The following is a 54,846-nucleotide window of genomic DNA, read 5'->3' on the forward strand; positions in this document are numbered from 1 at the left end:
AGTTAGCCAAGCCTTACCAAATCCCGACCGCTTTCCCCGCCAAACACCAACTTGTGATGGGCCCTATGCCAGCCGCACCCCGCCGGACCAGACGCGTGCTCGCGACGGCGGCGGCCGTCGCGGCGCTCCTGGTCGCCGTCCTGCTCTCGCTCGCCGTCGGCGCGCGCCAGATCCCGCCCTCGGAGGTCCTGGACGCGCTGTTCGGCGGCGCGCGCACCCCCAACGCCGAGGTCGTCCGCGAACTGCGGGTGCCGCGGACCCTGATCGGCCTGATGGTCGGCGCCGCCCTCGCGGTCGCGGGCACGGTGCTTCAGGGCATCACCCGCAACCCCATCGCCGACCCCGGCATCCTCGGCATCAGCCAGGGCGCCTCGGTCGGGGTGGTCCTGGCGATCGCCTTCCTCGGCGTGCACACGCTGACCGGGTACGTGTGGTTCGCGTTCGCGGGCGCGGCCATCGCCTCCGTCGTCGTCTATGCGATCGCCTCCAGCGGGCGCGGCGGGGCGACGCCGGTGAAGCTCGCGCTGAGCGGCGCCGCGATCAACGCGCTGCTCGTGTCCGTGACGATGGGCGTGCTCACCACCAAGGCCGCGGCGCTCGACGAGTTCCGCTTCTGGCAGGTCGGCTCGCTGGCCGGACGGGACGCCCAAGTCGCCCACCAGATCTGGCCGTTCCTGCTGGTCGGCGTCGTGCTGGTCGCCTGGGTCGCGCGCGGCCTGGACGCGCTGGCGCTCGGCGAGGACGTGGCGAAGGGCCTCGGCCAGAACGTCGCGACGGTACGCGTCCTGGGCGGCATCGGCGCGACCGTGCTGACCGGTGTCGGGGTGGCGGCGGCCGGGCCCATCGCCTTCATCGGTCTCGCGATCCCGCACATCGCCCGCGCGATCGTGGGCAGCGACCACCGCTGGGTGCTGCCGATGGCGGCCCTGGTGGGCCCGGTGATGCTCCTGGTCGCCGACACCGTCGGCCGGATCGTGTTCCCGCCGAGCGAGATCCCGGCGGGCGTGATGACCGCCCTGATCGGCGTGCCGTTCCTGGTGACGCTGGTCCGCAGGAAGGCGGTGCCGGCATGAGCGGCGTCCGCCTGTTCAGGAAGGCGGTCCCGGCGTGAGCAGCATCCGGTTCTTCGGGAAGGCGGTGGCGGCATGAGTTCCGCAACGGCAGCCGTACGGGTGCGCCCCGCGGGCTACACCGTCGTACGGGCAGGACACGCGGCCTTCCTCCTGCACCGCAGGGCGGCGGTGGTCGCGGCATCCCTCCTCGTCCTCCTCGCCGCGATCTGCGTCGCCTACCTCTGCGTGGGCGAGAGCTTCGTGGCGCCCGGTGACGTGCTCAAGGTGCTGACCGGCCAGGACTCGTACGCCGAGCTCGTCGTCGGCACGCTGCGGCTGCCGCGCATGGTGGTCGGGCTGATGGTCGGCGCCGCGTTCGGCATCGCGGGCGGGCTCATCCAGACCGTCGCGCGCAACCCGCTGGCCAGCCCCGACATCATCGGCATCAGCCAGGGCGCCTCGGCGCTGACGGTCGGCGCGATGACGTTCGGGGTCACCTCGTACACGGTGCTGCCCTATCTGTCCGTCGTCGGCGGGGTTCTCGCGGCCGCCCTCGTGTACGTCTTCGCCTGGCGGGGCGGGCTGCACGCGACGCGCTTCGTGCTGATCGGCATCGGCTTCGCGATCGCGCTCCGCTCGATCACCACGCTGTTCATGACCAAGGGCGACTATCTGGTCGCCCAGCAGGCGCAGATCTGGATGACCGGCTCGCTCAACGGGCGCGGCTGGGAGGAGGCGGCGCCGCTCGGCTGGTTGCTCCTCGCGCTCGTGCCGGCCGTGCTGTGGGCGGCCCGCGCCCAGCGCACGGTCTCCCTCGACGACGACACCGCGACCGCGCTCGGCGTACGGCTCGGCCGGGTGCGGCTCGGCCTGGTCGTCATCGGCGTGGTGCTCGCCTCGGTGGCGACGGGCGCGGCGGGGCCGGTCGACTTCGTGGCGCTGCTCGCCCCGCAGATCGCCCGCCGGATGACGCGGACGGCCCAAATACCCTTGTTCTGCTCGGCGTTGACGGGTGCGGTCATCGTCGTGCTCGCCGATCTGCTGGCCCGCAAGCTGTTCTCGCCGACCGAGCTTCCGGTGGGCGTGCTCACCGCGGTCATCGGCGCCCCGTACCTGATCTGGCTGATCGTGCGCAGCCGTACGACTGGAGGAAAGTAGATGACCAGCCGGCTGACGGCCCGCGAGCTGACCCTCGCCTACGAGGACCGCACCGTCGTGCACGGCCTCGACCTCGCCGTGCCGGACGGGCGGGTGAGCGTCATCGTCGGCCCGAACGCGTGCGGCAAGTCCACGACGCTGCGGGCCCTCGGGCGCCTGCTGAAGCCGCGCGGCGGCGCGGTGCTGCTCGACGGTACGGAGCTGGCGCGCATCCCCACCAGGAAGATCGCCCAGTCGATCGGGCTGCTCCCGCAGTCGCCCGTCGCGCCCGAGGCGATCACGGTGGCCGACCTGGTCTCGCGCGGGCGCCAGCCGCATCAGCACTGGTGGCAGCAGTGGTCGGAGGCGGACGAGCGGGCGGTCACGGACGCGATGGAGCGTACGGATGTGTCGGGGCTCGCCGACCGCCCGGTCGACGAACTCTCCGGCGGCCAGCGCCAGCGCGTGTGGATCGCGATGGCCCTCGCCCAGGAGACCGACGTACTCCTCCTCGACGAGCCGACCACCTATCTGGACATCTCCCACCAGGTCGAAGTCATGGACCTGGTACGGCAGTTGAACCACGAGCGGGGCCGTACGGTGGTGATGGTGCTGCACGACCTCAACCAGGCCGCGCGGTACGCCGACCACCTCGTGGCGATGAAGGCGGGGCGGATCGTCGCCGAGGGCCACCCGAAGGACGTGGTGACGGCGGATCTCGTACGCGAGGTGTTCGGCCTGGACTCGGTGGTGGTCCCGGACCCGGTGACGGGCTCGCCCCTGGTGGTGCCCGGCGCCCCCTACTCGCCCCCTTCGGAGAGGATTCCCCGATGACGATCCCCCGCCGCACCGCACTGGCGGGCGCGCTGGCCCTGACGGCGACGGCATGCTCCTCGGGCAGGCCCAACTCCGCCGCCTCAAGCGGCAGTTCGCACCTCGTCAGAACAGTGATGGGGGACGTGCGGGTCAAGGACCACCCTCAACAGGTCGTCGTCCTGGACACGGCGGAACTCGACTCCGCGATCACGCTGGGCGTGAAGCCGGTGGGCGCGACGCACGCCGACGTGGCTTCCGGGTTCCTCGACTACCTGCCCAAGGACAAGGTGGCCGGGATCAGGGACGTCGGCGCGATGATGAGCCCCGGCCTGGAGTCCGTCGCGGCGCTCAAACCCGACCTGATCCTGACCAGCAAGGTGCGGCACGGCGACAAGTACGCGGAGCTGTCGAAGATCGCGCCGACGGTGATGACGGAGTCCACGGGCTTCCCGTGGAAGCAGAACTTCCAGCTGCACGCGCTGGCACTGGGCAGGGCGGCCGAGGCGAAAACGGTCACGGACGAATACGGTGCGCACGTACGGGAGTTGACGGCGCAGCTCGGCGGGCCGGCCAAGGCGGCGGCACTGAAGGTGAACGTCGTCCGCTTCGTCGAGGGCGCGGACATCCGCATCTACGGCCGCAAGAACTACATCGCGACGGTCCTCGCCGACGTCGGCCTCGGGCGGCCCGCCGTCGTCGACAGGGCGAAGGACGGCTTCTCGTACGACGTGAGCCCCGAGCGGATCGACCTCGCGGACGCGGACGTCATCTTCCACACGACGTACGGCGACCCGGCGAAGTCGAAGGCGACACAGACGCTGGGCAGCGCGCTGTGGAAGGGCCTGCCCGCGGTGCGGGCGGGGCGGGCCCACGCGGTGGACGACCAGCTGTGGATCCAGGGGATCGGGTACGGGGCGGCGGAGGCGATCCTGCGGCAGCTGGCCGAGCTTCTGCCGAGGTAGGGGCGTCTTCCACCCCCGCCCGTGACGGGGGTGGAAAGGGTCACCCCCAGGGCTAAGCCCCAGCCCCGGGCGGGGGCTACGCGCCCTGCGCCCCGGGGCTACGCCCATCCTCCACACACCCGCAGCCAGCAGTGGGCCCCAGCTCACCCCGAGTACCCGAACTCTTCCAACTCCCCGGAACAACGCGGGGGTTGGGGGAGGATGCCGGCCCTCCACAGACGGGCGCCGAAGATGACGGGCCGCAGACGCCGAGCAAGGGCAACCCACCGCTGGAAGCCGAGGCTTCTCACCCTGCGGAACGGGCGGGCGAGTGGGAAAACGCGCCCCCTCACTTCCCGCCCCGCTGGGACCGCCACACCAAGAACCCCGCCGACGACACCGCCGCCACCCTGATCAGCCACGGCCACATCCCGGTCAGGGCCGCCCCCATCTCGCCCTGCGCGATCGGGTCGCCCCAGCGGCCGTCCTGGCGGCCCCAGAGCCAGACCAGGCCGCCGAGCAGGGTCAGGCCCGGCATGCCCAGGACCGCCCACTTCGACTCCGCCCGGCTCAGCCTGCGGGACGCGTACGCGAGGAGCCAGCCCGCTCCCAGCGCCAGCCACAGGCCGAACAGCGCGCCCGCCACCAGCAGGGCCGCCGCGATGAGCAGGAGGGGGTTCGTCAGGCCGGGACGCACCTCGGCGGCAGAGCGGCGCAGGCGCAGTCCCCGCCGCCGCACCGGAGCCTCCCCCACCACGTCGTCGGCCTCGACGTCCTCCTCCGCCGCCTCGACCGACTCGGCCGGCTCCTCCTCGCCCTCCCCGGGCGGCTTCAGAAGCTCCGGGATCTCCACCCCGCCCACGAACCCCGCCACGGAGTCACCCGCGCCGCCCCCCAGCGGGCCGGGCTCGACCCGCCACCAATCGGGTTCGTCGCCTTGCACGCCGAGCTCGTCCATGCCCGCGAGATGCGGCGGCGCGGGCAGCGTGGGCGGCGCCTCGTCCGGTTCGACCGAGCGCGGACGCGGGACGCGTTTGCCCCGCCCCGGGAACAGCCGGTCCCGCTGAACCGGCACGGCCACATCCGGCGCCGCCTCCGGAACGTAGGGCGCGGCAAAACCGGAACCCGCTCCCGCCCCCGAGCCGGACGCGGCCCGCTCCACGACCTCCTCCGGCGTCCCGAACCGCCCGAGAACACGCCGTACCGTCGCCGGTGTCTCGCTCCCGTACTTCGCCCGCTGCTTGTCGATCTCGTTGCGCAGCGACGACACCAGGCGCATCCGGTCCCCGGAGGGCAGTTGCCGCTGCTGGGCCAGGTCGCCGACCCGGCTCAGGTAGTCGTAGACCAGCTGGTCGCTCTCGATCCCCACGCGCGTTTCCCCTCCGCGGACCCCGCCCGCGGCCGTCCGACGGCCGCGTCCGCCGGTCCGGTCGCGTTTCGGACACCGGCTCTGGGTCCTGACGGTAGCGCGCACGGGCTACCGTGGGGCGGATGGGGACCGGCGAGCGCAATCAGGAGGCGCACGTGCCCGAAGGAACGACCGGCGCGACGAACAGGGCTGCCGCGGCGCCCCGAGCCGCCGCCACGGCATCCGGCACCGCCGCGTCGGCACCCCGTACCCTCGCCGAGGCCCTGCGCTCGCGCCCCGACGAGTCCCTCGCCGCGCTGCTGCGCACCCGCCCCGACCTGCTCAGCCCCGTACCGGGCGACCTCACCCAGCTGGCCACCCGCGCCGGCACCCGCGCCTCGGTCGTACGGGCCCTCGAACGGCTGGACAGCTTCGCGCTGCAGACCGCCCAGGTCCTGGCCGTGGCCCCGGACCCGGCCCCGTACGACGCCGTACGCAGCCTGCTCGCCGGGGACGACGGCGATCGGGAGGTCGAGGCCGCGCTGCCCGGCGCGCTCGCCGCGCTGCGCGAACAGGCCCTGGTCTGGGGCGGCGACGACCGGCTGCGCCTGGTGCGCACCGCCCGCGAACTGCTCGCCCCCTCCCCCACACACCCCTCCCCGACCGGCCTCGGCCCGACCGTCGCGGAGGCCACCGCGGGGATGTCTCCGGGCCGCGTCCAGGAGATCCTCCAGGCCGCCGGGCTGCCGGCCACGCACGACCCGGTGTCCGCGGTCGCCGCGCTGACCTCGCTGTTCACCGACCGCGCGAGGATGACGGAGCTGCTCGACTCCGCGCCGTCCGAGGCGCTCACGGTCCTCGACCGCCTGGTGTGGGGCCCGCCGTACGGCGAGGTGTCCGCCGATCCGCCGCCCCCGGTGCGCTGGCTGCGCGACCACGGCCTGCTCCTTCCGGCCTCCGCGCGCACCCTGGTGCTGCCGCGCGAGGTCGCCCTGCACCTGCGCGCCGGGCGAGCGCACCGCACGACCGAGCCGGTACCGCCCGCCGTCGCGCCGCTGCGCGAATACCGTCCACAGGTTGTGGACGCGACCGCCGCGGGCCAGGCGTTCATGGCACTGACCACCGTCGAGGACCTGCTCGCCGAGTGGAACGAGGGCGGCCCCGCCGTGCTGCGCGCCGGAGGCCTGTCCGTACGGGACCTCAAGCGCACCGCGACCGCCCTGGACGCGCCCGAGCCGGTCGCCGCGTTCTGGCTCGAACTCGCTTATGCGGCAGGCCTGTTGGCGTCCGACGGCGAGGCGGACGAGCGCTATGCGCCGACCCCCGAGTACGACGCCTGGCTGGAGCTGCCGCCCGCGCAGCGGTGGGCCCGGCTCGCGGTGGCCTGGCTGGCCGCGACCCGTACCGCCGGGCTCGTCGGCGAGCAGGACGCCAAGGGCCGCACCCTCTCGGCGCTCGGCCCCGACCTCGACCGCTCGCCCGCGCCCGAGGTCCGCCACCGCGTCCTGACCCTGCTCACCACCCTGCCCGACGCCACCTCGCCGGACCCCGAATCGCTGCTCGCCCGCCTCCGCTGGGAGCGCCCGGCCCGCAGCGGCCCCGACGACCTGCGCTCGCGCCTGGCCCAATGGACGCTGTCCGAGGCCGAGTTGCTGGGCGTGACCGGCCGGGGCGCGCTGACCACCCACGGCCGCGCCCTGCTCGCCCCCGCCTCCGGCCCCGTCGAACGCGAGACGCTCGGCCTGCTCGCCGCGAAGGCGCTGGCCCCGCACCTGCCCGAGCCCGTCGACCACGTCCTGCTCCAGGCGGACCTGACGGCGGTCGCGCCCGGCCCGCTCAGGCGTCCGCTCGCGGCGATGCTGGGGGTGCTCGCGGACATCGAGTCCAAGGGCGGCGCCACCGTCTACCGCTTCACCGCGGGTTCGGTCCGCCGCGCCCTGGACGCCGGTCAGACCGCCTCCGACCTGCAGTCCTTCCTGACCGACCACAGCCGTACGCCGGTGCCGCAGCCGCTCAGCTACCTCATCGACGACGTGGCCCGCAGACACGGCCACCTCCGGGTGGGCGCCGCTTCGGCGTACGTACGCTGCGACGACGAGGCGATGCTGGGCGAGATCCTCGCCGACAAGCGCAGCCAGCCCCTGCGGCTGCGCCGCCTCGCCCCGACCGTCCTGGCCACCACGGCCGAGCCGGCCGCGCTGCTCGACGGGCTGCGCTCCATGGGGTACGCGCCGGCCGCCGAGTCCGCCGAGGGCGATGTCCTGATCACCCGCGCCGACTCCCGCCGCACCCCGCGCCGCGCGGCGCCCGTCCCGGTCCCGGACGGCCCGCCCCTGCCGGACGAGACACTCCTTGACGCGGCGGTACGGGCGATTCGTGCGGGGGACACGGCGGCGACGGTCGTCCGCAAGTCGCCGGAGGCGGCGCGGACGGACAGCTCCCTGCCGCGGACGTCCCCGGCGGAGACCCTGGCGACGGTGCAGGCGGCGGCGATGACGGGCTCGGCGCTGTGGATCGGGTACGTGAACGCGGAGGGCACGGCGAGCCAGCGGGTCATCGCACCCGTGCGGGTGGAGGGCGGCTTCGTCACCGCGTACGACCACACGGCGGACGAGGTCCGCACGTATCCACTGCACCGCATCACAGGCGTGTCCGAACTGGCCGACGACCCGGCCTGACCCATCCCCCTGGGGCTCCGCCCCAGACCCCGGGGGGAGTGGGGGCGGGTGCGGACCGTGCGTGGTTGCTCGCGCAGTTCCCCGCGCCCCCAGCAGGATCGATCCTGGCCAGCGTCGGCATCTTCAGCCTGTCCGGCGTTTGAGGACGAGCGCCCTTTAGGCGCGAACGGGGTCTGGGGCGGAGCCCCAGGGTTCTTCAACCCCCGGAGGGTCTCGGGAAGGGGCGGGGTGGGGACTGCGCGCGCAGCGCAAGGCCACCCGCGCCCGACAACACCCCCGCACTGGCGGCTAGTCGATGTCGACCGGCCCGTCCCCCTTGCCCTCCGGGCGGGACGGCTCGGCCTTGCCGGACAGCAAGCCCGGCAGGGACAGCTGGGCCCCGGCCTTGGAGTCCGGGCGCGGGTCGCCGGACCCGCTCAGGTTCTGCCGGACCGAGTCCAGGATCGTCAGCCCCTGGCCCACCAGACCCGCCGCGATCTCGCCGAGCCCGTCCGCCCCGTTCAGCACATTGACGTTCGCCCCCGCGAGACCCCCCGCCGCTTCCTTCACGATCTGCGGCAGCTGGTCGATCAGCATCCGGTCGAGCGCGACCCGGTCGTACGACGCCGCGGCCTCCGCCTGGATCTTCATGCGCTCGGCCTCGGCGATCGCGAGCACCTTGATGCGCTCGGCCTCGGCCTGGGCCGGCTTGACGATCTCGGCGACCAGCTGCTGCTGGCGGAGCTCGGCGGCGCGCTGGGCCAGTTCGGTCTGCGCGAGGAGCACCTCCTGCTGGGCGTGGGCCTGCGCGAGCGGCCCGGCCTGCGCGGCCTGGGCCTGCGCGCGGTCGACCTCCGCCGAGTACTCGGCCTTCACGACCGCGGTCTGCCGCGCGTACTCCGCCTGGTTGCGCGCCGCGACCTGCTCGGCCTCGACCGAGGCCTGGGTGGCCTGCGCCTGCGCGACCTGCGCGGCCCGCTGGATGGCAGCCTTGTGCGGCGCGGACATCGCGTCGATGTAGCCGACGTCGCCGTCGTCGATGGACTGGATCTGCAGCGAGTCGACGATCAGGCCGATCTTCGCCATCTCGGTCTTCGAGGTCTCCAGGACCTCCGCCGCGAGCTTCTGCCGCTCGGTGACGATCTCCTCGACGGTCATCGAGCCGATGATGGACCGCAGGTGACCGGCGAAGATCCGGCCGGTCAGGACCGACATCTGGTCCTGGTCGGACAGGAAGCGCTGCCCCGCGTTCACAATGGACTCGGTGTCGTTGCCGACCTTGAACGCGATCACCGCGCGCACGTGCAGCGCGATGCCCTGCCTCGTCACACAGGTCTCGGTGACCTCGGCCTCGCACATCGACAGCGTGAGGAAGCGGGTCTTGCGGAAAATCGGCAGGACGAACTTGCCGTGGCCGGTCACTACGCGGAACGGGGCACCCCCGAGACCGCGCCTGCCACCCGAGATCAGCATCGCCTCGTCGGGGGCGGGCACCCGGTAACCGAACATCCTTTGTCTCCTTAGAAACGACTCTTAGCCGGCGTCGGCGGAGAAGCCGCCCAACGCGTCCAACGGATCGGCCCACTCGATGACGTCCACCTGGCGGGTGCCACGGGATCCGATCACGAGCACGGTCGCCCCCTTCGGCAGGGGTTCCTCCGACCAGGCGAGGAAGGCCTCCGTACCGCCTCGTACGCTCACCACGACCTCGCCGGGTCCGGCGGTTCCACGGGTGGCGACGAGCAGCACTCCGGGGCAGCCGATGACGGCATCGTCCTGATCCACGGCCTGGCGCCCCCCATCGTTCTGGTCCTGGATTCCAGACCTTAGACCTGCCGGGATCAGCCGCCTATCCTCGGGCCGCCTTGTGCGGGACCTACCCCTCGTAATTCCACCCGAAGAGCAGGGCGACGCACAGGAACACGATCAACAGGCCCATGGCCAGGACCTTCGAGATCATGAGGGCCACGCCCACACCCGAGGCCGCCAGACCTGTGCGCGCTCCCCGCAGACCCCGCCGGTGCGGAAGCAGCCAGCTCGCGCCGACCAGCGCCACCGGCAGCGCGTAGAACAGCGCGACCATGTCCGGTGTGGACCCGACCCCGGACATCACCGAGAGGTCGAACCACGCGGACAGCACCAGCGCCAGCGTGCACACGGAAGGCACCACCCACCACCGGGCGTCCGGCCCGTCGGCCGGCGCCCAGCGCCGGGTCAGGTCCTGCTGGTGGGCGAAGGGGTTCCACTGCGTCGTCATGCCCCCATCCCACCGCCCGCCCCCGCCCCACCGGCACCGTCCGCATACTCATCCGGTACTCGTCCGGTACTCATCCACGAGCCCCCGTACTCACCCCGGCACCAGGCACCCCCGCGTACGGGAGCCCATCGGAGCCGCCGATGCGGCAGACTGGAAGTTTGCCCGCCCTGCCCGGCGGGCCATCCGTCGGAAGGGACATGCCCCAGGTGACCGGACCACTCATCGTCCAGAGCGACAAGACCCTGCTCCTGGAGGTCGACCACGAGCAGGCCGACGCCTGCCGTCGCGCCATCGCGCCCTTCGCGGAGCTGGAGCGGGCCCCCGAGCACATCCACACCTACCGCGTGACGCCGCTCGGCCTGTGGAACGCGCGGGCCGCCGGGCACGACGCGGAGCAGGTCGTCGACGCGCTGGTCGAGTACTCGCGCTACCCCGTCCCGCACGCCCTGCTCGTCGACATCGCCGAGACGATGGCCCGCTACGGCCGCCTCACCCTGAGCAAGCACCCCACCCACGGCCTCGTCCTGACCTCGACCGACCGGCCCGTACTCGAAGAGATCCTGCGCTCGAAGAAGGTCACCCCGCTGGTCGGCGCCCGCATCGACGCGGACACGGTCGCCGTGCACCCCTCCGAGCGCGGCCAGATCAAGCAGACCCTCCTGAAGCTGGGCTGGCCGGCCGAGGACCTCGCCGGGTACGTCGACGGCGAGGCCCACCCGATCGAGCTCGCCGAGGACGGCTGGGCGCTGCGCCCGTACCAGAAGCAGGCCGTCGAGGGCTTCTGGCACGGCGGCAGCGGTGTGGTCGTGCTGCCCTGCGGCGCCGGAAAGACGCTGGTCGGGGCCGGTGCGATGGCCGAGGCGAAGGCGACCACGCTGATCCTGGTCACCAACACGGTCTCGGCCCGCCAGTGGAAGCACGAGCTGGTGAAGCGCACCAGCCTGACCGAGGACGAGATCGGCGAGTACAGCGGGACGCGGAAAGAGATCCGGCCGGTCACGATCGCGACGTACCAGGTGCTCACCACTCGCCGTAAGGGCGTGTACCCGCACCTGGAGCTGTTCGACTCGCGGGACTGGGGTCTGATCGTCTACGACGAGGTGCACCTGCTGCCCGCGCCGGTCTTCAAGTTCACCGCCGACCTCCAGGCCCGCCGCCGCCTCGGTCTGACCGCGACGCTGGTCCGCGAGGACGGCCGCGAGTCGGACGTGTTCTCGCTCATCGGGCCGAAGCGGTTCGACGCCCCGTGGAAGGAGATCGAGGCGCAGGGCTACATCGCGCCCGCCGACTGCGTCGAGGTCCGCGTCAATCTCACGGACTCCGAGCGCCTCGCGTACGCGACCGCCGAGACCGAGGAGAAGTACCGCTTCTGCGCGACGACCGCGACGAAGCGGAAGGTCACGGAGGCGCTGGTACGGAAGTTCGCGGGCCAGCAGATCCTCGTCATCGGCCAGTACATCGACCAGCTCGACGAGCTGGGCGAGCACCTGAACGCGCCGGTCATCAAGGGCGAGACCCCCAACGCCCAGCGCGAGAAGCTCTTCGACGCGTTCCGGGAGGGCGAGATCAGCGTCCTGGTGGTGTCCAAGGTGGCGAACTTCTCGATCGACCTGCCGGAGGCGACCGTCGCGATCCAGGTGTCGGGCACGTTCGGCTCCCGCCAGGAGGAGGCCCAGCGCCTCGGCCGGGTCCTGCGCCCGAAGGCGGACGGCCACCAGGCCCACTTCTACTCGGTGGTCGCCCGCGACACCATCGACCAGGACTTCGCGGCCCACCGCCAGCGCTTCCTGGCCGAACAGGGCTACGCCTACCGGATCATGGACGCGGACGAACTCCTCTCAGGCAACTGAGAGTTGACCACCACAGCCAATGGTGCGACCGGCTGACTGTCAGTGGTGACGGCGGTGAACGCCGGCCTCCTCCGCGTACTCCCCCATGACGACGACGCTGAACGCGGCACCGGCGAGGACCTTGGCGGCACGGACGGCGTTGCCGATCATGTGGGTACGGTGAGGGGCGGCGCCCGAGGCCGTGGCGCCCTTGGGGGTGCCGGGGCAGGCGGAGGGGGCTGGGGTGAAGGTCGCTGCACTCATGTATCCATGATGGATTCCGGACAACCCAGGCACGTCGCTCCCGGGGCTGAACCTCCTCACCTCCCGCGTAGTCCTCTGGTCCGACCCCGTCCCCTACGGGTATGAGCAGCGATCTCCACCCACCTGTCACATCTGCACGCTCTCCCTTGTCAGAGCAGCGCCACCACGCGACGGAGGAATGACGAGACATGGACGACGACGAATACCTCGCGCAGCGCTTCGAGGAGCACCGCGGGCATCTGCGTGCGGTGGCGTACCGGATGCTCGGTTCGCTCAGCGAGGCCGAGGACGCCGTCCAGGAGGGCTGGCTGCGGGCCAGCCGCGCGGACAGCAGCGCGGTCGACAACCTGGGCGGCTGGCTGACCACGATCGTGGGCCGGATCTGCCTGAACATGCTGCGTTCGCGAAGCACCCGGCGGGAGGCGGCGCTGGATGTCGAGGAGTACGAGTACGTCCACGTCCCGGACCCGATCGTGGGCTCGGTGGACGTGGTGGACCCGGAGCAGGAGGTACTGCTCGCGGACTCGGTGGGCCTGGCGCTGATGGTGGTCCTGGAAACCCTGTCCCCCGCCGAACGCCTCTCCTTCGTCCTCCACGACATGTTCGCGGTGCCGTTCGAGGACATCGCGCCGATCGTGGACAAGACGCCGGCGGCGACGCGCCAGCTGGCGAGCCGGGCGAGGAGGCGGGTGCAGGGCCAGTCCCCGTCGCCGTCCGTCGACCGCACTCGCCAGCGCGAGGTGGTGGACGCCTTCATCTCGGCAGCCCGGGGAGGCGACTTCGAGGCCCTCCTCGCGCTCCTGGACCCGGACGTGCTGCTGCGGGCGGACGCGGGTTCGCTGCCGGCGACGAAGCTGGTGCGGGGGGCGAGGGTGGTGGCCGAACAGGCCTACACCTTCCGCAAGTTCGCGGCGCTCAACCAGCCGGTCCTGGTCAATGGCATGCCGGGCATCGTGGCGGCGAAGGACGGCCGGGCGTTCTCGCTCCTGTCCTTCACGCTGGGTGCGGACGGCCGGATCACGGAGATGAACATTCTGGCGGACCCGAAGCGGATGGCGAACCTGGACGTGTCGTTCTTGCCGGGGTGACGGGCCCCCGCCCCTCGGGAAGGGGCGGGGTGGGGGAAAACCATTGGCCTCCCGCCCCGCCCCGCGCCTAAAATCCCCCCTCCGCCAAACCGCCGGAGGCACCCCGTGCAGACGCACGACCCCGAACCCCCCGCCCCCCAGGACCCCCTGCACCACGAACGCACCCACCTGGCCAAATCCCGCGCAGCCCTCCGCGCGATGCGCGAAGACGTCGAGAACCTCGACATCAAGGACGTCACCGCGAACTGGGTCAACGCCGCCGTCCTCCAGCGCCAGATCGACGACCGCATCAAGGCCCTCGCGGACCTCTCCCACACCCCCCTCTTCTTCGGCCGCCTGAACTACCTGCACGCCCCCGGCGCGGACCTGGCCGAAGGGGCGGAGGGAGAGCAGTTCTACATCGGACGCCGGCACGTCCACGACGCCGACGGCGACCCGATGGTCATCGACTGGCGCGCCCCCGTCTCGCAGCCGTTCTACCGCGCGTCGAAGAAGGACCCGATGGACATCGGGCTGCGCCGCCGCTTCGGCTACACGGGCGGCGACCTGACGGCGTACGAGGACGAGCACCTCACCGACCCCGCCGAGGCCGCCACCACCAGCAAGCTGCTGCAGGCCGAGATCGAGCGCCCCCGCGTCGGCCCCATGCGCGACATCGTCGCCACGATCCAGCCCGAGCAGGACGAGATCGTACGGTCCGGCCTGAGCGGCAGCGTGTGCGTGCAGGGCGGCCCCGGCACGGGAAAGACCGCCGTCGGCCTGCACCGGGTCGCGTACCTCCTCTACGCCCACCGCGACCGCCTCGCCCGCACCGGCACCCTGGTCATCGGCCCGAACAGGTCCTTCCTGCACTACATCGAGCAAGTCCTCCCGGCCCTTGGCGAGTTGGAGGTGAAGCAGGCGACGGTCGACGACCTCGTGACGACGGGTATCGAGGTGCGCGGCACCGACGAGGCCGGGTCGGCCGTCGTCAAGGGCGACGCCCGCATGGCCGAGGTGCTCCGCAAGGCCGTCTGGTCCCACGTCACCACCCCCGCCGAGCCCCTGGTGGTCGTACGAGGTTCGCGCCGCTGGCGGGTTCCTGCGTACGAACTCGCCGAGATCGTCGAGGAGTTGAGGGACCGGGACATCCGTTACGGCGCCGCCCGCGAGGCCCTGCCGCAGCGGATCGCGCACACGGTTCTCGTACGGATGGAGCAGGCGGGCGAGGCCCCCGACGACCGGGTCCAGGACGCGGTGGCCCGGAACACGGCGGTGAAGGCGGCCGTGAAGGAGATCTGGCCCCCTGTCGACCCGGCGAAGCTGGTCCTGCGCCTGCTCAGCGACCCCGATTTCCTGGCGGAGCACGCCGAGGGCATCCTCACAGCGGACGAGCAGAAGACGATCACCTCAGCCAAGCCCGCGCGCAGCGTGAAGTCGGCGAAGTGGACGGCGGCGGACGCGGTCCTCATCGACGAGGCGAACGACCTGGTCGCCCGCACCCACTCGCTGGGCCATGTCGTACTCGACGAGGCGCAGGACCTCTCCCCCATGCAGTACCGCGCGGTGGGCCGCCGCTGCACGACCGGTTCGGCGACGGTGCTCGGCGACCTGGCGCAGGGCACCACGCCCTGGGCGACGGCGAGTTGGGCCGAGGCGCTGCGTCACCTCGGCAAGGACGATGCGGTGATCGAGGAGCTGACGGCCGGTTTCCGCGTGCCGCGCGAGGTCATCGCGTACGCCTCGAAGCTGCTGCCGTCGATCTCCCCCGGCCTGGCGGCGGTGGAGTCGGTACGTGAGACGCCGGGCTCGCTGGACGTACGGGAAACACGCGAGCCGGCGGAACTGGACGCGGATGTCGTGGCGGCCTGCGTGGAGTCCCTGGCGCACGAGGGCTCGATCGGCCTGATCGCCGCCGATGCCCGAATTCCCGTACTGACGGCGGCACTTGAAGCGGCGAACCTCCCCTACCTGGCCCCGGGCGAGGAGACGACTGCCGAGTCCCGCCTGACCCTGGTCCCGGCCTCGCTGGCGAAGGGCCTGGAGTACGACTACGTGGTACTGGACGAGCCGGCGGCGGTCGTGGACGGCGAGCCCGACGAGCGCACGGGCCTGCGCCGCCTGTACGTGGCCCTGACCCGAGCGGTCTCGGGCCTGACCGTCGTCCACACGGCCCCGCTGCCGAGGCAACTGGCCGGGTGACGCGGGACGGCCGCGTCAGGCCGGTGCCCCGCCCCTCCAGCACGCTCGGTTGCGAGGCTCGGCCTCAGGGCTGAAGCGTTCCTCCAGGCCATTCGCGAGGGCCCGCAGCACGGCGCCGCCGTCGCCGTGGAACGAGGAGCCGTGCATCACAGCCGGCGTCGTCGGCTCCAGGTCGGCCAGGGAGCGGAGCGGCTGCGCGGCGGCGGTCAGGCAGGAGGTCTGCCGGAAGGCGGCCTCCGCGTTCAGCGCCTGGTCGGTCAGGTCGTCGCCGGCGACCGCGGGGCCGTTGCCGGCGTCTCGCCGTGCGTCATCGGCCGCGACCAGCAGCGCCGGGCGACCTATAGGGGCGCGGGGAGCTGCACGAGCAACCCCCACCACCCGCAGGCCAAAACGCGGCAAGGGGGCCCGGCGCACAGCCCCAGGGTGCCCGCACTCGAAAGCCCCCCTCCGGAGGGGCTCAGTGCGGCAGCGCCCCGATCAGCGCATCGAGCAGCCCAGGGCTTAACGCCCCACTACTCCTGTCCCTCAACTGCCTTGATTCTGCTGCCACTTGGGGTCGCGTACGTGACGACCCGCGAACGTCAGCCCCGCCCCGCGAAGGCGACGAAGTCGCCCCAGGCGGCGGGAGAGAGGGTGAGCTGAGGGCCGGATTTGTTCTTGGAGTCCCGGATGTGGATGGTGGTGGGGCCTGCGGCCACCTCTACGCAGTCATCGCCGTCGCCGCCGCTGTAGCTGGACTTGCTCCAGCATTCGGCGACCTCGACGCAGTCGCCGCTTGAACCGCTGCTGTACGTCGACTTCCGCCAGACGTGAGCGACTTCAACACAGTCGCCGCTGGAGTCGCCGCTGTAGCTGCTCTTGAACCATGCCGGTGCGGTGGTGCTCATAGCGCTCCTCGCAGTCGCTCCAACAGGCCTACGGATTCCTCGTAGGTCATGGCCTGTGAGCGCAGTTTCGCATACCGCATATGGAGCGTGCTGATCACTTGGGGATCGGAGATGAACTGGCCGCTCTCCTGCCCCTCGCAGTACCCGAACCACCTGTTGCCAGGCGTCTCTAGCAGTTGGATCGGGCCGTCCAGCGCAGCATGAACGTCCCTCTCCATAGGCACGATTTGGAACTGCACGTTGCGAGGCGCGACACATGCCAGCGCATGATCAATGAGCTCGCGGGTCACCTCCGGCCCACCCGTACGCCGCAGGAAGACGTGCTCCTCGACGATGAAGCTGTACGAGGTGCTCGGCCGCTCGGTCAGGAGCCTCTGCCGTTCCAGACGAGCCGAAATCTGCGACTCCAGCTGCTCGTCGGTCAGCGGTGGCAGGCGCTCACTGAACAGCACCCGGGCGTACGCCTCCGTCTGAAGCAGCCCCGGCACCAGCCGGGACTCGTACGTGTACAGGCTGATCGCCTCCCGCTCCAGGAGGGCCCACTTGCGGAACCAGGATGCGAGGCCCGGCTGCCTGCTCAAATAGCGGGCCGCCTTCTTCAGCGCCCCCGTGTTGCCCGTGGCCGCCTCCGTGCCCTCGATGAAATCGGGGTAGGCCATGCGGCGCCCCAACTCCACCGAGGCGACGGTGTGTTTGGAGTAGCCGACCAGCGTCGCGAGCTCCTCGCGGCTGAGGCCGGCGTGTTCGCGCAGGGCCTGGACGACCGCGCCGAACGTCCGCAGACTGTCGGAGCAGTCGGGCTCCCCATCGTGTGCTTCGTGGTCCCATGCCATCGGCGGCCACCTCCCGGTGAACGGATCGCCCCGCGTTCGCAACTCACCCAGAGTTACGGCACACGATGCGTACCGTCTACACCGCGTGCGCGTACGCTCGCGGAGCGTACGCGGCGGATGCCTGGTCGCGGGCGATCCGGCCCCGGCACGGTGGTTGCATGCACCTCGAAACCGAAGCAAGAGCCCGTCAACTTCCGGCTACCGTGCGTATGTTCAGAAAGCGGTTCGCGTCGACGCGGCGGGCGACGGTCCTGGCGCGGAGGCTGGCGCAGGGGCAGCTGGAGGCGTGGGGCGTCCCGCACGGCAGCGAGGCCTCCGGCACGGCGGCGCTGATCGTGGCGGAGCTGGCCGCGAACGCGGTACTGCACGCGTACGTGTCCGGACGGGGCTTCGAGCTGGGGCTGCTGCTGCGCGAGGACGGCGTACTGCGCATCGAGGTGACCGACACCCGGGCGGACAAGGCGCTGCCGGTGGTGGCCGTCGGCGCGCCCGCCGACTCCGAGTCAGGACGCGGCCTGCTCATCGTCCAGGAGTTCGCCGACCACTGGGGCACGGCCGAGGGCCCACCCCCGCTGAAGACGGTGTGGGCCCAACTGGCAGTCAGTGAGAGCTACTTCGTATGAGCTCCAGGGTGAGCAGCACCTACGCGGCACACGCCGCGGCGCCGGCCACGAAGAGACCACCCCCGTGGATCTCTTCGTGGCGGGGCGGCCGGGGCGGCTACGAAGAGACGACGATCGAGTAGATGCTCACCGTGTCGCCCTTGGCCTCGCCGTTGACCTGGTCGACCCGCAGGTAGACGCTCGTACCTTCCGGGATGTCCCGGGAGAAGGAGGACCAGCGGCTGCCGTCCTTGAAACAATCGCTCAGCACGGCCGGGGCCCCGATCCGGTGGTCCGGCCAGAACGGCACGTTCTCCCACATCGAGATAGCCACGGTGTTCTTGTGGGGCCCGTTGCCCTTGGAGTGGCACCCCTGGAAGCTGGCCTTGGAGCCGCTGTAGTGCGACGTCCAGCTACGGGATTCGAACCCGGCCCGCACGTCGACCATCCTGCCCTGCCAGCTCGCGGCCATGGCCATGGGCGAGTCGAGAAGGACCACGAGGCCCGCCATCCCCGCGAGCACGGCAGTCCGGGACTTCTTCATCCCCCGCATTTTTCCTTTGCCCCTCATTCGGCGTCTGACATCCGGAATCCGGCATTCGGCATTCGGTGTGAGCCGGTGCTGCGTCATGACGTGATTGCCTTCAGCCTGCCGGAGGGGGCGGGGGAAGTCGTTTGCACAGGGTTCACAGTTCTTGGCACTCAGTGCACTGGCGTCAACTGCGGGGGTGGAGCGCCTGTCGGCGGAAGTCCTTGGGCGGCACGCCGTACGCGCCCCGGAAGGCACGCGTGAAGTCTGCGGCCCGGGTGAATCCCCAGCGGGCGGCGATGGCGTGGATGGGCGTGGCGCACATCGCCGGGTCGGCGAGATCGCGGCACGCCCGCTCCAGCCGCTGACGGCGTACCCAGGCCGCGACGGTCTCGTCCTCGTCCCGGAAGAGCCGGTGCAGATAACTGGTCGAGATGTGGTGCGCGGCGGCAATGGAGGTGGGCGTCAACTGCGGATCGTGCAGGTTGCGTTGTACGTGGTCGCGGATGCGGTGGACGAGGGCGCGGGTACGGGTCTCGGGCGGCAGGACGCGGTCGGCGTCGAGGGTGTGCGCGAAGAGGGCGGACAGCAGGTCGACGAGCACGGTCCCGAGGCGGGGGCCGTCGCAGGGCTGGTAGCAACTGGTGTCGGCGGCGAGCCGCGTGACGAACTGCACGAGCAGCGCGCCCATGCCGTCCTTGCCGCAGATGGCCTGCGCGAAAAGGCGGTCCATGGTGTGTTGCGGCAGGTGAAGGATGGCCTTGGGAACCTCGATCCCTATCCCCTGGAACAGGTCGGCCCCGTTGGAGCAGGTGACTTCGAAGGCCCGGGAGCTGTCGAAGAGTTGTATGTCGTAGGCGCCGTACAAGGCCCTCTGGTCGTCGAAGGCGACTCGGTTGTTCCCGTTCAACGGGATCCCGATGTGGAACGACTCGGGGTCGGACTGGCGGATGAGCCTGGGGGTGCGGCGGAAGGTGAGGGACTGGTGGGTGGCGGGCCACATGTGGACGGCGCCGAGGTTCAGGACGCGTTGGTGTCCGCGGTAGTCGGCGGCGTGTTCGCTGTGGAGGTCGAGGGGGGCGTGGGTGCGGCCGATCCGCTCGCGCCAGAAGTCGAACCGGTCCGCGCCCGGCAGATCCTCAGTCCGAAACACAGCCTCGCACAACATCCCCGCGACTCCTCCACGCTGCCTTTGCATCGCCCTGACCAGGCTTTTCGTTGCGTGGGTCCACCGTCTCAACCGGGGGGTGGGGAGCGCCATTTGGGGGCCGGGCCATCCCACCCCGAGCAACGGGCGGGCGGGAGAGGGGGCCGGGGCTCAGCCCCAAGCCGCCCGAATCCCACGACCCCGCACCGGGAGGTGAAGCCCGCCCCGCCCCCGCTACGCGTCCAGCGCCGCCCGCCACTCCGCAACCGCCGCCGCGGACACCGGCGCCCCCCACCCGTCGGGACGCGACGCCCCGCCGATGTGCACCGCGTCGATCCCCGCCGCCCGCAGCACCGGCAGGTGGGACAGCCGCAGCCCGCCCCCCACGAGGATCCGGGGTTCGTACCCCGGCTCATCCCGACGCGCCGCCTCCGCCAGGAGAACGGGCAGCCCGTCGTCGACCCCCAGCGCCGACCCCGCGGTCAGGTACGTGTCGAGGCCCGGCAGCCCCGAGAGCTCCTTGCGGAGGGCATCCCGGGAGGCGGCCCGGTCGATGGCCCGGTGGAAGGTCCAGCGGCACCCGGACAGCGCGGAGGCCAGGGCCCGTACGGCCGCCATGTCCGGACCCCCGGTCTCGTCGAGGAAGCCGAGGACGAACTCCTCCGCCCCCTCCGCCCGCAGCGCCTCCGCGGACCGTACGAGCGCGGAGACGTCCCCCGCCGCGAACCCGTCCGCCGCCCGCAGCATCACCCGCAGTGGGATGTCGACGGCCGCGCGGATCGCTGCGAAGGTCTCCACGGGCGGGGTCAGCCCGTCGGCCGCCATGTCGGTGACCAGCTCCAGGCGGTCCGCCCCGCCGGCCTGGGCCGCGACGGCGTCCTCCGCGTCGAGCGCGATCACCTCAAGCAGTGCACGGTTGCTCATCTGGCCCCAATCCTCCGTAACCCGGGCCCGGCTCGGCCCCAATAGGTCTAGTCCATTGACCAGCCTACGCCGCGGAATGCCCGCCCACGTGGACGGTAAACGCGGCCGTACGGACCTTTCCGCCGCGCCGGAAGTCCAGGGCGGACGGCACGCGCCCACCCCGGGCGGGGTCGCGCCGAACGAGAACCCCTTGCATCCCATACACCCGGGGGGTATACATGACCTATCGAGATACCCCCTGGGGGTATCAACGGAACTTCGGAGAACTGGGGGACAGAGCCATGCCGGTCAGCCACACCGCCACATCCGGCGCCGCCGACGTCGAGCTCGCCATCGGCGGCATGACCTGCGCCTCGTGCGCGGCCCGGATCGAGAAGAAGCTCAACCGCATGGACGGGGTCGAGGCCACCGTCAACTACGCCACCGAGAAGGCCAAGGTCACCTTCCGCGAGGACGTGTCCGTCGCCGATCTCATCGCCACCGTCGAGGCCACCGGCTACACCGCCCAGGAGCCCGCGCCCGTACGGACCGAGGCCGAAGCCGAAGCCAAGGACGGCGCCGAGCCGGACGACGGGCTGCGGCCGCTGCGGCAGCGGCTGCTCACCGCGGTCGTCCTCGCCGTGCCGGTGATCGCGATGTCGATGGCCCCGGCCCTCCAGTTCGAGTACTGGCAGTGGCTGTCCCTCACCCTGGCCGCGCCGGTCGTCACGTACGCCGCCTGGCCCTTCCACCGGGCCGCCTGGACCAACGCCAGGCACGGCGCGGCGACCATGGACACGCTGATCTCGCTCGGCACCTCGGCCGCGTTCCTCTGGTCCGTGTGGGCGCTGTTCTTCGGCACGGCCGGCATGCCGGGCATGACCCACCCCTTCGAGCTGACCATCGGCCGCTCGGACGGCGCGGGCAACATCTATCTGGAGGCCGCCGCCGGGGTCACCGCCTTCATCCTCGCCGGCCGCTACTTCGAGGCCCGCTCCAAGCGCAAGGCGGGCGCGGCCCTGAAGGCGCTGCTCGAACTGGGCGCCAAGGACGTGACCGTTCTGCGCGCCGACGGCCGCGAACAGACCGTCCCCACAGGCGAGTTGAAGGTCGGCGACCGCTTCCTGGTCCGGCCCGGCGAGAAGATCGCCACCGACGGCGTCGTGGTCGAGGGGACGTCCGCGGTCGACGCCTCCATGCTCACCGGCGAGTCCGTCCCGGTCGAGGTCGCCCCCGGCGACGCCGTCACCGGCGCCACCCTCAACGCGGGCGGCCGCCTCGTCGTCGATGCCTCGCGCGTCGGCGCCGACACCCAGCTCGCCCGTATGGCCAAGCTCGTCGAGGACGCCCAGAACGGCAAGGCCGCCGCCCAGCGCCTCGCCGACCGGATCTCCGCGGTCTTCGTCCCGGTCGTCATCGGCCTCGCGCTCGCCACCCTCGGCTTCTGGCTCGCCACCGGCTCCGGCCTCACCGCCGCGTTCACGGCCGCCGTGGCCGTACTGATCATCGCCTGCCCCTGCGCGCTGGGCCTGGCCACCCCGACCGCCCTCATGGTCGGTACGGGACGGGGCGCCCAGCTCGGCATCCTGATCAAGGGCCCGGAGGTCCTGGAGACCACGCGCAAGGTCGACACGATCGTCCTGGACAAGACCGGCACCGTGACCACGGGCCGCATGACCCTCCTCGCCGTCCACACCGCCGAAGGAGTCACCGAGGCCGACGTCCTGCGGCTGGCAGGCGCGTTGGAGCACTCCTCCGAGCACCCCGTCGCCCGCGCGGTCGCCGACGGAGCGGCTTCCGAGGTCGGTACGCTGCCGGCCCCCGAGGACTTCGCCAACATCGCCGGCCTCGGCGTCCAGGGGATCGTCGACGGGCACGCCGTGCTGGTCGGCCGCGAGAAGCTGCTCACCGAGTGGGCCATGGAGCTGACCCCGGCCCTGAAGCGGGCCAAGGAGGAGGCCGAGGCCGCGGGACGTACCGCCATCGCGGTCGCCTGGGACGGCGAGGCCCGCGCGGTCCTCGAAGTCGCCGACGCGGTCAAGGAGACCAGCCCCGAGGCGATCCGCCGCCTCCGCGCCCTCGGCCTGACCCCGATCCTGCTGACCGGCGACAACCGGGCGGTCGCCGAGGCGGTCGCGGCGGAGGTCGGCATCGAGACCGTGTACGCGGAGGTCATGCCCCAGGACAAGGTCGACGTCGTCAAGTCCCTTCAGGCAGAGGGCCGTTCGGTCGCCATGGTCGGCGACGGCGTCAACGACGCGGCCGCCCTCGCCCAGGCCGACCTCGGCCTCGCGATGGGCACGGGCACGGACGCAGCCATCGAGGCCGGCGACCTCACCCTCGTACGGGGAGACCTGCGGGCGGCGGCGGACGCGATCCGGCTCTCCCGCAAGACGCTGGGCACCATCAAGTCGAACCTGTTCTGGGCCTTCGCCTACAACGTGGCCGCCCTGCCGCTGGCGGCGGCGGGCCTGCTGAACCCGATGATCGCGGGCGCGGCGATGGCGTTCTCGTCGGTGTTCGTGGTGGGCAACTCGCTGCGGCTGAGGCGCTTCAAGGCGGCGGACCACTGATCACCGGTACTCAGGTGATCACCGGCACCGGCCCTCAGGCCGTCAGCACGGTCAGATCGATCCGGCTGAGGCGGTCGGGGTCGGCGAGGATGTCGATGGTGGAGATCCGGCCGTCCGCGATGGTGAAGGCCATGACCGACAGGGGCCGGCCCTCGGTGAGCGAGACGAGTCCCGGGCTGCCGTTGACCAGCGCGAGGATGGTGAACTCGGCGAGCCGGGCCCCGAACAGGGCCCCGTTCGCGACGGCCTCGGCGCCGCGCAGGATGCCGCCGGGCCGGAGTTCGCCGCCGTCGGAACGGGCCACCACGTCCGGGGCGAGCACGGCGACCAGAGCCTCGAAGTCACCGTCGCGGGCCGCCGCCATGAACCCCTCGACCACCGCACGACGGCCGGCGAGGTCGGTGTCGGGGGCCGGGGCGCCGCCCTGGACCCGGCGCCGGGCGCGGGAGGCCAGCTGGCGGGCCGCGGCCGGAGTACGCCCGATGACGGGAGCGATCTCGTCGAAGGGAACGGCGAAGAGGTCGTGCAGAACGAAGGCGAGCCGCTCGGCCGGGTTCAGCGTCTCCAGCACGACGAGCAGGGCCAGACCCACCGAATCGGCGAGCAGTACGTCGCCCTCGGGGCCGGGGTCGTCCGCGCCGCCGACGATGGGGTCGGGCACGCGCAGCCCGAGCGGCTCCTCCCGGCGGGAGGCCCGGCCGCGCAGCATGTCGAGGCAGACCCGCCCGACAACGGTGGTGAGCCAGCCCCCCAGGTTGGCCACCCCCTTGGTGTCCGACCGGCTGAGCCGCAACCAGGCCTCCTGCACGGCGTCGTCGGCCTCGTGGAGCGATCCGAGCATCCGGTAGGCCACCGAGCGCAGCTGCCCCCGATGCGACTCGAACCGCTCCGCCAGATATTCCTGCCCGTCCATGGCCCGCATCCCCTCGTAGCAACCCGATCCGTCACATCGCTGACGCGCCGGCGTCGGCGGATGTGACACGGGTCCGGCGGGACACGACGCCGGCGGCCGCCTCACCGAGGCCGGCCGCCCGAGTCGCTTGTACGGGGGCTTCCGTCATCCGACCGGCTGTTTTTCCGCCTCCACCACGGAACGGGGCTCGGTCCGGGGATGCCGTTCCGGCTGCGCGGCCGCGATGTAGGCGAGCACGGCCATCAGGGCCGGCAGCACGGCGATCGCGGCCGCGAGACCGGCGACCCAGGACGGCGCGGCGGTGATCGCCAGAGCGCTGGAGAGGGTCCGCGAATGGAACTGACCCTCCAGCAGCTGCACGGAGGCCAGCGCGGAGGGCACCAGCACACCGAGGGCGAGAACCACCGGCGATCCGGTGAAGGCCAGCGCCACCCCCAGCAGGAAGCACACACCCGACACGCCGAGGTCGAGGGCGGCGGAGCCGAACGACGCGCCGCCCCGGTGCAGCGGGAGGTAGGCCAGACTGCAGACGACGAGCGCCGCAGACGTCAGCCACCTCGGCCATGCGCGGGGGGTGCCGCTGCCCTGCGTCTGCGCCTGCGCACGGCCACGCCGTTCGGCGGCCGGGACGAAGGCGTCGGCGGGTGCGCCCTGGGCGACCATGGGGAGGCCCGCAGGGGGGTCCACGAACAACAGGGCGGAGTTCGGTTCGTCCGACACCGAAGCCGATGCCCCCTGGGCGGGCTGCGGCGCCTCCAGGTGCTTCTCCTGGGCCAGGCGGCCGATCAGCTGCACGAGGTCCTCGACGGGCCTGTTGGTCGCGGCCGTCCGGATCGCCTCCTCTCCGCAGTGCCGCTCCAGCGGATCCCGGTGCAGCAGCGCCATCAGCCGGGTGACTTCCTCGACGGGCCGGTGTTCGGCCGCGGCGCGGATCGCCTCGTCGGCACTGTCGGGGCTGCGCGGCGGCCGCGTCAGCAGCCCCACCAGCCGGGAGATGTCCTCCACCGAACGGTCCATGCCGACCGCGTGGAGCGCATCGACCGTGGCCCGCGCGTACTCCGGCGACTGCTCCAGGAGCGTGATGAGTTGGACGACCTCCTCCAACGGCCGGTCGGCGACGGCGGCGTGCACCAGACCGTCGACCGGGCTGGAGTACGCGGACCCGGGCTTGCCGGCGACGGGTCGGGCGTCCTCGGCCGGCGGGGACAAGGGAGCGGCCTCGGCCGGCGGGGGCGGCGGGGGCGGCGGCACGTCCTCGGCGGGCGGGGGCGGGGGCGGTTCCACGACGCGTCCCGTGTACCCGACCGGCGGGTACGGGTCGGCCGAGGGAAGAGGCGGTATGCCCGGCGGTTCGGGTAGGGGTGACGAAGAAGGGGTCGTCATGCTCGGCTCCATGGGGACGGGTGCGTTTACCTTTGGCCCACCTGTGCACTGAGTTACCAGTTGTTGCCATTACCTGGTGGTCGGCCCCTTCGCGCCACTTGGATGCGGCATCTGTGTGATCACCATTCGGCGGATCGTCGTCTCCGCCGGGGCGCCTACCGGCACCTGACGGACAGGAGGGTGGGAAAACCGGCCCCCGATACCCTCGGCCGCATGCCCGAAACCGACGCTCTCCGCGCCCGCTTGCACAGTGCCCTGCTCGCAGCCGCCCCCGCCGCGCAGCCGGATCCGTACGCCGATGACCTCCTGGCCCGCTGGGCGGAACCCCACCGCCGCTACCACAACACCGCCCACCTCCAGGCGGTCCTGGACCACATCGACGTACTGGAGCAGCACGCGGACAGCCCCGAACTGGTGCGCCTGGCCGCGTGGTTCCACGACGCCGTGTACCTTCCGGACCGCTCCGAGAACGAGGAACGCTCGGCCCGCCTTGCCGAACGCGCCCTACCCGAGGCCGGGTTGAGCCAGGAGGACACCGCGGAAGTGGCCCGCCTCGTGCGTCTGACCGTCACCCACGCCCCCGAGGACGGCGACGCCAACGGCGCGGTCCTGTGCGACGCCGATCTCGCGATCCTCGCCGCCGCCCCGGAGGCCTACGCCGCGTACGCCGCCGCCGTACGCGAGGAGTACGCCTTCGTACCGGACGAGGCCTTCCGGGCCGGCCGCGCCGAGGTGCTGACCCAACTGCTCGCCCTGCCGAGGCTGTTCCGCACCCCGTACGGAGAACGCGCATGGGAGGCTCCGGCCCGGGAGAACATCGAGGCGGAACTGACCCTGCTCACCGCATGACCGGCCGCATAATCAGCCAAAGCCCACAGCTCACCGCACAACTCCCCCCCGGAAAGCAGGTAACCCGCGTGCTCCCCGTGACAGTCCAGGCCGACCGCATCGCCCTTCACGAGCTGACCCGGGCATCGGCCGCAGAGCTCCAGGACGGCGGCGACGGCGGCTGGGAGTGGGCGCCCGGCGGCCCCCACGAGGGCAGCCGCTTCGCCGCCGGGAAGATGCTGGCGGGCATGGAGACCGGCCGGCACCGCGCCGGCTGGGGCGCGTACGTCATGGTCCGGACCGAGGACGACCGCGCCATCGGCGGCATCGGCTTCCACGGCCCGCCGGAGGACGGCCGCGTCGAGATCGGCTACGACCTCGCGGAGTCCGTACGGGGCCAGGGGTACGCGACCGAGTCCGTCAGGGCGCTGACCGCCTGGGCACTGGCGCAGCCCGACGTCGAGACGGTGTACGCCACGACCGACGAGGACAACACCGCCTCGCAGCGCGTCCTGGAACGGGCGGGCTTTTGCCGCATCGGCGACACCCCGCGCCCGATAGGCGGCCGCGAGGCCCAGCACCTCTTCGAGCGGAACCTCTCCGGGCAGAAACTCTCCGGGCAGAACCGGGACTGACCGGAGCCTGGACCGGCAGGCCCGGCCGAGCTGACCGGGCCCGACACCGACACCGGCACCGGCACCGGCGGGGAATTCCGCGAGCGAGGAACAGCCCGGGGAAATACGTGGGGAATAGCCCGGGGAATACGGAACCGGCCACACACGTTGGCACCCGATATGCCCGCCGAGCCCATACCCACGCCCGTGCCCGCCCCCACTCCCCCCGCAGAAAGCCTCTCCGGCTCCGCTCCGGCGAACTCCTCCGGCTCCGCCTCCGCGGCGAAACGCATGCCGCTCGCCGTCTACATCCTGGGCCTGTCCGTCTTCGCGCTCGGCACGAGCGAGTTCATGCTCACGGGGCTGCTCCCGGCCATCGCGGACGACATGAGCGTGTCGATTCCTCAGGCAGGGCTGCTGATCTCGGCGTTCGCCATCGGCATGGTGGTGGGCGCCCCGCTGCTCGCCGTGGCCACCCTGCGGCTGCCGCGCCGCACCACCCTGATCGCGCTGATCACCGTCTTCGGCCTGGGCCAGGTCGCGGGCGCGCTGGCCCCGAACTACGCGCTGCTCTTCGCCTCGCGCATCGTGTCCGCACTGGCCTGCGCCGGGTTCTGGGCGGTCGGCGCGGCGGTCGCCATCGCGATGGTCCCGGTGAACGCGCGGGCCCGTGCGATGGCCGTCATGATCGGCGGCCTGTCGATCGCGAACGTGCTGGGTGTGCCGCTGGGCGCGCTGCTCGGTGACGGCCTGGGCTGGCGGGCGGCGTTCTGGGCGGTCGGCGCCGCCTCCGCGATCGCGCTGGTCGGCATCGTGACCCGCATCCCGCGCATCCCGCTCCCCACCGAGAAGCCCCGGCTCGGCCGCGAGCTGCGGATCTACCGCGACCCGCAGGTGCTGCTCTCGGTCGCGATCACCGCGCTCGCCGCGGGTGGCGTGTTCTGCGCGTTCAGCTACCTCAAGCCGCTCCTCACCGACGTCGCGCACGTGGACGCGGGCTGGGTCCCGGCCGTGCTCGGCCTGTTCGGTCTGGGCGCGCTGATCGGTACGACGATCGGCGGCCGGGTCGCCGACGCGCACCTCTTCGGCGTGCTGCTCAGCGGCATCACCGCCTCGACGGTGTTCCTGGTCGCGCTCGCGCTGTTCGCCTCCACGCCCGCCGTCGCGATCACTCTGTCGTTCCTGCTCGGCCTCTCGGCGTTCTACACGGCGCCCGCGCTCAACGCCCGCATGTTCAACGTGGGCGGTGCCGCCCCGACGCTGGCCGGCGCGACCACGACGTCCTCGTTCAACCTGGGCAACACCGCGGGCCCCTGGCTCGGCGGCATCGTGATCAGCGCGAACCTGGGCTTCGCCGCCACCGCCTGGGCGGGTGCCGCGATGACGGTTCTCGCCCTCGCCCTGGTCGCCGCCTCCCTGCGTCTGCACAAGTCCCGGTCCCGCGTGGTGGCCCGCTCGACGGACCGGACCCTCGCGGCAGCCCACGCAGAGGTCTGACCCGTACTCGCAGAAGCGCCCCGCACCCATTCCCCGGGTGCGGGGCGCTTCGGTGTTACCCCGGCCGGAGCCGGGGTCACGAGGTCACTGCTCAGGCGGGGGTGACGTTCTCCGCCTGCGGGCCCTTCGGGCCCTGGGTGACGTCGAAGTTGACCTGCTGGTTCTCCTGCAGCTCACGGAAGCCGGTGGAGTTGATCGCGGAGTAGTGGACGAAAACGTCCGGGCCGCCGCCGTCCTGCGCGATGAAGCCGAAGCCCTTTTCCGCGTTGAACCACTTCACGGTGCCGGTTGCCATGTTTTTCCCCTGTCGAGGATCGCGGGGTACTGGCTTGTCAGTACCCCTGGGTGAGGTGATCGCCCTGGTCCTCGGACATTGCTGCACAGCAAACGCCCACGGCGTAAACCGCGGGCGCTGAGACTTCGGAACCACGACTACTGGCAAGGAAGTTAGCCGATCCGCAGTCGTCTGGCTACGGGCCGCAGCCGAACCGGCGACAAGATCCCGCCAGAGAGTGTTCCTCCGCGCACCCCACGCCCCCCGGCCCGGCCTCAGGCCGGGCGCCCCTTCGGCCGCCGCAGCCCCGCCTCCGTGAGACGGCGTACGAGCTCCTTCGAGCCGATCTCCACCGCGCCCGCCCGCACCGCGTCGTCGTACCGGTGCGAGGGCACGTCGTAGTGATCACGTTCGAAGGCTCGCGGCGGGCAGCCGATGGACACCGCGAACGCGTGAAGTTCCTCGTACGAGACGTCGCTGACCAGGTGGGACCACATGCGGCCATGGCCCGGCCAGGTCGGCGGGTCGATGTACAGCGTCATCCGCCGAGACCGCCGACCGGGGCCACCACGACGCCCGCCTTGCCGCACACCCAGTGCGGGTCGGGCCCGAGCTCCGGTTCCACGTCCAGCGCGTGCGGATCGCCCGCGTCGCACACCGGGCACAGCGGCCAGCGCCCATACCTCTCAAGGAGCGCGTCCTGTACGTCCTGGGCGACGAGCCCCGCGACGTACTCCGTGCCCTCGGGCCACTGCTCGACCCACCAGCGCCGGTGGGTGACCGCGTCCTCGACCAGCGAGACGACGTCCGCGTGCGCCACGTCGCGCGCCGCCAGATCCGCCAGGACCAGGGCGCGGGCGGCGTGCAGGGCTTGCTCCAGAGGTTGTACGTCGTCCATGCCCTCCATTGTCACCCCGGCCACACCCGGAGCCCGAGCCGAGGGACCAAGGGCCGGGCGGCGACGGGACCAAAGGGGGTTGACCGGAGAAGAAGCCGAAAATATCTTTCAAGAGTGACCAATGACGTGAAGGAAAGTTTCAGCGGCGGCGCCCCGCCCGCGCCGGCGGCCCTCGCGGCCAAGGTGCGCACGCTCGCGCCGTCCATGACCCGCTCCATGCAGCGGGTCGCCGAAGCGGTCGCCGGGGACCCGGCCGGCTGCGCGGCCCTCACGGTCACCGGCCTCGCCGAGCTCACCGGCACCAGCGAGGCCACCGTGGTGCGCACCGCCCGCCTGCTCGGCTACCCCGGCTACCGCGACCTGCGCCTCGCGCTCGCCGGGCTCGCCGCCCAGCAGCAGTCGGGGCGGGCCCCGGCCGTCACCGCCGACATAGCCGTCGACGACCCGATCGCGGACGTCGTCGCGAAGCTGGCTTACGACGAGCAGCAGACCCTCGCCGACACCGCGGCCGCCCTCGACACCGTCCAGCTCGGCGCCGCCGTAAGCGCGTTGGCGGGTGCCCGGCGGATCGACATCTACGGCGTCGGCGCCTCCTCGCTCGTCGGCCAGGACCTGGCGCAGAAGCTCCTGCGCATCGGCCTCATCGCGCACGCCCACACCGACCCGCACCTCGCCGTCACCAACGCCGTGCAGCTGCGCTCCGGCGACGCGGCGGTCGCGATCACCCACTCCGGCTCCACCGGCGACGTCATCGAGCCGCTGCGGGTCGCCTTCGACCACGGCGCCACCACGATCGCGATCACCGGCCGCCCGGACGGCCCGATCTCTCAGTACGCGGACCACGTGCTGACCACCTCCACGGCCCGCGAGAGCGAACTGCGCCCGGCCGCCATGTCGTCCCGCACGAGTCAACTCCTCGTCGTGGACTGCCTGTTCATCGGCATCGCCCAGCGCACGTACGAGACGGCGGCCCCGGCCCTGTCCGCCTCGTACGAGGCACTCGCCCACCGCCACAACCCCCGCACCCGCTAGCCGCCGTACGCAGAGAAAGAGCCGCCGTCACCATGACCACCCAGGACTACGCCGAACTCCGCGCCGAGCTCGCCACCCTCACCACCGAGGCGTTCCGGCCCGATCTAGCGGAGATCGACCGGCTGCCGACCACCGAGATCGCCCGGATCATGAACAGCGAGGACGCCACGGTCCCCGCGGCCGTGGCCGAGCAACTGCCCGACATCGCGGCGGCGATCGACGCCACGGCCGCGCGGATGTCGCAGGGCGGACGGCTGGTCTACGCGGGCGCCGGCACGGCCGGGCGGCTCGGCGTCCTCGACGCGAGCGAGTGCCCACCGACGTTCAACACCGACCCGTCCGAGGTCGTCGGGCTGATCGCGGGCGGCCCGTCCGCGATGGTCAAGGCGGTCGAAGGCGCCGAGGATTCGAAGCAGTTGGCGGCCGAGGACCTGGACGCCCTTCACCTGACCCACCTCGACACCGTCGTAGGAATCTCGGCCTCGGGCCGCACCCCGTACGCGATCGGCGCGGTCGAGCACGCCCGGCGCGTGGGCGCCCTCACGATCGGCCTGTCCTGCAACGCGGGCAGCGCGCTCGCGGCGGCGGCCGAGCACGGCATCGAGGTCGTGGTGGGCCCGGAGCTGCTGACCGGCTCGACCCGCCTGAAGTCGGGCACGGCGCAGAAGCTGGTCCTCAACATGATCTCGACGATCACCATGATCCGGCTCGGCAAGACCTACGGGAACCTGATGGTCGACGTACGGGCCTCCAACGAGAAGCTGCGCGCCCGCTCGCGCCGCATCGTGGCGCTGGCGACCGGCGCGGACGACGCCGAGATCGAGGCCGCGCTCGCCGCGACGGACGGCGAGGTGAAGAACGCGATCCTGGTCATCCTCGGCGGCGTGGAGGGCGGCACGGCGGCCCGCCTCCTCGACGAGAGCCGGGGCCACCTCCGCGCGGCCCTGCACGCAGCCCCCTGACCCTCCTCTCGGCCTTCTCGGCACCGCACAGCAAGGCACCAGCACCATGGCACCAGAGAACAAGAACCGCGCCACAGCCGCCGCGATCCTCCCGCTCGTCGGCGGTGCCCGGAACATCGACTCGATCGCCCACTGCATGACCCGCCTGAGGCTCGGCCTGAAGGACCGCGCGCTGGTCCAGGACGAGGCGCTGAAGGCGCTGCCGGCGGTGCTGGGCGTGGTCGAGGACGACACGTACCAGATCGTGCTCGGCCCGGGAACGGTGGCGAGGGTGGCCCCGGAGTTCGAAGCGCTGATGACGGAAGCAGGCGCCCAACTCCCGCTCACCGCCGACGAGTTGGCAGATCGCGGCGCCGAATTGAAGGCAGCCCGGAAGGCGAAGAACGCCACCCCGTTCAAACTCTTCCTCCGCCGGATCGCGAACATCTTCGTCCCGCTGATCCCGGCGCTGATCGGCTGCGGCATCATCGCGGGCCTGGGCGGCCTGCTTGTGAACCTGGGCTGGCTGACGGGCGTGACGCCCGCGCTCGCCGCCATCGCGTCGGGCTTCATGGCGCTGATCGCGGTGTTCGTGGGCTTCAACACGGCGAAGGAGTTCGGGGGTACGCCGATCCTGGGCGGGGCGGTGGCGTCGATCATCGTGTTCGCGGGGGTCGCGAAGATCACGGTCTTCGGCCAGACGCTGGCACCGGGCCAGGGCGGCGTGCTGGGCGCCCTGGGAGCGGCGCTCCTCGCGGTGTACGTGGAGAGGTGGTGCAGACGCTGGGTCCCGGAGGCTTTGGACGTCCTGATCACCCCCACCCTGACGGTACTGATCGCGGGCCTGGTGACCCTGTACGGCCTGATGTTCCTGGCGGGGGAGGTCTCGACGGGCATCGGCCACGGTGCAAACTGGCTCCTGGACAACACGGGCGCGTTCGCGGGCCTGGTCCTGGGCGGCCTGTTCCTCCCGCTGGTGATGCTGGGCCTGCACCAGGCCCTGATCCCGATCCACACGACACTGATCGAGCAGCAGGGTTACACGGTGCTGCTGCCGATCCTGGCGATGGCGGGCGCGGGCCAGGTGGGCTGCGCGGTGGCGGTGTACCTCCGCGCGAAGAAGAACAAGTCCCTCCGCAGCACGATCAGATCAGCCCTCCCGGCGGGCTTCCTGGGCGTGGGCGAACCACTGATCTACGGAGTTTCGCTCCCCCTGGGCCGCCCGTTCGTCACGGCGTGCGTGGGCGGGGCGGCGGGCGGGGCGTTCGTGGGCCTGTTCTCGATGCTGGGCGACAAGGTGGGCTCGACGGCGATCGGCCCGTCGGGCTGGGCCCTGTTCCCCCTGCTCCAGGGCAACCACGGCCTGGGCGCGACGGTCGCGGTCTACGCGGGCGGCCTGCTGACGGGCTATGCGGTGGGCTTCCTGGCCACGTACTACTTCGGCTTCACGCGCCAGTCCCTGACGGACCTGAACGCGACACCGGCACCGGCGGACCCGGCCACCCCGAAGGCAAGGGAACCCGCCCACTCGTAAGGTGGGCCCAGCCCAACTGACGTGCAGCGCAGGCAAAGAGGGGGACGCGCCATGGACCACGCCCGAGGGAATCCGGCCGGGGAGACTTCACTCACCGAGGGGCACGCCCCTTCCCCCAAGGGCGCCGCGAAGGTGGCCAGGTTCCGCCTGTCCGTGTCGTTCGCGAAGGCAGTCCTGGACCGCCGCACGGAGCTGGGCCTGTCACAGGCGGAGGTGGCCGAACGCACGGGCCTCTCCCAGGCGAAGATAGCCCGCATCGAAAGCGCGGCCTCGTTCCCGACCCTCCCCCTCCTGCGCCGCCTGGCGGTCGGCCTGAACGCGTCGCTGAACATCGCGATGGACGCGGAGAACGAGCGAATCGCCTTCATCGCCAACCCTGCGGCCTGACCTCACCGAGGCCGGCACCGCCGCTCCACTCGAAGGAGCGAACCTCTACAGCACCAGCTATTATGTCGTCAACGACATAATAGCTTGGCCCGTATGACTGACCTGCTCGTGATCGAGGTCGAGCCGGAAGTGCGCTCCTGACTGGAACTCCTGCCGGCGAAGCGCTACCGCAAGGTGGAGGAGTACGCCGGCTTGCTCGCCTGCTTGGGCACGCGGACCCCGATGCCATTCGCCCGGCCCCTGAGGGACGGTGTGTTCGAACTTCGCCCCACACTGGGTGCGCACGACACCCGGATCACGTACTGGTTCGGGCCCGGACGACGGATCGTGCTGCTCACCGTCTTCCACAAGACGCAGATGCGGGAGGCCGCCCAAGTGGCCCGCGCGGTCGCGGCTCGTAAAGTGTGCGAGAGCGAGCACGGCCCGGCTCATGAGACGTACAGCCGCGGCGAGGAAGGGGACGCGTCATGAACCACGCCCGCTGGAAACTGGCCCGCGAGAAGGCACTCGCCGAGGGGTACGTCGAACCCCCCGAGGTCGCCGCCGAGCGCGCCGAGATCCGACTGGCCATGGCCTTCGCGAAGGCCGTCTACGACCGCCGCACCGAACTCGGTCTTTCCCAGGCCGAGGTGGCCGAGCGCTCCGGACTCACCCAGGCCAAGGTCTCCCGCATCGAAGGCGCGGGCTCCGTACCGACCCTCCCGCTCCTGCGCCGCCTGGCCCTGGCCATGAACGCCTCGCTGAACATCGCCCTGGACGCAGACCGCGAGGAAGTCACCTTCATCGCACACCCTGCGGCCTGACAATCCCCGCAGTTCCGGCAGGGTTGCCCAGCCCCTCCTCCCCACAGCCGCCGCGAGCCGGCGCACTCGCGATGGGAGCGCCATGGACATGCGGCAGGGAGCCGAGGAAGCCGACAGGGTTCTGCAACAGACCTTGGCCGGCATCACCCCCGCGCTCCGTTGGAACCACGGCCCTTCGACCAACAGGGGCTGCACCTCGACGAACAGCTCGGTCTGGTCCGCCGCCACCACGGCCCCCTGATTCCCCGCATCCGCGCAGTGCCCACGACGGGCGCGCCCGACGGCATCTGTCCGACGGGCACGCCACAAAGCCAGTCAGCCCCGCCCCCACTCCTCGAATTCCTCCACCACGCCCCGCAGCCGCCACGGCGGGGACTTGAGGAACATGCCGCGCAGTTCCGCCACCGGGACCGCTGCCGGGCGGTAGTCCTCGTCCTCGTACAGGTCCTCGTGGTCCGGGTCCTCCATCGGGTCGTCCGGGACGCCCACGAACGGGCCCTCCCACGTTTCCGGGTCCATCGGCGCCGCCGGGTTCACCTTCCACACCGCGCCCGCCCGTACGCACACCTCGCCCAGGTACCACGCCGGCGCGGTCACCCTCGGGGTGTGCTGGGCGGCCCGTACGTCCTCCCACTCGGACGAGGCGAAATCCGCCCGTACCGCCCGTTCCAGGGTGTCGATCGAGGACGTCGAGAAGTCCCAGGTACCCGGGTGCGACGTCGCCCACTCCGCGAACGCCGCCTCCTGGTCCGAGAGCCACGCCCTCAGCCGGGGATGGTCCGTCCACTGCTGTTCACTCATGGGCAACGAGGGTACGGGAGTGGTGTAAGGGGCTTGTGGAGATGGGGAGTTGGGAGTTTGCGGGGCCGGAAAACTGTGGGGCTCCTGTGGCTCGGGAGGGCTAGCGTGTGGTGCTGCGCGACGCCATTGAGCACGGGGGCCCCTGGCGTCGCGGCACGCTCCACGCCCACCTCTTTCGGGCTCCCGGGGAAAGACACGTTCGCGTGAACCATCCGATGTCCCATCCGATGTCTTCGATATCCACGCGCCGGCACCACCTCTGGGCGCGCGCCGCGGTCGCTCTCGCCACCGTCGGCATCCTCTCCGTCAGCGGCCTGCCGCAGCTCCAGGGCACCGCCGACGCGGCGGTCAAGGCGATGCCCTGCGAGCAGATGTTCAAACTCAAGGGCAAGCCCACGGAACCGGGCAAACTGCCGTGGGCCAACGGCGACGCGGCGCGGCCCGAGGCCGACTGGGACTCCTACGGGTTCCCCAACCAGCGCGCCGCCATGAACGGCCTCACCCTGCCCGACGACCCCGCCGCCCGCGACAAGATCCTCGACAAGCTCGACAAGCCGTACAAGGACTACCCGGAAGGCACCCCCGACCGGGTCTACGCGACGTACAAGGACTACCTGAAGCGCAACGGCAACACCGACACCAAGTACGGCGGCTTCGGCAACTGGCTGAACGAGGCCTACATCGAGGTGTACGGGCGCAACCCGCGCGGCGAGGCCTTCCACGGCAAGGTCGTCAAGGACCTCGGCCTCCTCGGCCCCGACTGGATCTGCGAGGAGACCGTCACGGTCACCGACCCGGAGACCGGCAAGACCTACCAGCGGCGCTTCGACGCGTTCAACAAGGTCACCAAGGAAGCCGTCGAGATCAAGTCCGGCGGGAACCACGACACTTCGCAGGCGCCCAAGGACCGGGCTTTCCTGAAGGACCCGAAGTTCAAGGACTTCAAGCTCCGGTACGCCTTCGGGCAGCCGCAGTCCGAGGACACGGTCAAGTACACCGACGGGCTCAAGAAGCTCGGCGGGCAGGGCCGGGTCACGACGTACGAGCACGTCTCCACGCCGGAGCCCGAGTTCCAGCCCGGCAAGTACACCGCGCAGGACACCGCCAAGAGCATCGGGCGCGGCTCCGGCGTCATCCGGCAGTCCCCGCCGACCCCGGCCGACATGAAGCGGCAGATGGACCGCATCCGGGCCGCCGACCCCGAGGGCATGCGCGTGCGCGGCCCCGGCGGCGTCGACTTCTCCACGCTGGAACTCCGTTACGTCGGCAAGCCGGTCAAGGGACAGGGCCTCAACTACTCGTTCTCCGCGAACAAGGTCGACGAGTCCTCCGGCCTCGGCTACGGCGGGCAGCAGAAGGCCGAGCTGATCTCGGACTCCTTCTTCACCTGGCTCGCCCTGACGCCCGAGAAGTTCTGGGTCAACCTCAACCCGGACCAGCCCGACAAGATCATGGACAAGACGTTCGGCAAGACGGATGCCGGACGCGTCCTGCTCCAGGCCGACCTGGAGATGAAGCACGACTACGCCAAGGACATGGACCCGCGCACGGGCGTCGGCAAACAGCTCTGGGACAAGCTCGCCTCGGAGAACATCCCCTGCACCCACGGCGTACGGAACTGGATCGTCCCCAAGCCGGCCGAGGTCCGCGAGCAGAACGGCGGGCTCTACATCCTCGACGCCCCGCTCAAGGTCAACTCCGTCCCGCAAGACTTCAAGACCCCCAGCCCCAACGGGAGTTGCAACCTCACCGAGGCCCAGCACAAGCGCGTCCAGGAGCTCATGGACGCGATGATCGTGCCGGACATCGAGAAGAAGGTGAACACCGACGGCAAGTACGCCGACCTGCGCGCCGTCTACAACGCGCGGGTCGCGGCCGAGTGGATCCGCCAGCAGGACGCCAAGGCGCCGACGGACTACCACGCGATCATCAACAGCAACAAGGTCGCCGACTGGCCGCTGCGCGGCAACAACGCGTCCTGGACGCCTGAGCAGACGTACAAGGACTACGTGAAGTCCTTCACCCAGGGCGACTACAGCTACCCCTGCGAGAAGGCCGGCCGCCCCGGCACCTGCGTCATGGGCGGCGTCGACTTCTCCAAGTCGCCCAAGCAGAACGTCACCCAGGCCAAGTTCACCGCCGAGCACAAGAATCTGCCGCGTACGACCGACATCTCCGTCAAGGCGATGACGGACGACGCCGAGAACAAGGCGCTGCTCGCCCTCGGCGGCAACACCTCCGCCCACACCGGCACGGGCGGCAACCCCACTCCCACCCCCACCCCGACCCACACCGGTGGGACCTCGACTCCCCCGGCCGGCCACAGCCCGAACCCCGGCCCCACCGGCCAGGGCGGCCAGCAGTCCGGCGGCGACCACCACGCCAGCGGCGGCCTCGCCAACACCGGCACCCAGATCGCCACGATCGCGGGCGCGGCCCTGGCGCTGGTGGCGGCCGGCGCGGGTCTGGTGTGGCTGCGCCGCCGCAGGGCTTCCGGCGGGGCGTAACCCTGGGGGTGCTTGCCCCTGGGGGGGCGTAACCCCGGGGATGCGTAACCCTGGGAGTGCGTGATTCTGGGGTGCTTGGCCCTGGGGGCGCGGAGGCTGGGTATTCGGCTGCGGGCACGTCGTGGCTGGTCGCGCAGTTCCCCGCGCCCCCAGCAGGACCTGGCGTCGGCTCCCCCGGGCTGCGGCCCGGCCCCCTTCGCCCGCGGACCGTGCGTGACGGCCTGACGGGGCTGTCAGTTGCTCACCCCTGACGGGGCGCCGCCACCCAGCCGCGCCCCGTCAGGACCGTACGCCCCGGACAGCACGGCCACCAGCCGCAGCGCCATGTCCAGGTTGCAGCGCCCCAGGTCCACCAGCGGGAACAGGACGTGCCCCGAGCAGGTCAGCGGGTCGATCCGCAGCGACGGCAGCACCACCCCGGCCCGCGCCAGCTCCTCCCGCAGCTGCTCCACGACTTCCTCCGCCGCCCGTACCCGCTCCACAGCCGTCAGCACCATCTGCCTTGCCCTCCTGCACACCGAGTGTCCTTCTTTCCTTACCCAGCGTGGCCGAATCCAGTTAGCCTGACTACTGTCGGCGACCCAACAACCCCGCATGTCCAGGGAGTTGCCCATGCCAGGCCCCAAGGACCTCGACCCTTCCTCGTCTCCCCGCGCCTTCCTCAGCGCCGAACTCCGCTTCGCCCGTGAAAAGTCCGGCCTCACCCAGGACCAACTCGGCCAGCCCCTCTTCGTCTCCGGCTCCTTCATCGGCCAGCTCGAATCGGGCACCCGCCGCATGCACCTCGAATACGCCCGCCAGATCGACCAAATCCTTGGCACGGAGGGTTTCTTCACCCGCAACTGCGTCGCCGCCGCGAAGTCCAGGTACCCGGACCACTTCGCCGAGGCGGCAGAGGCGGAGGCGGTGGCGACGACGATTCGGGAGTACGCGCCCCTTCTCATCCCGGGGTTGCTCCAGACGGAGGCTTATGCGCGGGCGATGTTCCGCGCTGGCCACCTCACGGCGCCGGAGCCGTTCATCGACGACCTAGTTGCTGCCCGGCTGGCACGCGCCCAGCTCCTGGAAGATCCAACAAAGCCCTTGATGTGGGCCGTACTTGACGAAGCCGTACTCCGGAGAAGGGTGGGCGGCGCAGGTGTGATGGCGGAGGCACTGGCACATGTGGCGTCGCTGGGCTTCCGGCACCGGATCATCATTCAAGTGCTGCCGTTCGACGCGGGCGCACATATGGCCCACGGCGGCGCCCTCAAACTCATGGCCTTCTCTGACGCGCCTCCGCTCGCCTACATCGAGGGCCTAGGAACCGGGCAGTTGCTGGACGACCCGGCCAGGGTCAACCACTACGAACTGACCTACGATCTGGTGGGGGCCACCGCACTGTCACCACAACAATCTCTGGCCCTGATCGAATCGGTGGCGGAGGATTACGCCCATGAGGATCAGCCCTGAGTACGACCTGAGCAAGGCCAGTTGGCACAAGTCTAGCTACAGCGACGCCAGCGGGGGGAATTGCCTCGAAGTTGCCCGCTGGCAGAAGTCCAGCTACAGCGGCGGGGAAGGCGGCGACTGCCTGGAGGTAGGCCGCTGGCGCAAGTCCACCCACAGCGACGGCAGCGGCGGGAACTGCCTCGAAGTCCGCGACGATGTGCCCCACATCGTCCCCGTACGGGATTCGAAGAACCCGAACGGCCCCGTGCTCGTCTTCCCGGCCACCGCCTGGTCCGCGTTCATCGAAGACGTACGGGCGTGATGGACCGGGGGGACGACGAACCCGTCTTCCGTAAGAGCAGGTTCGGCACCAACCGGTACGAGTACAACCCGGCGAACCCGGTGGGCCGCGTACTGATCGTGATCACGGTCATCGGGGTAATCGTCGGCCTTGCCGTGATGGGGTCGTCGCACTGAATGCGTAAGGGGCCCGGGCGCTCAAGCCCCGGGCCCCTTCGGCTGCTCGGCGCGAACTTCGGCAATATGCGGCCAAGGTAGGGCAGCACTGGGCATCACATAGGGCTCGAAGCTCAGGCGGCGAGCCCCGAGCCGTGCTTGAAATCGAATGGGCGGAGGGCCTCAACCCGCCCTCCCTCCCGGCCAGTTGAGCGAGCCGGACAAGGAATTCGCACTTTCTGCGTTCGACTTGCCACGGAGGGTGACGACCCTTTAGCGTCCAAGGCAACAAATAGCCCCCGGGGCGCGCAAACACCTCCGGGGGCCGCCGCCAAGATCGATTCCAGCGATCCGACGGTGTGACCACCACGATCGAAACAGGCGATCCGATGGCTGACAGCCACTTTAGTGCGGTACCCCACGCCACGCACCTAGACCGGCATCCGATGGCCAACCCGGGCTACGGAAAGCGGTGCGTACCCGGCCAACTGGCCCGCACGAACAACGACTTCTCGCACCTCCCGCCCCGCGAGGCCGCCGTCGCCGCGTACGTCGACCGGCTCCCGGAAGGCGCGGACATCTCCGTGAAAACGCTGGCCAAGGTGCTGCCGTACGGCCAGTGCGCCTTGCGGACCGCCCTCCAACGCCTCGTAAGCGCAGGCCACTTGCGACGAGGCCGGGAACACCTGCTCGGCTCGGACAGTGCACGCTGGGTGACCCGCACGTGGTTCTCGCGCACGGCGAGGGACGACGCGTGGTGGGCGGAATTCACCCGAGGGTGTGTCGCCGACGCGTCCCCCTCACCCCCACCCCCACCCCCACCCCCACCCTCCCCTGATCCTGCTCGCCAGCCTCAACACCCAAGCCGGAGCCGGGCGTTCATACTGCTTGTCGCCCTCGGACGTACCGCCCCCGCCCTCTCCCTCTCCGCACGGGACTGCTCGGACCTGGAGCCACTGGTGGTGGCATGGTTCGAGCGCGGCGCGACGGAGCAGGACGTACTGCGCGCCCTGACCACAGGTCTCCCGACCCCGGTATACAGCGCCGCCGCCATCACCCGCACCCGCCTCATCGGGAAGCTGCCCCCAGAGCGTGCTGCGCCGGTACGCCCGGCCTTGCGCATCCTGGAGTGCGCGAAGTGCGGCACCCCGGGCCGCCCGGAGGCCCTGCCGGGCGGCGAATGCGGCCCCTGCCGGGGCGAACCCGAACCCCGCCCGGCCGTCTCCACCCTCCCCTCCGAAAAGGTCCGCGTCCACGCCGCCGAGGCCCGCGCGGCAGCGAGCCGCCGTCCGGAGAGGGCTCCCGCATGACCATGCAGCCCATCCGCGCGCGTGGCGGTGCACGATGTAGGGGGGAGGCGACGCCATGCCCCCCCAGCACCGCCGAGCACCCCCAGATGTCCGTCGAAGACTTCGAGGAGCTCGCTCGCCACGCTCCTGAGACGGTGACTCTTGAGTTCATCAACGGAAAGCTAGAGGTCAAGCCCGTGCCGGACGGCGACCACGTAACGATCTTCATGTGGCTGCTCCGACAGTGCATGCGGCACCGACCCGACCTGGACCTGCACCCCGAGCAGGGCCTGAAGGTCGGGGCTTACCGCAAGGGCCGCGCCAAGTCGGACGGCTCACTCGGACCGGTGGGCCATTTCGCCGGCCTGGGCGAATGGGCAGATCCAGCCAGCGTCCTCATGACCGTGGACGTCACCTCCCACGACTCCGGCACCGACCGCCGCGACCGCATCGAAAAGCGCGATGGCTACGCTCAGGCCGGCATCCCCGTCTACCTCCTTGTCGACCGCGACGCCAACACCCTCGTCGTCCACAGCGACCCGCACGACGGCACGTACACGCAGATCGTCTCCCACCCCTACGGCGCAACCGTCCAACTACCTGACCCGCTGGGCATCACCCTCGAAACCGAGAAGCTCAAGGACTACGCGCTCTAAAGGCGGCGCATCCCGAAGTTGATGCCACCGACGCCAACGTCACGCCGAGGCCAGGAAGTCCCGCTCACGGCGCAGTTCCCGCTCGGTGATGGTCAGGGGGAACAAGGTGAAGCCATGCATCGCGCCGGCGACGACGCCCAGCTGCACCGGCGCACCCGCCGCCTCCCACCGCGCGGCAAGGAACAGTGAGTCGTCCATCAGCGGATCCTCGGTGCCGACGACGATCCGGGCGGGTGGCAGCCCCGCCAGATCCGCGAACAGGGGCGACACCTCCGGGCTACGGCGCTGCTCTTCCCCCATCCCCGGCGTGAACAGCTCATAGCTGCCCCGAAGGGAATCTGTATTGCTCAATAGCTTTCTGGGGCCGAATGATCGCTGGCTCGGTGTCATCGACAGGTCGTAGGGGCCGAAGAGCAGATGCGCCGCCCGGAACGCGCCCGCTATGCCGTGCCGGTCGCGCAGGCGCAGCAGCGTCATGACGCTGAGGTGGGCACCGGCCGATTCACCTCCAATCAGCAGCCGTTCGGTACCGAACTCGGCCGTAGCGTGTTTCACCAGCCACCGGGCAGCGGCTTCGCAGTCGTCGGGCCCGGCAGGGAACGGGTGTTCCGGTGCGAGGCGGTAGTCCACACTCACCACGGCCAGCCGTGCCTGCTCGGCGAGCCGCCAGAGCCGCTCGTCCTGCCCGCCCGCGGACCCGAACGCCCAGCCCCCTCCGTGGATGTGCAGGTACACACCGTTGACCTGGCCGCCGACTTGGTCCGGCATGAAGACCCGTACCTTCACTCCGTCCTCAACTACGCGGTCTTGACCGTGCGGCAGGCGGACTGGTGGCGTGTCACCGCCGAGCCGGTTGCGCCGCAGGAGCGCCAGCGCGGCTGCGCTAGGCGCCTGCCCGCGAGCCGGGCGGCTCGCGGCCGCAGCCTCGAATTGCTCGTTGAACGCCAGGGTCTCGGGGAGGCAGTCCTCATCGGTGATCGTCATGCCGTCGACAGTCGCAGCCGTCCGCGACAACCCCCTGTCACCGTTTATGTGTGACGTGCACCTCACGCCCACTGGCCGCCTCTCCCGGGGGCCAGATCTAGGATCCCAAGTCCCTTATCCAACCGCCTACTTAGCGGACTTCACGGATATGGCGCCGTTGCTCGTGGTCAGGTTCAGGTGGTGGGGAGCCGACGCCGTGTTGGGTATGGACAGCTTCTTGTTTCCGCTCTGGGTCTCGGCCGAGACCTCGTACTGGGCGGACGGGGCGGTCAGCGTGATGCTGCCGTTGGTGGTCTGCGCCGTGACGTTCTGCACCGTGGCCGGAGTCAGGGAGATCGAGCCGTTGGACGCCCGGGCCGTAGTGGCCGTGCCCTTCAGGTCGTTGGCGTCTATCGAGCCGTTGGTGGTGCGGATGTCGACCGGGCCTGTCGCGTCGTGCACCTTCACCCCGCCGTCGGTCGTGGACACCTTCACTTCGCCGACCGACGACAGGCTCAGCGCGCCCGCTTCGGTCGAGCCCGTGACCGGGATGCCGGCGGGCACGTCCACCGTGTAGTCCACCGAGCAATGGCCCGAGCAGCCCTCCAGTACCAGAACGCCGTTCTCGACGTGGTACGTCGTGTCGTCCGGCTTGGACTTGCCCCGGTAGTTGACCTCGCGGTGCACGGCCGTCTTGGCGAGGTCCTTCTTGCCGCGTATGCGGAAGCCGTCCGAGTTCCCGTCTATGCGTACCGCGGTGATCTTGTCCTGGACCGTCGCGTCGTCCTTGAACGTCTTGTCGTCCAGCGGCCCGCACGCGCCCAGCGCGCCAACCGCAAGGGCGGTGAGGCTCACGGCCGCGATGGTGCGGATCCGCAGTCGTGTGGTGCTCATGAAAATCCCCCGAATGTACGTCACGTGCGTCTGCGTCATGGGCTTCGTTTATTTGCCGGTTGGGGCGGTCCCTGCCCCCTCTGATCACAGATTCTGCCCGTCCCGCGGGCTCCGCACCATGGAGCCAGCACCACCTTCGACGTTCGTACTCTCCGTACCTCCGGGGTTCGGAACAGCGCGGAGCGGGCTCTGAGCAAGCTCGGAACGGGCTCGGAGAGACGCCGAGGGCGGCACCCCTGTGATGGGGGTCCCGCCCTCGACGTACAACCAAGAACTACCGAGCTGGGGCTCACTGGTTGGTCATAGCCGACCGACCACTATGCCGCGCCATGTCCATCCCGCCTGGAGGACTGTGCGTTGCAGGGGATTTTTTATCTCGGAGCTGTCGAGGTGAAATGTCTTCGTCGCCTCGAAACCGCCGTCGGGTCCTTGCCCGAGTGTCCAGCGTCGGGAAACCGTGTGTACCTGTCCACGGGTGTACTCAGTCGACGCGGCTAGTGTGGGGGTGCCACCTACCCATGTGACGTCCCACTGCCGGTCGAGAGCGCGAACTTCACGGCTGGCCGGGACGATGCGCAGCCGGACCTGAAGCACTCGGCTTATCTGGGTCCGGGCGAAAAGGTGTGCCAAGCGGGTTCGCAGATCCGCCACTCCGCTACCAGGTCGGCGCGTTCCGACGAGGTGCCGCCGCGCACGAGGTAGGGCACATTAGGCCCGTTGAGCGCGAGCAGCGCCGCTCGGACGCTCTCAGCGGAAAACGGTGTGACACCACTGTTGGGGCGCTTCGTGCCGGTCAGCTTGTCGAAAAGACGCATCAGGCCAACCTATGAATATCTAGTTGTTCAACGCAAGGTATCCCACGTTGGTTTGACGAACTATGGCGGGTCACCGCACACGGACTTCAGCGCCCGCCCGCCATGCCACTCGCCGTATACACCCGACGCGTAGACGATCCCGCGTCCGCGACGAGAAGCGCACCGACCAAGCCCGCAATCATGACCTTTCCCACGGCGTTGAAATCGCCGACCATCACCCCGTACAGCCAAGCTTCTTCGTAACATTGGGCACAAAGTCCTCAAGGAAGCGCTGGAGTTTCTTCACTCCCGCTTCGGAATCCTCGACCTGCTCCCCTGTGAAATAGACGTCAAACAGCACATATGCACTGGGTGATCCGCAATTGGCTGTAATGAGGGCCCCGTTGCCCCCAATAACAGCAGTACTTGGGAAGGTTGTCGTTCGACGAGCGCCCCGCGTGTACTCTGCCATCGCGTTCGTCCAGTCCTCGGGAGGCAGCTGCTTGTCGATCTTTGCGATCCTGATGCTCAGGGTTTGAATGCCGCCGACGCTCAAATCGCAGATGGTGTCGCGCAATTCACCCTTCGATGCCCTCACCTCCCCCTCGCTGGGCAGGAGGGGGGACAAGGAGTCACTCCGTACTGGTACGTCACAGAAGGTCTTCGGTATATCAATGCTCGTGCTGCATCCTGTTGCCACCAAGGCAAGCATAAGAACAGCCAGCAGGATTCGGGTGGCCGTTCTCATCAATGGTCTCCCGCGACACCGTCCGCCATGGCGTTCGCCACGCCTTCCACCTGGGCCTTGTACAGGCCCTCCGGTCTGATGAACTGGTTGGCCATGTCGTCCCAGCCCTGGGCCAGATCCGTCAGCGCGCCTATTCGGGCGGTGACCACATCCTGATACGTGAGCATGCTCGTCCCCGTCTTCCTAGACCTCGTGCCGAGGGACAGGCGTGGTGTGTATCTGCGCGACCTGGCTCTTCACTCCGTGGTCGATGTCCTTGAAGTCCTGCTTGGTCTGATCCAGCGCCGCCTGATCAGTTGCCAGGCGGCCCTTCAAGTTCTCGACCTGCTGCTCCCATTCGTTCTGCGCGTCTCCCAGCGCAGAACCGAAAGCCCAGCCCGAGAATGCCCGGGCAACCGACGCCGAGCCCTCTTCGGTATGGCGACCGGCCTTGTCCGTCCCGGGTCGTATGCCCTCCCGCAACGTCTTGACCGCCGCTCCTTTACCTGAGCCATTCGTCCTCAGATCGTCCGCGCCGCCGCTTGCGCCACCGCCCGCACCGTCCAGGCGCATCTGATTCTGACGCCGCTCCGCTGCGTCGGCCTTTAACTGCTCCCACTCATCCCATGCCATCTCAGAAGCTCCCCGTACGTTCGCTGCCCTTAATTCCCCGGCCATCCCAACCCCGGGCTCTGCGCGGTCATTTGAGCCTGGGCGGCTGCCGCTCGGCGGCGACGGGAGTGAAGGAGCCAGAGGCCGAAGAGCGCGCCTGTGAGCATCAGGGCGCCAAGGCCCAGGGGGAGTACGTAAGTTGATGCCTCGCTTCCGCTGGCCTCTGCCGCCGGTGGCATTTTGTGCTCGGCGGGGGTCCCGGCGGCGCTCCCGCTGGGCTTCGGCGCGGGGGGCGCAGCTGGCGGAGTGAGGTCGGGCAGGGGGTATACGTCGGCGGGGCCGGGGTCACCGGGGTTTTCCAGGGCAACGCGAGGGCGCACGATTCCGTAGCCGATCGAATCGTTCCGCTTGGCGCCGTCTGTGGGGCCGCCGACTGTGTTGAGCATGACCCGTAGGACCTGGTTGTTGGTCCAGCTCGGGTGCTTGGACCAGATCAGGGCGGCGGAGGCGGAGGCTAGGGCGGTGGCGTCGCTGGTGCCGTCGGTCTTGCAGAGGCCGGTCTTGCCTCCACAGGGGTGGACCATTTCTTCACCCGGTGCGGCCATGTCCACCTGGGGGCCGTACTCGGACCATGCAGTCTTACGAAGGTCCTTGCCTACCGCCCCCACGCCCACCACACCTGGTGTGGCAGCCGGGTACTCGACCCTGTTGCCGCTGTCTCCGCTGTTTCCGACTGCGGCGAAGACCAACGAGCCTTTGACCAGGGCGTACTTCACAGCCTCAGTCAGCTGGGGTGAGCCTTCAGTGCTCCCCAGAGAGAGATTGATGACCTTCGCGTTCTGATCAGCTGCGTAGCGAATCGCCTGGGGAGCAATCGCGTTGAACCGCTTGTCACCTTCGGCCTGGTTGACGTCACCTGATTTAGGCATACGAATCGGAAGGATTTTTGCGCCCGGGGCGAGGCCGAAGGCGCCATGTCCGCCATCCCGTGCGCCCGTTCCGGCGATCAGCCCGGCCATGCCGGTGCCATGACCCTCATAGTCGGAGTGCTCGTCCCCCGGCTGGTTCTGTGCGAAGTCCTTGCCCGGCAGAACTTGTCCGAGGAGATCGGGGTTGCTCGGGTCGACGCCTGAGTCGATCACGGCGACTGTGACACCTGTGCCTTTACTGGCGCGCCACATATCGTCGGCCTTCATGGCGTCGAGGAACCACTGCTTCTCGCGTGTCGACTCCGCCCTGGCCGGAGCGGTCGCGGCACCTAGCAACAACACGCCGCACAACGCCGATGCTGCGGCGGAACCGCAGCTGCGCCGAACACTGCTCGATGGCATGAACTTCCCTCGCGCCTCTCTTGAACGCATCAGTCGATGACCGGTGGCACAACGCGTGGATCGTCCCGCCGCCACGTCGCATCGTCCTCGACGAGGTAGCCGGGACCTCCACTGCCTGCCTCACGCCGTGAACGTCCCTTGTGAGAGTCTCGGGACGGTCGCCCTCCGGCATGGGCTCCGCCGCTGGGATTCCCAACGACCGGCCTCCCGCCAGAGATGCCTCCTCGTTCCGCACCTGCACCGGACGGCACGGAACGAGGGCCGGCGGTTCGCCCCAGCTGCTGCGCACTTCCGCCGCTCACCCCGCTGCGCGGCGTCAGTGAACCGCGGCCGGGCATCGCTCCCGGTCGGCCTGCTGCTTGCCCGGCAGGGCCGGCTCCCGTAACAGGGCTCGTCGCGGCATTGCCTCCCGTTTCCCCAGCCCCTACGACAGTTCCCCTGGGAATGCCGCCACCCAGCCGTCCCTGCGGAGCCGGGACAGGCCGACCACCCGTGATACCGGACCCGCCGTCCGGCATGCGCACGGAGTTACGACCCGACGGACTTTCCCCTGGCCCCACCAGAGATCGCCCTCCAGCCATAGGACGTTCGGGGCTGGCTGGGGCTGAAGGCACGCTCAGCCCACCGCCGAAAACCGGCGGCACTCGCACTGCTGATGTCTCACCTCCGCCGGTCGGTCCCGGCACGCTCCCGGCAGATCCTGGTGTCTGTACGGCGGGTGGCAATGAGGTCACCGAGTCGACATCCATCCGCGAAGGCAGCGGCGCGTTCCCTGGCGCAGGAGGCTCAGGTGAGGCGAGATTCGACTCGTGTGACTGATTTGAAGCAGCAGAGGCCGGCGTTTCTGCATGTACTGGGCGTGCTGGGGCGGTGTGAGCAGGAGAGGAAGTGTCTTGCCCCGTACCACCTGAGCCAAGGTCGACACCACTGCGACCGAGCGAACGGTCATTCTCGGCCGTAATCGCCTGCGGCGGCGGAGGAAACCTAGGCCGCTCCAAACCATTCATCTGCGTCGCAGACTGCTGGTACGCCTGCCCCAGCTTCCGCATCTGTGCGACGGCCTCCTGTCGCACCTTCTCCTTGTCCGCCGCCAGGGCCGCCAGTTCATTGGCTGACTTGCGGGACACCGCTTGCGCGTCCGGGTCGTTGTGCGCTGCCCGTGCCGCGTCCAGGTTCCCTTGCGCGCCCGCCTTGTCGCGGGGGATGGCGGCCTGGGCCGAGGCGATCGCGTCGGAGGCGTGGCCCAGCCAGGTCGACGAGCCCTCGCTGAAGTCGCCCAGCCGCAGCGTGGCGTTGGCCAGATCCTGGCTCCAGGTGCGGAACGCGTCCGCGCCCGCGCCCTTCCACTCCACCCACTGAGGACGGACCTTCAGCTCGTCCGCGATCTTGCGGAGCTCCTTGGCCGCGGCAGCCAGCCGGTCGGCGGCCCCCTGCACCGTGCCGCTGTTCGCCTGGTCCACCCAGGCCAGCATGGCTTCGTGGCTCATGCCCTCGAACGGCGTGCTGCCGCCGGCGTTCCCCTTGCCGCCCATCAGATCGTCCCTCCGGCGTCGCCGCCCGACGGCGGCCGGCCCGGCTTGGCCTGCTGGTTCGTACCGCTGCCCGGAGGAGTCTCCGGCTTGGCCTGCCCGGGGTCGTAGTCGCCCCCGTAGTGCTTCTTGGTCTCCACGGCGATCGCCGCCATCCGCTTGCGGATCTCGGCGTCGATGTTCTGGTAGCCCTTGTGGGAAGCCAGTACCGCGATGCCCATGCCCTCGATGGAGTCCGACAGCAGCCCGGACAGGCTCTCCAACTCGGCGATCACCGTCTCGTACGAGGTGAACAGGCCCGAGGCCTCGGCGAACGCGCCGCCCCCGCCCCCGAACTGGTCGCGGGCCAGCCGCTCTTGGCCCACCTCGCCCGGTCCGGCCGGAGAGCCCTTGAGGTTTCGGATCAGCTCATCCACGCGCTGCTGGAACTTCGTGAACGACGTCAGCTCGGTGACCACGTCCCCCGCGGCCGTCTGCGCCACATCGAGCACGTTGAACGGCCAAGACGGCGACTGCGACGCCGCCCCACCCCCGCTTGGTGGCAAAACACCCTCCCCCGTACAGCACTGTTCTCAACTGTTCTCACATGCAACGTAACTCTAACTATCCGTAATCGCGGTTCCCAGTAGTCCCCTGGCAGAGTGCGGCGGAAACAGGCCAATGTGAGGTGAGGGTCGGCAGAAGTGCTCGCTCGCGCGGCCCGGTTCGGGAAACGCCCGAGGGCGGCACCCCCGTGATGGGGGTGCCGCCCTCGGCGTACAGCCAGGAGCTACTGAGCCGGGGCTCAGAAGTCCATGTCACCGCCCGGCATGCCGCCCGGAGCGGCCGCGGCGGCCTTCTCCGGCTTGTCGGCGATGACGGCCTCGGTGGTCAGGAACAGCGCGGCGATGGAGGCGGCGTTCTGCAGGGCAGAGCGCGTCACCTTCGCCGGGTCGATGATGCCTTCGGCGATCATGTCGACGTACTCGCCCGTGGCGGCGTTCAGACCGTGGCCGACGGCCAGGTTGCGCACCTTCTCCACGACGACGCCACCCTCAAGACCACCGTTGACGGCGATCTGCTTCAGCGGGGCCTCAAGGGCGAGCTTCACGGCGTTGGCGCCGGTCGCCTCGTCACCCTCGAGCTCCAGCTTCTCGAACACCGCGGAGGCCTGGAGCAGGGCCACGCCACCACCGGCGACGATGCCCTCCTCGACGGCCGCCTTCGCGTTGCGAACGGCGTCCTCGATGCGGTGCTTGCGCTCCTTGAGCTCGACCTCGGTGGCCGCGCCCGCCTTGATGACGGCCACGCCGCCGGCGAGCTTGGCGAGGCGCTCCTGGAGCTTCTCGCGGTCGTAGTCCGAGTCGCTGTTCTCGATCTCGGCGCGGATCTGGTTGACGCGGCCCTGGACCTGGTCGCTGTCACCGGCACCGTCGACGATCGTCGTCTCGTCCTTGGTGATGACGACCTTGCGGGCGCGGCCGAGCAGGTCGAGACCGGCGTTCTCCAGCTTGAGGCCGACCTCCTCGGAGATGACCGTGCCGCCCGTGAGGATGGCGATGTCACCGAGCATGGCCTTGCGGCGGTCACCGAAGCCCGGGGCCTTGACGGCGACGGACTTGAAGGTGCCACGGATCTTGTTGACGACCAGGGTCGACAGGGCCTCGCCCTCGACGTCCTCGGCGATGATCAGCAGCGGCTTGCCCGACTGCATGACCTTCTCCAGGAGCGGGAGCAGGTCCTTCACGGAGGAGATCTTGGAGTTGACGATCAGGATGTACGGGTCATCCAGGGCCGCCTCCATGCGCTCCATGTCGGTCGCGAAGTACGCCGAGATGTAGCCCTTGTCGAAGCGCATGCCCTCGGTGAGCTCAAGCTCGAGACCGAAGGTCTGCGACTCCTCGACGGTGATGACGCCTTCCTTGCCGACCTTGTCCATGGCCTCGGCGATGAGCTCGCCGATCTGGGTGTCGGCGGCGGAGATGGAGGCCGTGGAAGCGATCTGCTCCTTGGTCTCGACATCCTTCGCCTGCTCCAGGAGGGCGGCCGAGACGGCCTCGACGGCCTTCTCGATGCCGCGCTTCAGGGCCATCGGGTTGGCGCCGGCGGCCACGTTGCGCAGACCCTCGCGCACCAGGGCCTGGGCCAGGACGGTCGCGGTGGTCGTACCGTCACCGGCGACGTCGTCCGTCTTCTTGGCGACTTCCTTGACCAGCTCGGCGCCGATCTTCTCGTACGGGTCCTCGAGCTCGATCTCCTTGGCGATGGAAACACCATCGTTGGTGATCGTGGGGGCGCCCCACTTCTTCTCGAGGACGACGTTGCGGCCCTTGGGGCCGAGGGTGACCTTGACGGCGTCGGCGAGCTGGTTCATCCCGCGCTCGAGACCGCGCCGTGCCTCCTCGTCGAACGCGATGATCTTGGCCATGTGAAGTGGTCCTCCCGGACAGGGGTGGCGTTCTTCGTGGATCGCGCCGGCGCCCGCGACGGACGGCCTGCAGCCCTTGTGGTTCCTTGCCCCACGCGGGTTGCGGGCCTCACTGACCCGATCCAAGTTCTGTCACTCTCACTGGGAGAGTGCTAAGCCCAATGATTAGCACTCGGCACCTGCGAGTGCAAGCGAGTCTCTTGAACCGGACCCCTCCACTTACCGGTGTCGTCCGGTCCCCCGGCACCGGTAGGGGTTCCGCCCCCACACCCCGGCTCCTCGCGGAGGGCCGTCCGTTTCGTCCGCGGGCCGATGGGGGTCCCCCCTGCTCGAACGAAGTTGAGAGCTTGGGGGAGGCTGGTCGCGCAGTTCCCCGCGCCCCTAAGCCGCCTTCGACGTGCGGGTCGTGCGTGGTTGCTCGCGCCGTTCCTCGCGCCCCTGAACCCGCCTTCGCCCGCAGGTCGTACGTGACTGGTCGCGCAGTTCCCCGCGCCCCTATCAGGGTTTCCGTGCGGGCATACCCAGCCTGTCATGGGGGTCCCCCCTGGCCCTTAAGGCCTTGGGGGAGATTGAGGACGAGCGCCCTTCAGGCGCGAACGGGGGTCCGGGGGCAGAGCCCCAGCAGGGACCCACCGAGCCGCACCACGGAGGACGCAGGGACGCGTGAAGGGGGCCACCCTTTTGGGCAGCCCCCTTCATGCGTGAGTGCGTCGGTGGCCGATCGCGCCGAGATCAGACGGCGAGCTTGACCATGTCCGCCTGCGGACCCTTCTGGCCCTGCGAGATCTCGAACTCGACTCGCTGACCTTCTTCAAGGGTGCGGTAACCGTCCATCTGGATCGCGCTGTAGTGGACGAAAACATCCGCACCACCGTCGACCGCGATGAAGCCGTACCCCTTCTCCGCGTTGAACCACTTGACGGTGCCCTGAGCCATGCCTAACTCCCCTATTACTGGCCCTTGCACGGGACCACACTTCGCGGACCCGGGTCAGACCTCCACCCTCCGACAGGAGAGGGTGTGCGCCGGAACGCGTCGACCGCGGCTGAATGTATCTGCCCAACTGCCCTCTGCAACAGGTCAATCGGACGAGAATTCCGGGCACGCGCCGAGAGCGGAATGCCGTGAATTCAACATTCCGGGGCAAGTCGGGCCGGGCAAAGCGCACTTAAGGCACAAAGGACACACACACTTTGACCTCATGTTGTCGCGTTCTCATATGCACTTGGCACTCGAAGCGAAGGCGCTTCCCCAACTGTACCCCGCTCAACCATGCTGAATTGCCCCCTCCGCTTCTCGTGCGGAGAGGGCAACTCTGGGTTCAACTGTGGGTACGGATTTAGTTACGTGCGCCGGCGGTCAGCCGCCCGCGACCGCCGGGATGATCGAGACGCCGGCGCCCTCCGGGGTGGCCGTCTGCAGGCCCTGCTCGAAGCGCACGTCGTCGTCGTTGACGTACACGTTGACGAAGCGGCGCAGTTTGCCCTGGTCGTCCAGGACGCGCGCGGCGATGCCGGTGTGGTTCTTCTCCAGGTCGGCGATGACCTCGGCGAGGGTGGCGCCCTCGGCGGCGACCTCGGCCCGGCCGCCGGTGTAGGTGCGGAGAATCGTGGGGATGCGGACGTTCACGCTCATGGTTCGGTGCTCCTCTTCGTTCAGCAGTGGCTCAGCGGGCTGGGCCCCGTCCGGCAGCGGCTCAGTGGGCGAGGCCGGCTTCTCGGAAGGCGTCCAGGCTCGGGCGGATGGTCGCGGTCGCCTGGGACGTGGCGGCCACCGCGTCCAGGGTCTTGAGCCCGTCACCGGTGTTGAGCACGACCGTGGTGAGCGACGGGTCGATCAGACCGGCCTCGATGAGCTTCTTGGTGACGCCCACCGTCACGCCACCCGCGGTCTCCGCGAAGATGCCCTCGGTCCGGGCGAGGAGCTTGATCGCGTCGACGATCTGCCCGTCGTTCACGTCCTCCACCGCACCGCCCGTACGGCGCGCGATGTCCAGGACGTACGGGCCGTCCGCCGGGTTGCCGATCGCGAGCGACTTGGCGATGGTGTCCGGCTTCTGGGGGCGTACGACGTCGTGACCGGCCTTGAAGGCGGTCGACACCGGGGAGCAGCCCTCGGCCTGCGCGCCGAAGATCTTGTACGGCTTGTCCTCGACGAGGCCGAGCTTGATGAGCTCCTGGAGGCCCTTGTCGATCTTGGTGAGCTGGGAGCCCGAGGCGATCGGGATGACCAGTTGGTCCGGCAGCCGCCAGCCGAGCTGCTCGCAGATCTCGTACGCCAGCGTCTTGGAGCCCTCGCCGTAGTACGGCCGCAGGTTGACGTTGACGAAGCCCCAGCCCTCGCCCAGCGGGTCGCCGATGAGCTCGGAGCAGAAGCGGTTCACGTCGTCGTAGTTGCCCTCGATGCCGACGAGCTCGCCGCCGTACACCGCGGCCATGACGACCTTGCCCTGCTCCAGGTCGTGCGGGATGAACACGCAGGAGCGGAAGCCGGCCCGCGCGGCGGCGGCGCCGACCGCGCCCGCGAGGTTTCCGGTGGAGGAGCAGGAGAGCGTGGTGAAGCCGAAGGCGCGCGCGGCCTCCAGGGCCTGGGCGACGACGCGGTCCTTGAAGGAGTGCGTCGGGTTGCCGGAGTCGTCCTTGACGAACAGCTTGCCGGGCTCGACGCCCAGCTCGCGCGCCAGGTTCTCGGCCTTGACGAGCTTGGTGAAGCCGGGGTTCAGGTTCGGCTTGTCGGCGACGTCGGCGGGGACGGGCAGCAGCGGCGCGTAACGCCAGATGTTCTCGGGGCCCGCCTCGATCTGCTTGCGCAGCGCCTCGGGGTCGCCGAGCGGCAGGTCATAAGCCACTTCGAGCGGTCCGAAACACAGTTCGCAGGCGAAGATCGGGCCAAGTTCGAAACGCTGGCCGCACTCGCGGCAGGAAAGCCCGGACGCCGGACCGAGATCAACGGCATTGTCGGCAGCGGTACGGTTTTCGACAGTCTGTGCAGACATGGAGGGGAGGCCCTTTCTCCTCATCTTCCTCATGGCGAACATCGCCATGAGACGGATTTGGCACCTTCCCTAGCCGGTGGCCTCGTGTCTTGGATCGTGGAGATCGACGAGAACCGACTGGAGGGTTGCCGGGGCTTCAACGGGCCGTTTCCCTCTGCCCCTCTGGATGAGCGGTATTCGATTGTCAGCGTGACGACGACCCCCGACATGCGACGGTCATCCGCGTTGTTCAAGACTGTAACCGAAGGCCGGGACGGTTGAGATAGTCGTCCGAACCGCGAGATGGATCACATGAGGAGGCCAGGAACCGTGCTGGAAGAGGTGGAGCGCTGGCTGAGCAGGCGTTCCTGGTCCGCGACGGAGCGGCCGATCGAGCGGATCCTGGCCGCGAAACAGCGCACGGGTACGACCGTCAGTGTCGTACTGCCCGCCCTCGACGAGGAGGCCACCGTCGGTGACATCGTGGCCGCGATCCGGCGCGGGCTGATGACCGATTCGGTGCCCCTGGTCGACGAGCTCGTGGTGATCGACTCCGGGTCCGGCGACCGTACGGCCGAGGTCGCGGCGGAGGCCGGCGCCCGGGTCGTCCACCGGGACTCGATCCTGCCGCGCATACCCGCGCTGCCCGGCAAGGGCGAGGTGCTGTGGCGCTCGCTGCTCGTGACCAGCGGCGACATCGTGTGCTTCATCGACGCGGACCTGAAGGACTTCGACGCGGGGTTCGTCTCCGGGATCGTCGGGCCGCTCCTGACCGACCCGGACGTGGACTTCGTCAAGGCGATGTACGACCGCCCCTTCGGCGAGGACCGCCCCTTGGGGGAGACGGCGGGCCAGGGGGGCCGGGTCACCGAGCTGGTGGCGCGGCCGCTGCTCAATCTCCACTGGCCCCAACTGGCCGGAATCGTCCAGCCGTTGGGGGGCGAGTACGCGGCGAGGCGCTCGCTCCTGGAGCGGCTTCCGTTCCCCGTCGGGTACGGGGTGGAGCTCGCGCTGCTCGTCGACTCGCTGCATACGGTGGGGCTCGACGCGCTGGCGCAGGTCGACGTGGGCGTACGCAAGCACCGCCACCAGGACGGGCAGGCGCTCGGCAGGATGGCCGCCACGATCTACCGCACCGCGCAGCTGAGGCTGTCCCGTGGCCATCTCGTACGGCCGGAGCTGACCCAGTTCGAGCGCGGTGAGCACGGCTTCGTGCCGCATACGTACGCCGTGGACACGGAGGAGCGGCCGCCCATGCGGGACATCGAGGAATACGCGGTGCACCGGGCGGCGTAGGACGGCCGGATCCCGCTCCCGGGGGCGGGCG

At 70.2% G+C, this 54,846-nt stretch carries 57 protein-coding genes and 1 riboswitch; of the genes, 27 read left to right on the forward strand and 30 right to left on the reverse strand.

Features of this window, described 5'->3' with window-relative positions:
- Positions 1–65: 65 nt before the first annotated feature.
- The 4 genes from ACSHXC_RS17555 (at position 66) to ACSHXC_RS17570 (ending at position 3,967) form a co-directional block, all read left to right on the forward strand.
- Positions 66–1,073 carry a FecCD family ABC transporter permease gene (locus tag ACSHXC_RS17555; RefSeq protein WP_438292485.1) on the forward strand — a complete coding sequence of 336 codons (1,008 nt, stop codon included), beginning with the start codon at positions 66–68 and terminating at the stop codon, positions 1,071–1,073.
- Positions 1,074–1,145: 72 nt separating this feature from the next.
- Entirely contained in the window at positions 1,146–2,210 is a 1,065-nt protein-coding gene (locus tag ACSHXC_RS17560; protein WP_438292486.1) for a FecCD family ABC transporter permease, read from the forward strand.
- Positions 2,211–3,023, forward strand: coding sequence for an ABC transporter ATP-binding protein (locus ACSHXC_RS17565; protein ID WP_438292487.1), 813 nt, complete (start codon positions 2,211–2,213; stop codon positions 3,021–3,023).
- Positions 3,020–3,967 carry an ABC transporter substrate-binding protein gene (locus tag ACSHXC_RS17570; RefSeq protein ID WP_438292488.1) on the forward strand — a complete coding sequence of 316 codons (948 nt, stop codon included), beginning with the start codon at positions 3,020–3,022 and terminating at the stop codon, positions 3,965–3,967. Before ACSHXC_RS17565 ends, ACSHXC_RS17570 begins: the two co-directional genes overlap by 4 nt.
- Before the next feature lie 328 nt (positions 3,968–4,295).
- Here the strand turns inward: ACSHXC_RS17570 and ACSHXC_RS17575 are convergent, their stop codons facing one another.
- Positions 4,296–5,315, reverse strand: a complete 1,020-nt coding sequence (locus ACSHXC_RS17575) for a hypothetical protein (protein WP_438292489.1) — start codon at positions 5,313–5,315, stop codon at positions 4,296–4,298.
- A gap of 122 nt (positions 5,316–5,437) precedes the next feature.
- Between ACSHXC_RS17575 and ACSHXC_RS17580 the strand changes: the two genes are divergently transcribed.
- On the forward strand, positions 5,438–7,972 hold the full coding sequence (locus tag ACSHXC_RS17580) for a helicase-associated domain-containing protein (protein WP_438292490.1): 2,535 nt from the start codon (positions 5,438–5,440) through the stop codon (positions 7,970–7,972).
- Positions 7,973–8,260: 288 nt separating this feature from the next.
- Here ACSHXC_RS17580 and ACSHXC_RS17585 read toward each other — a convergent pair whose 3' ends face one another.
- The 3 genes from ACSHXC_RS17585 to ACSHXC_RS17595 form a co-directional block, all read right to left on the reverse strand.
- The gene (locus ACSHXC_RS17585; RefSeq protein ID WP_438292491.1) at positions 8,261–9,460 is read right to left on the reverse strand and encodes an SPFH domain-containing protein; all 1,200 of its coding nucleotides are present in this window, start codon (positions 9,458–9,460) and stop codon (positions 8,261–8,263) included.
- A 24-nt stretch (positions 9,461–9,484) separates the two neighbouring features.
- Positions 9,485–9,736, reverse strand: a complete 252-nt coding sequence (locus ACSHXC_RS17590) for a hypothetical protein (protein ID WP_189965201.1) — start codon at positions 9,734–9,736, stop codon at positions 9,485–9,487.
- A gap of 91 nt (positions 9,737–9,827) precedes the next feature.
- On the reverse strand, positions 9,828–10,208 hold the full coding sequence (locus ACSHXC_RS17595; RefSeq protein ID WP_438292492.1) for a hypothetical protein: 381 nt from the start codon (positions 10,206–10,208) through the stop codon (positions 9,828–9,830).
- A gap of 206 nt (positions 10,209–10,414) precedes the next feature.
- On the opposite strand from ACSHXC_RS17595, the gene ACSHXC_RS17600 reads away from it, so the two are divergent.
- Positions 10,415–12,058 (forward strand): DNA repair helicase XPB, encoded by a 1,644-nt coding sequence (locus ACSHXC_RS17600; protein WP_438292493.1) that lies wholly within the window; start codon positions 10,415–10,417, stop codon positions 12,056–12,058.
- Between the two features lie 39 nt (positions 12,059–12,097).
- Here ACSHXC_RS17600 and ACSHXC_RS17605 read toward each other — a convergent pair whose 3' ends face one another.
- Entirely contained in the window at positions 12,098–12,301 is a 204-nt protein-coding gene (locus tag ACSHXC_RS17605) for a hypothetical protein (protein WP_438292494.1), read from the reverse strand.
- A 188-nt stretch (positions 12,302–12,489) separates the two neighbouring features.
- Between ACSHXC_RS17605 and ACSHXC_RS17610 the strand changes: the two genes are divergently transcribed.
- Both ACSHXC_RS17610 and ACSHXC_RS17615 read left to right on the forward strand, forming a co-directional pair.
- On the forward strand, positions 12,490–13,389 hold the full coding sequence (locus ACSHXC_RS17610) for a sigma-70 family RNA polymerase sigma factor (protein ID WP_438292495.1): 900 nt from the start codon (positions 12,490–12,492) through the stop codon (positions 13,387–13,389).
- Between the two features lie 105 nt (positions 13,390–13,494).
- Complete coding sequence (locus ACSHXC_RS17615; RefSeq protein ID WP_438292496.1) at positions 13,495–15,570, forward strand: HelD family protein; 2,076 nt, start codon at positions 13,495–13,497, stop codon at positions 15,568–15,570.
- Positions 15,571–15,585: 15 nt separating this feature from the next.
- On the opposite strand, the gene ACSHXC_RS17620 is transcribed toward ACSHXC_RS17615, so the two are convergent.
- The 3 genes from ACSHXC_RS17620 to ACSHXC_RS17630 all read right to left on the reverse strand — a co-directional run bounded on the left by ACSHXC_RS17620 (position 15,586) and on the right by ACSHXC_RS17630 (position 17,290).
- A complete protein-coding gene (locus ACSHXC_RS17620; protein WP_438292497.1) occupies positions 15,586–15,945 on the reverse strand; it encodes a hypothetical protein in 360 nt (119 codons plus the stop codon).
- A 206-nt stretch (positions 15,946–16,151) separates the two neighbouring features.
- Positions 16,152–16,457 (reverse strand): DUF397 domain-containing protein, encoded by a 306-nt coding sequence (locus ACSHXC_RS17625; RefSeq protein WP_438292498.1) that lies wholly within the window; start codon positions 16,455–16,457, stop codon positions 16,152–16,154.
- Positions 16,454–17,290 (reverse strand): helix-turn-helix domain-containing protein, encoded by an 837-nt coding sequence (locus ACSHXC_RS17630; protein ID WP_438292499.1) that lies wholly within the window; start codon positions 17,288–17,290, stop codon positions 16,454–16,456. Before ACSHXC_RS17630 ends, ACSHXC_RS17625 begins: the two co-directional genes overlap by 4 nt.
- Before the next feature lie 209 nt (positions 17,291–17,499).
- Here ACSHXC_RS17630 and ACSHXC_RS17635 point away from each other — a divergent pair, with 209 nt between their 5' ends.
- On the forward strand, positions 17,500–17,913 hold the full coding sequence (locus tag ACSHXC_RS17635) for an ATP-binding protein (protein ID WP_438296646.1): 414 nt from the start codon (positions 17,500–17,502) through the stop codon (positions 17,911–17,913).
- A gap of 97 nt (positions 17,914–18,010) precedes the next feature.
- Here the strand turns inward: ACSHXC_RS17635 and ACSHXC_RS17640 are convergent, their stop codons facing one another.
- The 3 genes from ACSHXC_RS17640 to ACSHXC_RS17650 form a co-directional block, all read right to left on the reverse strand.
- Entirely contained in the window at positions 18,011–18,436 is a 426-nt protein-coding gene (locus ACSHXC_RS17640) for a hypothetical protein (protein ID WP_438292500.1), read from the reverse strand.
- A 172-nt stretch (positions 18,437–18,608) separates the two neighbouring features.
- Complete coding sequence (locus ACSHXC_RS17645) at positions 18,609–19,589, reverse strand: helix-turn-helix domain-containing protein (RefSeq protein WP_438292501.1); 981 nt, start codon at positions 19,587–19,589, stop codon at positions 18,609–18,611.
- Positions 19,590–19,802: 213 nt separating this feature from the next.
- A complete protein-coding gene (locus ACSHXC_RS17650; protein WP_438292502.1) occupies positions 19,803–20,492 on the reverse strand; it encodes a copper homeostasis protein CutC in 690 nt (229 codons plus the stop codon).
- 281 nt (positions 20,493–20,773) lie between these two features.
- Between ACSHXC_RS17650 and ACSHXC_RS17655 the strand changes: the two genes are divergently transcribed.
- The gene (locus ACSHXC_RS17655; protein WP_438292503.1) at positions 20,774–23,044 is read left to right on the forward strand and encodes a heavy metal translocating P-type ATPase; all 2,271 of its coding nucleotides are present in this window, start codon (positions 20,774–20,776) and stop codon (positions 23,042–23,044) included.
- 34 nt (positions 23,045–23,078) lie between these two features.
- On the opposite strand, the gene ACSHXC_RS17660 is transcribed toward ACSHXC_RS17655, so the two are convergent.
- Positions 23,079–23,957 (reverse strand): sigma-70 family RNA polymerase sigma factor, encoded by an 879-nt coding sequence (locus ACSHXC_RS17660; RefSeq protein WP_438292504.1) that lies wholly within the window; start codon positions 23,955–23,957, stop codon positions 23,079–23,081.
- Positions 23,958–24,101: 144 nt separating this feature from the next.
- Positions 24,102–25,340 (reverse strand): hypothetical protein, encoded by a 1,239-nt coding sequence (locus ACSHXC_RS17665; RefSeq protein ID WP_438292505.1) that lies wholly within the window; start codon positions 25,338–25,340, stop codon positions 24,102–24,104.
- A 213-nt stretch (positions 25,341–25,553) separates the two neighbouring features.
- Here ACSHXC_RS17665 and ACSHXC_RS17670 point away from each other — a divergent pair, with 213 nt between their 5' ends.
- From ACSHXC_RS17670 to ACSHXC_RS17680, 3 genes are all read left to right on the forward strand, one after another.
- Entirely contained in the window at positions 25,554–26,189 is a 636-nt protein-coding gene (locus ACSHXC_RS17670; RefSeq protein WP_438292506.1) for an HD domain-containing protein, read from the forward strand.
- Between the two features lie 68 nt (positions 26,190–26,257).
- Positions 26,258–26,803 (forward strand): GNAT family N-acetyltransferase, encoded by a 546-nt coding sequence (locus ACSHXC_RS17675; RefSeq protein WP_438292507.1) that lies wholly within the window; start codon positions 26,258–26,260, stop codon positions 26,801–26,803.
- Positions 26,804–27,073: 270 nt separating this feature from the next.
- Complete coding sequence (locus ACSHXC_RS17680) at positions 27,074–28,279, forward strand: Cmx/CmrA family chloramphenicol efflux MFS transporter (protein WP_438296648.1); 1,206 nt, start codon at positions 27,074–27,076, stop codon at positions 28,277–28,279.
- 91 nt (positions 28,280–28,370) lie between these two features.
- Here the strand turns inward: ACSHXC_RS17680 and ACSHXC_RS17685 are convergent, their stop codons facing one another.
- The 3 genes from ACSHXC_RS17685 to ACSHXC_RS17695 form a co-directional block, all read right to left on the reverse strand.
- Positions 28,371–28,574 (reverse strand): cold-shock protein, encoded by a 204-nt coding sequence (locus tag ACSHXC_RS17685; RefSeq protein ID WP_053724154.1) that lies wholly within the window; start codon positions 28,572–28,574, stop codon positions 28,371–28,373.
- Positions 28,575–28,828: 254 nt separating this feature from the next.
- Positions 28,829–29,095 carry a DUF4031 domain-containing protein gene (locus ACSHXC_RS17690; protein ID WP_438292508.1) on the reverse strand — a complete coding sequence of 89 codons (267 nt, stop codon included), beginning with the start codon at positions 29,093–29,095 and terminating at the stop codon, positions 28,829–28,831.
- A complete protein-coding gene (locus ACSHXC_RS17695) occupies positions 29,092–29,451 on the reverse strand; it encodes a hypothetical protein (RefSeq protein ID WP_053724152.1) in 360 nt (119 codons plus the stop codon). Before ACSHXC_RS17695 ends, ACSHXC_RS17690 begins: the two co-directional genes overlap by 4 nt.
- A gap of 114 nt (positions 29,452–29,565) precedes the next feature.
- Between ACSHXC_RS17695 and ACSHXC_RS17700 the strand changes: the two genes are divergently transcribed.
- The 6 genes from ACSHXC_RS17700 to ACSHXC_RS17725 all read left to right on the forward strand — a co-directional run bounded on the left by ACSHXC_RS17700 (position 29,566) and on the right by ACSHXC_RS17725 (position 34,148).
- A complete protein-coding gene (locus tag ACSHXC_RS17700; RefSeq protein WP_438292509.1) occupies positions 29,566–30,483 on the forward strand; it encodes a MurR/RpiR family transcriptional regulator in 918 nt (305 codons plus the stop codon).
- Between the two features lie 32 nt (positions 30,484–30,515).
- Positions 30,516–31,445, forward strand: coding sequence for an N-acetylmuramic acid 6-phosphate etherase (gene murQ, locus ACSHXC_RS17705; RefSeq protein ID WP_438292510.1), 930 nt, complete (start codon positions 30,516–30,518; stop codon positions 31,443–31,445).
- A gap of 46 nt (positions 31,446–31,491) precedes the next feature.
- Complete coding sequence (locus ACSHXC_RS17710) at positions 31,492–32,958, forward strand: PTS transporter subunit EIIC (protein ID WP_438292511.1); 1,467 nt, start codon at positions 31,492–31,494, stop codon at positions 32,956–32,958.
- A gap of 51 nt (positions 32,959–33,009) precedes the next feature.
- Positions 33,010–33,345 carry a helix-turn-helix domain-containing protein gene (locus tag ACSHXC_RS17715; RefSeq protein ID WP_438292512.1) on the forward strand — a complete coding sequence of 112 codons (336 nt, stop codon included), beginning with the start codon at positions 33,010–33,012 and terminating at the stop codon, positions 33,343–33,345.
- Positions 33,346–33,495: 150 nt separating this feature from the next.
- The gene (locus ACSHXC_RS17720) at positions 33,496–33,816 is read left to right on the forward strand and encodes a type II toxin-antitoxin system RelE/ParE family toxin (protein ID WP_438296650.1); all 321 of its coding nucleotides are present in this window, start codon (positions 33,496–33,498) and stop codon (positions 33,814–33,816) included.
- The gene (locus ACSHXC_RS17725; protein ID WP_438292513.1) at positions 33,813–34,148 is read left to right on the forward strand and encodes a helix-turn-helix domain-containing protein; all 336 of its coding nucleotides are present in this window, start codon (positions 33,813–33,815) and stop codon (positions 34,146–34,148) included. Before ACSHXC_RS17720 ends, ACSHXC_RS17725 begins: the two co-directional genes overlap by 4 nt.
- A gap of 315 nt (positions 34,149–34,463) precedes the next feature.
- Here ACSHXC_RS17725 and ACSHXC_RS17730 read toward each other — a convergent pair whose 3' ends face one another.
- Entirely contained in the window at positions 34,464–34,949 is a 486-nt protein-coding gene (locus tag ACSHXC_RS17730) for a hypothetical protein (RefSeq protein WP_438292514.1), read from the reverse strand.
- A 227-nt stretch (positions 34,950–35,176) separates the two neighbouring features.
- Between ACSHXC_RS17730 and ACSHXC_RS17735 the strand changes: the two genes are divergently transcribed.
- Positions 35,177–37,456, forward strand: a complete 2,280-nt coding sequence (locus tag ACSHXC_RS17735; RefSeq protein WP_438292515.1) for an LPXTG cell wall anchor domain-containing protein — start codon at positions 35,177–35,179, stop codon at positions 37,454–37,456.
- A gap of 233 nt (positions 37,457–37,689) precedes the next feature.
- On the opposite strand, the gene ACSHXC_RS17740 is transcribed toward ACSHXC_RS17735, so the two are convergent.
- Entirely contained in the window at positions 37,690–37,953 is a 264-nt protein-coding gene (locus ACSHXC_RS17740; RefSeq protein WP_438292516.1) for a hypothetical protein, read from the reverse strand.
- Between the two features lie 115 nt (positions 37,954–38,068).
- Between ACSHXC_RS17740 and ACSHXC_RS17745 the strand changes: the two genes are divergently transcribed.
- The 5 genes from ACSHXC_RS17745 to ACSHXC_RS17765 all read left to right on the forward strand — a co-directional run bounded on the left by ACSHXC_RS17745 (position 38,069) and on the right by ACSHXC_RS17765 (position 41,288).
- Complete coding sequence (locus ACSHXC_RS17745) at positions 38,069–38,908, forward strand: helix-turn-helix domain-containing protein (protein ID WP_438292517.1); 840 nt, start codon at positions 38,069–38,071, stop codon at positions 38,906–38,908.
- Complete coding sequence (locus ACSHXC_RS17750; RefSeq protein WP_438292518.1) at positions 38,892–39,209, forward strand: DUF397 domain-containing protein; 318 nt, start codon at positions 38,892–38,894, stop codon at positions 39,207–39,209. The genes ACSHXC_RS17745 and ACSHXC_RS17750 overlap by 17 nt, the downstream gene beginning before the upstream one ends.
- Positions 39,206–39,364 carry a hypothetical protein gene (locus tag ACSHXC_RS17755; protein ID WP_438292519.1) on the forward strand — a complete coding sequence of 53 codons (159 nt, stop codon included), beginning with the start codon at positions 39,206–39,208 and terminating at the stop codon, positions 39,362–39,364. Before ACSHXC_RS17750 ends, ACSHXC_RS17755 begins: the two co-directional genes overlap by 4 nt.
- 425 nt (positions 39,365–39,789) lie before the next feature.
- The gene (locus ACSHXC_RS17760) at positions 39,790–40,653 is read left to right on the forward strand and encodes a hypothetical protein (protein WP_438292520.1); all 864 of its coding nucleotides are present in this window, start codon (positions 39,790–39,792) and stop codon (positions 40,651–40,653) included.
- 86 nt (positions 40,654–40,739) lie between these two features.
- Positions 40,740–41,288: a Uma2 family endonuclease gene (locus ACSHXC_RS17765; RefSeq protein WP_438292521.1), complete on the forward strand. Its 549-nt coding sequence runs from the start codon at positions 40,740–40,742 to the stop codon at positions 41,286–41,288.
- A gap of 39 nt (positions 41,289–41,327) precedes the next feature.
- On the opposite strand, the gene ACSHXC_RS17770 is transcribed toward ACSHXC_RS17765, so the two are convergent.
- The 7 genes from ACSHXC_RS17770 to mycP all read right to left on the reverse strand — a co-directional run bounded on the left by ACSHXC_RS17770 (position 41,328) and on the right by mycP (position 46,609).
- Positions 41,328–42,272, reverse strand: a complete 945-nt coding sequence (locus ACSHXC_RS17770; RefSeq protein ID WP_438292522.1) for an alpha/beta hydrolase — start codon at positions 42,270–42,272, stop codon at positions 41,328–41,330.
- Between the two features lie 126 nt (positions 42,273–42,398).
- Entirely contained in the window at positions 42,399–43,145 is a 747-nt protein-coding gene (locus ACSHXC_RS17775; protein WP_438292523.1) for a DUF4097 family beta strand repeat-containing protein, read from the reverse strand.
- Positions 43,146–43,744: 599 nt separating this feature from the next.
- Complete coding sequence (locus ACSHXC_RS17780; protein ID WP_438292524.1) at positions 43,745–43,960, reverse strand: hypothetical protein; 216 nt, start codon at positions 43,958–43,960, stop codon at positions 43,745–43,747.
- Between the two features lie 214 nt (positions 43,961–44,174).
- Positions 44,175–44,687: a hypothetical protein gene (locus ACSHXC_RS17785; protein ID WP_438292525.1), complete on the reverse strand. Its 513-nt coding sequence runs from the start codon at positions 44,685–44,687 to the stop codon at positions 44,175–44,177.
- Complete coding sequence (locus ACSHXC_RS17790) at positions 44,687–44,854, reverse strand: hypothetical protein (protein ID WP_438292526.1); 168 nt, start codon at positions 44,852–44,854, stop codon at positions 44,687–44,689. The genes ACSHXC_RS17785 and ACSHXC_RS17790 overlap by 1 nt, the downstream gene beginning before the upstream one ends.
- Positions 44,855–44,870: 16 nt before the next feature.
- Complete coding sequence (locus ACSHXC_RS17795; RefSeq protein WP_438292527.1) at positions 44,871–45,299, reverse strand: hypothetical protein; 429 nt, start codon at positions 45,297–45,299, stop codon at positions 44,871–44,873.
- Positions 45,300–45,328: 29 nt separating this feature from the next.
- Complete coding sequence (gene mycP, locus ACSHXC_RS17800; protein ID WP_438292528.1) at positions 45,329–46,609, reverse strand: type VII secretion-associated serine protease mycosin; 1,281 nt, start codon at positions 46,607–46,609, stop codon at positions 45,329–45,331.
- Between the two features lie 1,191 nt (positions 46,610–47,800).
- Here mycP and ACSHXC_RS17805 point away from each other — a divergent pair.
- Positions 47,801–47,968: a hypothetical protein gene (locus tag ACSHXC_RS17805; protein ID WP_438292529.1), complete on the forward strand. Its 168-nt coding sequence runs from the start codon at positions 47,801–47,803 to the stop codon at positions 47,966–47,968.
- A 172-nt stretch (positions 47,969–48,140) separates the two neighbouring features.
- On the opposite strand, the gene ACSHXC_RS17810 is transcribed toward ACSHXC_RS17805, so the two are convergent.
- The 5 genes from ACSHXC_RS17810 to thrC form a co-directional block, all read right to left on the reverse strand.
- Positions 48,141–48,620: a hypothetical protein gene (locus ACSHXC_RS17810; protein ID WP_438292530.1), complete on the reverse strand. Its 480-nt coding sequence runs from the start codon at positions 48,618–48,620 to the stop codon at positions 48,141–48,143.
- Positions 48,621–48,922: 302 nt separating this feature from the next.
- On the reverse strand, positions 48,923–50,545 hold the full coding sequence (gene groL, locus ACSHXC_RS17815) for a chaperonin GroEL (RefSeq protein ID WP_344372460.1): 1,623 nt from the start codon (positions 50,543–50,545) through the stop codon (positions 48,923–48,925).
- Between the two features lie 732 nt (positions 50,546–51,277).
- On the reverse strand, positions 51,278–51,481 hold the full coding sequence (locus tag ACSHXC_RS17820; protein ID WP_005315736.1) for a cold-shock protein: 204 nt from the start codon (positions 51,479–51,481) through the stop codon (positions 51,278–51,280).
- A 423-nt stretch (positions 51,482–51,904) separates the two neighbouring features.
- Positions 51,905–52,180, reverse strand: coding sequence for a MoaD/ThiS family protein (locus ACSHXC_RS17825; protein ID WP_438292531.1), 276 nt, complete (start codon positions 52,178–52,180; stop codon positions 51,905–51,907).
- Between the two features lie 61 nt (positions 52,181–52,241).
- Positions 52,242–53,540, reverse strand: a complete 1,299-nt coding sequence (thrC, locus tag ACSHXC_RS17830; protein ID WP_438292532.1) for a threonine synthase — start codon at positions 53,538–53,540, stop codon at positions 52,242–52,244.
- Positions 53,541–53,557: 17 nt separating this feature from the next.
- Positions 53,558–53,713: riboswitch (SAM riboswitch) on the reverse strand.
- A 136-nt stretch (positions 53,714–53,849) separates the two neighbouring features.
- Here thrC and ACSHXC_RS17835 point away from each other — a divergent pair.
- On the forward strand, positions 53,850–54,815 hold the full coding sequence (locus ACSHXC_RS17835; RefSeq protein WP_438292533.1) for a glucosyl-3-phosphoglycerate synthase: 966 nt from the start codon (positions 53,850–53,852) through the stop codon (positions 54,813–54,815).
- The last annotated feature ends 31 nt before the right edge of the window (positions 54,816–54,846 follow it).

The organism is Streptomyces sp. HUAS TT7 (assembly GCF_051550175.1).
In the GTDB taxonomy this organism is placed as follows: domain Bacteria; phylum Actinomycetota; class Actinomycetes; order Streptomycetales; family Streptomycetaceae; genus Streptomyces.

Bases quoted from the DNA above. Each gene is read 5' to 3' on its own strand.
- ACSHXC_RS17655 (WP_438292503.1), top strand. From the start codon at position 20,774: ATGCCGGTCAGCCACACCGCCACATCCGGCGCCGCCGACGTCGAGCTC.
- ACSHXC_RS17670 (WP_438292506.1), top strand. From the start codon at position 25,554: ATGCCCGAAACCGACGCTCTCCGCGCCCGCTTGCACAGTGCCCTGCTC.
- ACSHXC_RS17745 (WP_438292517.1), top strand. From the start codon at position 38,069: ATGCCAGGCCCCAAGGACCTCGACCCTTCCTCGTCTCCCCGCGCCTTC.
- ACSHXC_RS17825 (WP_438292531.1), bottom strand. From the start codon at position 52,180: ATGAGCGTGAACGTCCGCATCCCCACGATTCTCCGCACCTACACCGGC.
- ACSHXC_RS17820 (WP_005315736.1), bottom strand. From the start codon at position 51,481: ATGGCTCAGGGCACCGTCAAGTGGTTCAACGCGGAGAAGGGGTACGGC.
- ACSHXC_RS17785 (WP_438292525.1), bottom strand. From the start codon at position 44,687: ATGAGAACGGCCACCCGAATCCTGCTGGCTGTTCTTATGCTTGCCTTG.
- ACSHXC_RS17610 (WP_438292495.1), top strand. From the start codon at position 12,490: ATGGACGACGACGAATACCTCGCGCAGCGCTTCGAGGAGCACCGCGGG.
- ACSHXC_RS17790 (WP_438292526.1), bottom strand. From the start codon at position 44,854: ATGCTCACGTATCAGGATGTGGTCACCGCCCGAATAGGCGCGCTGACG.
- ACSHXC_RS17760 (WP_438292520.1), top strand. From the start codon at position 39,790: ATGGCCAACCCGGGCTACGGAAAGCGGTGCGTACCCGGCCAACTGGCC.
- ACSHXC_RS17780 (WP_438292524.1), bottom strand. From the start codon at position 43,960: ATGCGTCTTTTCGACAAGCTGACCGGCACGAAGCGCCCCAACAGTGGT.
- ACSHXC_RS17640 (WP_438292500.1), bottom strand. From the start codon at position 18,436: ATGAAGAAGTCCCGGACTGCCGTGCTCGCGGGGATGGCGGGCCTCGTG.
- ACSHXC_RS17605 (WP_438292494.1), bottom strand. From the start codon at position 12,301: ATGAGTGCAGCGACCTTCACCCCAGCCCCCTCCGCCTGCCCCGGCACC.
- ACSHXC_RS17765 (WP_438292521.1), top strand. From the start codon at position 40,740: ATGTCCGTCGAAGACTTCGAGGAGCTCGCTCGCCACGCTCCTGAGACG.
- ACSHXC_RS17775 (WP_438292523.1), bottom strand. From the start codon at position 43,145: ATGAGCACCACACGACTGCGGATCCGCACCATCGCGGCCGTGAGCCTC.
- ACSHXC_RS17685 (WP_053724154.1), bottom strand. From the start codon at position 28,574: ATGGCAACCGGCACCGTGAAGTGGTTCAACGCGGAAAAGGGCTTCGGC.
- ACSHXC_RS17740 (WP_438292516.1), bottom strand. From the start codon at position 37,953: ATGGTGCTGACGGCTGTGGAGCGGGTACGGGCGGCGGAGGAAGTCGTG.
- ACSHXC_RS17635 (WP_438296646.1), top strand. From the start codon at position 17,500: ATGTTCAGAAAGCGGTTCGCGTCGACGCGGCGGGCGACGGTCCTGGCG.
- ACSHXC_RS17660 (WP_438292504.1), bottom strand. From the start codon at position 23,957: ATGGACGGGCAGGAATATCTGGCGGAGCGGTTCGAGTCGCATCGGGGG.
- ACSHXC_RS17595 (WP_438292492.1), bottom strand. From the start codon at position 10,208: ATGACGACGCAGTGGAACCCCTTCGCCCACCAGCAGGACCTGACCCGG.
- mycP (WP_438292528.1), bottom strand. From the start codon at position 46,609: ATGCCATCGAGCAGTGTTCGGCGCAGCTGCGGTTCCGCCGCAGCATCG.
- groL (WP_344372460.1), bottom strand. From the start codon at position 50,545: ATGGCCAAGATCATCGCGTTCGACGAGGAGGCACGGCGCGGTCTCGAG.
- ACSHXC_RS17710 (WP_438292511.1), top strand. From the start codon at position 31,492: ATGGCACCAGAGAACAAGAACCGCGCCACAGCCGCCGCGATCCTCCCG.
- ACSHXC_RS17665 (WP_438292505.1), bottom strand. From the start codon at position 25,340: ATGACGACCCCTTCTTCGTCACCCCTACCCGAACCGCCGGGCATACCG.
- ACSHXC_RS17770 (WP_438292522.1), bottom strand. From the start codon at position 42,272: ATGACGATCACCGATGAGGACTGCCTCCCCGAGACCCTGGCGTTCAAC.
- ACSHXC_RS17750 (WP_438292518.1), top strand. From the start codon at position 38,892: ATGAGGATCAGCCCTGAGTACGACCTGAGCAAGGCCAGTTGGCACAAG.
- ACSHXC_RS17730 (WP_438292514.1), bottom strand. From the start codon at position 34,949: ATGAGTGAACAGCAGTGGACGGACCATCCCCGGCTGAGGGCGTGGCTC.
- ACSHXC_RS17570 (WP_438292488.1), top strand. From the start codon at position 3,020: ATGACGATCCCCCGCCGCACCGCACTGGCGGGCGCGCTGGCCCTGACG.
- ACSHXC_RS17795 (WP_438292527.1), bottom strand. From the start codon at position 45,299: ATGGCATGGGATGAGTGGGAGCAGTTAAAGGCCGACGCAGCGGAGCGG.
- ACSHXC_RS17650 (WP_438292502.1), bottom strand. From the start codon at position 20,492: ATGAGCAACCGTGCACTGCTTGAGGTGATCGCGCTCGACGCGGAGGAC.
- ACSHXC_RS17560 (WP_438292486.1), top strand. From the start codon at position 1,146: ATGAGTTCCGCAACGGCAGCCGTACGGGTGCGCCCCGCGGGCTACACC.
- ACSHXC_RS17735 (WP_438292515.1), top strand. From the start codon at position 35,177: ATGTCTTCGATATCCACGCGCCGGCACCACCTCTGGGCGCGCGCCGCG.
- ACSHXC_RS17585 (WP_438292491.1), bottom strand. From the start codon at position 9,460: ATGTTCGGTTACCGGGTGCCCGCCCCCGACGAGGCGATGCTGATCTCG.
- murQ (WP_438292510.1), top strand. From the start codon at position 30,516: ATGACCACCCAGGACTACGCCGAACTCCGCGCCGAGCTCGCCACCCTC.
- ACSHXC_RS17695 (WP_053724152.1), bottom strand. From the start codon at position 29,451: ATGGACGACGTACAACCTCTGGAGCAAGCCCTGCACGCCGCCCGCGCC.
- ACSHXC_RS17680 (WP_438296648.1), top strand. From the start codon at position 27,074: ATGCCGCTCGCCGTCTACATCCTGGGCCTGTCCGTCTTCGCGCTCGGC.
- thrC (WP_438292532.1), bottom strand. From the start codon at position 53,540: ATGTCTGCACAGACTGTCGAAAACCGTACCGCTGCCGACAATGCCGTT.
- ACSHXC_RS17715 (WP_438292512.1), top strand. From the start codon at position 33,010: ATGGACCACGCCCGAGGGAATCCGGCCGGGGAGACTTCACTCACCGAG.
- ACSHXC_RS17565 (WP_438292487.1), top strand. From the start codon at position 2,211: ATGACCAGCCGGCTGACGGCCCGCGAGCTGACCCTCGCCTACGAGGAC.
- ACSHXC_RS17555 (WP_438292485.1), top strand. From the start codon at position 66: ATGCCAGCCGCACCCCGCCGGACCAGACGCGTGCTCGCGACGGCGGCG.
- ACSHXC_RS17625 (WP_438292498.1), bottom strand. From the start codon at position 16,457: ATGAGCACCACCGCACCGGCATGGTTCAAGAGCAGCTACAGCGGCGAC.
- ACSHXC_RS17645 (WP_438292501.1), bottom strand. From the start codon at position 19,589: ATGTTGTGCGAGGCTGTGTTTCGGACTGAGGATCTGCCGGGCGCGGAC.
- ACSHXC_RS17690 (WP_438292508.1), bottom strand. From the start codon at position 29,095: ATGACGCTGTACATCGACCCGCCGACCTGGCCGGGCCATGGCCGCATG.
- ACSHXC_RS17725 (WP_438292513.1), top strand. From the start codon at position 33,813: ATGAACCACGCCCGCTGGAAACTGGCCCGCGAGAAGGCACTCGCCGAG.
- ACSHXC_RS17580 (WP_438292490.1), top strand. From the start codon at position 5,438: ATGGGGACCGGCGAGCGCAATCAGGAGGCGCACGTGCCCGAAGGAACG.
- ACSHXC_RS17630 (WP_438292499.1), bottom strand. From the start codon at position 17,290: ATGGCATGGGACCACGAAGCACACGATGGGGAGCCCGACTGCTCCGAC.